Consider the following 57,671-nt stretch of genomic DNA (forward strand, 5'->3'; position numbering starts at 1 on the left):
AGCTACGATGACCTTGCCGTCCTCCATTTTTATGGGCACCCACATGTTGTTTTTCATGAAGGGCACCTTGACGCCCTGGAGAAGGTCTCCGGGAATGGGGGTGCGGTCGTTGAAAAGCTGGTAGCCGGTGTTGTAGAATTGGGAAAGGCTGGTTAAGACGTCCTTCTTGGCCACTTTGAAGTCGCGCACCAGAAGGGTTTCCACCGGCTCCTTGCTCGATCTGGCGTCGGCCACGGCCTTTTCGAGCTCCTTGGAGGTTATGATGGAGTTGTTGATCAGGTAATCGAACTTGCTGGGACGGGCCTTCACCATCCTGCGCTGGTTGTAGAGGGCGATGCCCAGCGTCTTTGAAAGCTCGGCCACGGCCTGCTCGTCGGTGGGTCCGAAGGGCTTGTTGTCCTTCTTGTTGATGAGCTGGATCGCGCCCAGAAGGAAGGTCTTGAAGGTGATGGGGTGAGCCAGCACCTGCCTCGTCTTGTAGCCGGTCTTCTTGTCCCACCGGGCGTCGAACCGCAGGGCCGGGTCTATGGCGGTGAGTTCCTTTTCGTCGTTGACGTCCTTTACGTTCACCACCTTCTGCTTGGAAGCTGCGTAACCGGCGATGGACATATTGGCGATGGGAACCCTTATTTCGCCTATTTCGTTCCCGGACTTGTAGCGGGACACCAGCTCGCGCCTCACGCCATCCACAACGTATATGGTGACGCGGTCCACGTTGAAAATGATGCAGATGTCGTTTTTCAGGTCGATGAGGATTTCATCCAGGTTGGTGGCCGCATGGATGCGGTTGGAAAGGTCCTGGAGCTTCAACCTGTATTCGGACAGGGTTTTGAGGCCCGTGACCTCTCCTGCTCCCGGAGGTCCCATCTTCGTCGGCGGAACCTGCGCCGGTTGGCCTGGCTGGGCTTGATTGGCCGCTTCGACTGTCATATGGCGTCCCCATGCCTGCCCGATCGGACTAGGCGAAATGAGTTTCAGACCCAAAAAATGGTTTATTTTAAAAGGCTGTATAAAAAGTGAAATGACTGCCTGGGGCGGGATAGAAGGAGCCCGACCATGCTCCCCTGCAAAATGAAAAATAAGTTTAAAACAGGCTCGTCGGCCTAGGGTCAGGGCTCGGCGGGTCCGTCCTTCTTTTTCAGAAGATTGTACTGGACAATGATCTTTTTGATTCCCCCGCCCAGAAGAATCGCACCCATGAGAAAAAAGGACAGCCTGGCGAAAACCACGGTAGCGCCCGACTGGAAAGCCGGAAACTCGGCCAGGCGTTCCAGGGCGACATCGATCCTAATAAAAACTCCGGCTCCGGCCAGGGCCAGGAGGATTCCATAAGCAAGCTGACCATAGGAAGCCGTAACGGTTGCGGGTTTTTCATTCATCGGAATATCGATTTTCGTTCAAGGAAAGCGCTTATTGGCATATTATCCAGCAATATAGATATATACGGTTAGGCGGCCCGTGTCAATCGTCTCATTGCACGTCTCATTGCACGTCATTTCATTCCTCTCAAGCATAAAACCGGCAGGCGGCGGTCGTTTATGGGGAAGGACGGAGTACCCGGCAACCTCTGGCATCAGAAAAGGTATCGGTCAGCGTCCCAGGCCCTTTCTCAAAAGCTCGTCGGCTATCAAAAGCCGCCTTATCTCGGATGTCCCTGCCCCTATCTCGTAGAGCTTGGCATCCCTGTAAAAGCGGTTCACAGGGTATTCAGTGGTGTAGCCGTAGCCGCCGTGAATCTGGAGCGAGTTGGCCGCAGCCCTGCTGGTGGCCTCGGCGGTGTATAAAATTGCCGCTGCGGCCAGCTTGTGAAGCTCGGTTCCCTTACCGCCCTCGCGGGAGTTTTCCGCAAGCACAGCAGCCCGGTATACAAGTCCCCTTGCCGCCTCGTTTTCGGTGTACATGTCGGCGAGCTTGGCCTTGATGAGCTGAAATTCGCCTATAGGCCTGCCGAACTGCTCGCGCTTTCTGCTGTAGGAAAGGGCGAGTTCCAGGGCGGCGCTGCCCAAGCCCAGGCTGAGGGCCGCCACTATGACCCGTTCGGAGTCCAGGCCGTTCATCATGACCCTTACACCCCGGTTGACCTCGCCGAGAACGTTTTCCGCCGGGACCTTCGCGTCCATGAACACCAGCTCGCCGGTTGGGGAGCCGTGGTGGCCTATCTTTTCGATGCGCCTGGAAACGGAAAAGCCCGGAGCGCCCTTTTCAACCAAAAATGCGGTGATTCCCCTGGATTTTTTTTCCGGGTCGGTCTTGGCGTAAACAAGGGCGAGGTCGGCTATTGGCGCGTTGGTTATGAAGGTCTTGCTTCCGTTTAAGATGAAATGGTTTCCGTCCCTCACTGCGGTGGTGGTGATTCCCACGGCGTCCGAGCCCGCGCCGGGTTCGGTGAGTCCCATGCAGCCTATTATGGTTCCATCGCAAAGGCCGGGCAGAAACCGCCGTTTCTGGTCCTCGGTGCCGTTGCGCTCCAGGTTGTGGGCGCACAGGTTCGCATGGGCGCAGTAGGAGAGGCCCACAGCCGGGCTCACCCGCCCCATCTGCTCGGTGGCCAGTATTCCGCTTAAAAAATCCAGCCCTTCTCCGCCGTATTCCGGGGAAATGCACAGGCCGAGCAGGCCCAGGGAGCCCATCTTGGGAAAGAGGCCGTCGGGAAAACGGTCTTCCTCGTCCATCCGCTCACAGACCGGCCCAATTTCTTTTTCCATGAATTCCCGGACGTTGTCCCTTATCATGACCTGCTGGCGGCTTAGGTTGAAATCCATGCCTTGTCCTTAATGACGGTGGTAAAGAACACAAGTCGATTGAACGCCTTCTGCTAAAAGACCCGATCCCGACGGGCCGGGCGCAGACGGGCGGTCAGCCGCCCGTTGCGGGTTTTGCGCCCCGTCATTGCTTTTCCCGAAAAGGGGGCAGGATACCAATCAGGCTAAAAGATTGCAACATGCAACAGGCATGTGGTAGATGTGTTGAATCCCCCACGCTACATAGGCAGCCAGGCCGATTACTTGCGGCTCAGCCCGCGAAAGGACGCACCCATGCGCATCGATTATGCAGTGAATACGGTGGTGATCCGGGAGGGTGTGGAGAAGGTCTTCAACTTCGTTTCCAGGGGCGCCCAGTACCATCGATGGCACTTTGACTACCACCTGCGGGCCGAGGCGCTGGACATCAAGGAAGGTGGAGTGGGCTCGGCCTTTTCCATCGAAGAGCTCATCGACGGGTTTTATCTTCACCACGTAGGCAGGGTGGTAGAATTCGAGCGCAACAGGCGTTTCGTGTGGCTGGGCCGTTTCGCCCTATTTTCGTGGATATGGATAGGAACGGATTTTTACTTCACGCCGGTTCCAGAAGGGACCCTGGTGAAGGAAATCCTCTATTTCAGGATGAATCCGCTTCTGGCTCCATGCGCTCTTTTGTTCATCTGGCGAAAGGCTTACCGGCCCGCCGCCTGCCGCGCCCACATAATGGACGAGGTGACGGGCATAAAGACCATTCTGGAGTCCGGGGACTACGACCCCAAAGACGTCACCTACGCCTTTGAGGATCCTGAGCTTTTAAGCCGGGTGAAGCGGTACGGCAAAAGGGGAGGCGGCTGATCCGGCCTCCTGCCCTGGGTAAGGCGGGGCCGGTCCGGTCCAAATATTTTTCACCTTGCTTGAGGCGGCTTCCGTTCACTCGCCCCAAAGAGAGGGATCGCCGCCGCGAGTCTGGGGCCCCTGTCCCGCTGCGCCTTCCCGGCTCCGTCTTTCCCGCCACTTGTTCATGCGTTCGTGCCGCCTTTCCTCGAACATGGTCTTGAAGATGGCGAACCGCTCATGGCCGAGAACCTGGCGGGTCTGGATGATGAAGTTGAAGCGTTCCTGGGCAAGGGCGTTCTGTGCCCTGGTAAGGCTCTGGTAACGCTCCTTCAGGGCTGCGTCGGTTGATTTCGGGTTGTTCAAGGCTGCGTCCAGATCGAGCCGTTCCTTGGCCACCGCGCTCTTGAGATCGATCATTTTCCGCTGGCTCTGGGCGTACAGGGCTTCCAGGCGTGATTTGTCAGCGGCGGTGATGGAAAGCCTGCCGGCTGCGTCAGGGTTGTTCCACCAGCGCGCGTCCGGCGCCTGGGCAAGGCAGATTCCAACGCCCAAGAGCATCGAAACAAGGGTTATCAACGCAATTTTTCTTTTCATTGCCTGCTCCTTTAAAGGGCGGTTTTCGCCCGGATTGTTCAGACCGGCGAGGCGAAGTCGGTAAAATCCTCATCGTAGGTCATGTCACCGAAGGCTTCCTCGTCTTCTTCGATAAGAACCCCCGCCATTTCCAGGTAATCCGGCGGAAGCACATTTTGGGCATAGGCTTCCGGTTCCTCGAAAAAGAGAGGCTCGTTTTCCGTATATTCGGTCACAAGGGGCTCTATGCCGGGAGTCAAACGGGTGTTGAGGGTGAAAAGCGCCGTTACGGCGAAAACCACCACAAAGGCCGCAGCCAGGGCCACGCGGAAAGCACGGCCCTGGAAAAGGGAGCCGCTTTTGGCCGGTTCCGGCGGAAGCAGTATCCTGCGTTTCATGGCCGGGACCGACCGGCGGGACATCTCGCCCAGTTTCGCAAGAGAGCCCGCCATATCCTCCGCCTCCCTTTTGCAGGAAGGGCAGGATTCAAGGTGCCGGAGGGTTTCGGCGGAAGCTTCACCGGGGAAGGCCACTGCCTCGAAAAGGGAGTTTTCGGAAAGATTTCCGCATTTGGCTTTTACGGTCTTTTTCATGGCGCGGCCTCCGTTAAAAAGGATGAAAGCCCGTCATTTGCCCTGAACTTGGCTAACGCCCTGTAAAGATGCGTCTTTACGGTGCTTTCGTCCTTCTGAAGCGTTTCTGCGATTTCCCTCAAGCCCAACTGGTCCATGAACCTTAGGGTGAAGACCTCCCGCTCCATCTTTGAGAGGGAGGCGGAAAAGCCCTCCAGCAGGCTTTTGAATTCGCCCTCCATGACCCTGTCCAGGGGCGAAGGGGTTACAGTGTCGGGCACTTCCAGTTCTTCCTCGTTTTCATTCATGCCCGCGTTCTTTGGCCCGAACCGGAAAAGGTCGAAAAATTTCCGCTTCCTCGAATGGTCCAGGCTCCGGTTGACCGCTATGCGATAAAGCCAGGATTGAAATTTTTCCGGTTCCTTCAGGCTCGAAATTTTTTGCCAGGCCGTGATGAACACCTCCTGGGTGATGTCTTCGGCATCCATTGCCGAGCGGACCCTGAAATAAACCATGCGATGGATCCGCCCGGCGTGAATGTTGATTATCCGGTCAAAGGCCATGCGGTCGCCTTTTTGGGACCGGCGGACAAGTTCCGATATGGATTCCTCTCCGTCGGTGATCGTTCCGGGGCCGTTCATCAATGATGAGCCTTTTTGGGGCCTGTTGGAAAAGGCCGGTTATGCCGCCTTATCGAATGAATTCCGCGCAACGGCCCGCTTTTGCTGACGGGCCGTTAAAGATCACCACCTGCTGCAATCGTTGTGCCTTGCCCTGTAGATGTTGCGGCTGGCCCGGTCCTGCATGTGATGGATGCGGCGGTATTCGTTGCGGCTCATGTGGCCATCGCGCCAGGCGTTCCTGCGGGCGTGCTCGATTCTCCCCTGGCCGTGTTCCAGCGCCCTGTATTCGCCCCTGGTGACTTCGCCTGACCTTAAGCCCTGGTGGATGCGATATTGCTGCCGGGCTTCCCTTGCCCTGGCGGGCTGTGCAAGCGCCGTTCCAAGGGTTGAAAAAACCAGAAGAGCCGCCGCCGCCGAGACCAACATTATTTTCTTCATTTCGAATCTCCCCTTCATGCGCTTGTTGTCGTGTCCGGCCTTGGCATCGCCTTTGGCCGCTGACCGGTATGGAACAGATTCCGGTGACTTAATGCGTATGACGGATCGAAAAAGGAATTGGTCTACAAGGAGAAAAAAATTTTTTAAGCTCTTGAATTACTTATAACATCGATTGGGGTCAAAAGGCTTCGGGAGCGAATGGGCGTGAGGGCGGAATAGGAAGGATTCTACTTGCGGAGGTAAAAACCAAGGGCTGCGTCATAGGCTCCTGCGGCCAGGGAGAACTGGACCCCCACGTAGAGGTCTTCAACCACCCGCACCACGGCCCGGCGATTGATAAGCGAGTCCTTGCCGTCGTCCAGCTTGAATTCGATGCTGACCAGATCGCCCTTTTTGAGCTGGTGGGCGGACGAGGTGAGAAAGCCGATTCCGCCCTGGGATACGTTTTTCACGGTCATGCGCCCGCCTCTGCCGGTGGGGCCGGAGTAGCGCCCCTCCAGGCTCGTGGGCTTTCGGTAAGCCCTGCGGAATTCAAGGTGAACGCCGTAGATGTTGCGGCAGCGGCAGCGGACCTTCAGGGCGTCCTTGCGCTCCTTGAACTTGGCCACGTTGGTCACGCGGGCCAGCTTGCAGTGAGGGCACACGAGAAGCGCCGTATCGTCGTGATCCACGTATGCCTTGGTGATTTCCATGCCGTTAAGCTCCTGATTTTCTCACATCCCAGGCAGTATATCAGCACCTTTTACAAATGCAAGTCAAACGAGACGGCGAAAACGCCCGATGGCCCCAAAATTTTCGTAAAGCCTGAAATCTCTTGCTGCACGCCTCTTTTACGTGATATTTAATTAGGTTATTCCGCAAGGCCATTAGCAACTGCCGGGTGAAAGCCTGGAAGATGCGGATATGGAGCCCTTGGGCTATATGCCGGGCTTGCGCCAGCCAAGCCTTTTGGCGGCTCTGTCAAATTCATATACCTTAAAGCACACATGATCGATTTATTCAAGAATTGGACTAAAAGATACCTGTCAGACCCGCAGGTCATCATCTTGGTGCTTTTACTGGCCCTTGGATTCGTGTTGGTTTTCACCCTGGGGAACATGCTTGCGCCCGTGATAGCGGCCCTTGTTATCGCCTTTCTTCTGGAGGGGCTGGTGGGCCGCCTTCAAAAAATGGGCGTCAAGCGGATTACCGGGGTCATGCTTGTGTTTTGCATTTTCATGGCCTGCCTTGTGGCCTTGCTGGTGATTCTTCTGCCCATGCTGGTAAACCAGGTGCGGCAGCTTGTGGCCGAGCTTCCCAGGATGGTTCAGAGTACCCGGGAGGCGCTCACGAATCTTCCGATTCGTCACCCGGAACTTGTTTCACAGGAACACATAAGGCAGATTCTTGACAGCTTCGCCAGCCAGATCACCGACATGGGCCAGGGCCTCTTTTTTCTGTCTCTGGCCTCGGTGAGGGGCCTTATCACTTTCGTGGTCTACCTGGTCCTGGTTCCGCTTCTGGTGTTTTTCTTTTTGAAGGATAAATTCAAGATAGTGGCATGGATACGGAAGTTCCTGCCCCGCGAAAGGCATCTGGCGTCTTCGGTCTGGCAGGAGGTCAACCGACAGATGTCGAATTATGTCCGGGGGCAGTTTTTGAGGTTTCTTATCGTCTGGGGGGCGACCTATGTCACCTATCTGGCCCTTGGCCTTAATTATTCCATGCTGGTGGGCCTTTTGGTGGGCCTTTCCACCGTGATACCATATATAGGCGCGGTGACCGTAACCGTCCCGGTGGCGCTTTTCGCCCTTTTTCAATGGGGATGGAGCCCGCAGACGGTATATGCCATGATCGCATACGGAGTGTTGCACCTCCTGGACGGCAATCTTCTGGCCCCGCTTCTCTTGTCCGGCGTGGTGAACCTGCACCCGGTGGCAATTATAGTGGCAGTACTGGTTTTTGGCGGGCTGTGGGGGATATGGGGGCTCTTTTTCGCCATTCCGCTCGCCACCCTTTTCAACGCTGTGATAAACGCCTGGCTTATAAGGCTTGAATATCAGAGACGGATTCAACAGGATCAATCGCAGGCATCCCCAACACAACCAATGACGGAGAAAGCGGAATGAAGGAAGCGGTAATAGTGAGCGCGGTAAGAACCCCCCTGGGCGGATTCAACGGAGGCCTTTCCGGCGTGGGAGCCACCGATCTGGGCGGCCTTGTGATCGCCGAGGCGGTGAAAAGGGCCGGGATAACCAAGGACGCGATAAACGAGGTAATAATGGGCCAGGTGCTTCCCCTGGGCTACGGACAGAACCCGGCCAAGCAGGCGGCCATAAAGGCCGGCCTTCCCTGGGAGGCCGAATGCATAACCATCAACAAGGTGTGCGGTTCGGCCTTGAAGGCGGTGATGCTGGCTGCCCAGGCGGTGGCCGTGGGCGACGCGGACGTGGTGGTGGCGGGCGGCATGGAAAACATGAGCATGGCCCCGTACTTTCTTCCCAAGGCCCGCACGGGCTACCGCATGGGCCACGGCCAGATTCTGGATTCCATGATCCACGACGGCCTTTGGGACCACGTGAACGACTTTCACATGGGCATGAGCAACGAGCTTTGTTCTGAAAGATACTCCATCTCCCGCGAGGACCAGGACAGGTTCGCCGCTGAATCCTATAAAAGGTCGCTGGAGGCCATAGGTTCGGGCAGGTTTGCGGATGAAATCGTCCCGGTTGAGATTCCCCAGAGAAAGGGCCCGCCCAAGGTTTTCGACACCGATGAATGCCCCCGCGAAACCAGCTTCGAGGCCCTTTCAAAGATGCCCCCGGCCTTCAAGAAGGACGGAGTGGGCACCGCCGGAAACGCCTCGGTGATCTCCGACGGCGCCGCCGCAGTAGTTGTGATGAGCCGCGAAAAGGCCGCCGAGCTTGGCTGCAAGGTCCTGGTTTCCATAGGGGCCCAGGCTTCATACGGCATTGACATGAAATACGTGCTGGTGGCCCCCATCTGGGCCGTGCCCAAGGCCCTCAAAAAGGAAGGCGTCGGTATCGCCGACGTTGACCTTTTCGAGATCAACGAGGCCTTTTCAGGCTCCACCTGCGCCGTGATGAAGGAGCTTTCCCTTGACCCGGCCAGGGTGAACGTAAACGGCGGCTCCGTGTCCCTTGGGCATCCCATCGGCGGATCCGGCTGCCGGGTTCTGGTCACCCTTATCCACGAGATGCGCAAAAGGGGATCCAAAACCGGAGTGGCCTCGCTGTGCCTGGGCGGGGGAGAGGCAGTGGCTCTGGTTGTCAAGGCAGACTAGCAGGCCGTCCACAAGCGCGAACTGCTGTGTCAGGCGTCGCAGCGCGGGTCGGTCATGTACGACCAGTACTATTCCTCCCCGCGCTGCTCGCCTTCCTTGCATTTCATCGCTTGTGATCGGCCTTTTGCAGCCTGCTTGTTTATTGGCTCTTCCGAAATAGCTATGCTGATTTGAACAGGGGCCGGGGCGGATTTGAAAACGCTCCGGCCCCTTTGTCCCGGGTCAGGGCGCGCCGCAGCCTTCGGCATGATCCTTTCTGAGCAAAAGCCCCTCCATCCGGTATCTTTCCGATTCCGCATCCCTTCCGCTCCCTTCAAGGTCGGCTGCAACAAGGAGCATCGACCGCGAAAGGATTTCCGCCAAACGGCAGTATTTTCGTCCCTCCCGGTAGGCCTTTTCCGCTTGTCCCGTCTCGTTCAAAGCCAGGGCCAGGGCTTTTCTGGCCTTCAGATTCAGGGGATTTTTTCCCAGCATTGCCAGGAGCTGCGGTATCGAGGCCTTTAGATCATTCAGCGAGAAACGGACGATTTCCTGCGACGCGAGTTCGGCTTCATCCATGTCCTTCTTGATTTTGATGAGACTGAATGCCGCAGCCGCGTTATCGGGTTTTGCGTTCAAGGCCGCAAGAACATATTCGATGGCCTCATTTTTCTTCCCCATCGAGTTAAGGTTAACCCCCAGGTTCAGCATGGCCCTGGGGTAGCCCGGAGAAATCGAGAGGGCGCGATGAAAGAAGCCGGAAGCGTCCAGGTTTCGTCCGATATGGGCCAGGTGGAAACCGAGGTCCGTGAGGGCGACCGCCTCACGGCTCGGATCGTCGGCGTCTTCGGGCCGGGCGGAAAGGGCGGCCCGCAAGGATTCAAGGGCTTCGTCGTAACGGCCCTGTTCGGCGAAAACCGCTGAGAGCTTTCTGTGGGCGAACCAGGAGCCGGGGTTGCATCTTATGGTGGCTCTGTAAAGGGTTTCGCGGTTCAAAAAATCCGATGAATGCCCGAATGTCGAAACGCCCAGAAAGGCTATTATTGCTGCTGAAACGGCGATGAAGGCCTTTTTCGGAAGGCGGCCCAGGGCCGCAACTGCCAGAACCAGGGGAAACAGGGCAGGGAGGTAACAGAAGTGATCGGCCGTCACCGAATACCTGAAAGGATAGACGTCTATGAAGCCCAGGGCCGGAAAGACGGTGCCGCCGTACAGCAGAACAGCCGCCAGGGGGCCTTTTCCCAGGCGTTTCCGGAAGGCCCAGAGGATAAAGGGAAGCGCAGCCGCCGAGGCGGCATACAGCCATTGGCGGAACTCATGGGGGTTGGGATAAAACTGGGGATAGTTGAAACAGAAGGAGACCGGGAAAAATATCTTTTTGAGATAAAACCAGAATATCCAGCCTGCTGTAAGCACCCGGTTCACAAGGGGTATCTGAGCCTCCGGACCCTGGGCCCCCACGTGGTAATACTCAAGGTAACCGGTGAGCATCCCAAGGCCGATCCCCGCGACGAAAAAGGGGATGAGCCTTGTCACGAGCCGCCTGTCGATCCTTTTCCCCGAAAACCAGGCCGTCACGAGAAAGGCCGCTGGCATTGTGGACGTGACGGTTTTTGAAAGCAGGGACAGGAGAAAGAAAACGAAGGCCTTAACGTAGTCGCGGTTTGAAGGCGACCCGGATTCCTGCCATTTCAGCAGGGACAGGAAGGATGCGAGGCAGAAAAAACCCGAAAGCACGTTTTTGCGCTCGGTGACCCAGGCCACGGATTCCACGAAAAGAGGATGCACCGCGAAAACCGCCGCAACGAGAATCGCCCCCCTCATCCGCAGCCGAAGGAGAATCCTGTACAAGAGAAAGGCGCAGCCTGCATGGAGGAGCGCGTTTACGAGGTGATAGCCCAAGGGATCGAGGCCCCACAGGCGTTTTTCGATCCAGAAGGAGGTGAAGACCAGGGGATAATACTGGGGGCTGGCGGCGGGCTCGCTCCATATCCGCCAGAGGCCGGTTATGGAGTTTAAAAGAAGGTTTTCGGTCAGGTAAAAATCATCGTCCCAGATATAGCCCGCAGAAAAGACCGGGTAATAGGCGGCCACGGTGAGAAAGGCCAGGGCGGATGCCGAAAGAAGCGTTTTCCGGGTCATTATTTTTCCGCCGAAGGAAAACATCCGGTAAAAAAAGCACTACTGGAATCCAGGATATCAGCCTGTCTAAAAACGATGAAATGCTAAGGTTGGCGAAAACCATAAGAGCCGCGCGTACTGAAAGTACGTGGCGGAATTGGCTTTGACGCCTGACACTTAAGTTCGCGTTTTTAGGCGGGCTGATAAGAAGGCGGGATCATTCCTCCTTCATGGCAAGTATCCTTCCCGTGGTGATAACTGCGGGGGAGGTGTTCTTGAAGCGCTGGGCCACCTGCACTAGAATGTCCATCATATCCTTTACGATTTCCGCCTTCTCGGGGAAATCGGAGGTGTTTTCATGGATTGAAACTATGGCCTGGTTGATTTCCTTCAGCATGTTCTTGCTGGCCCTGGAGCCGAAGCTGTCCACCACGGTCTTTATGAGGTTGGCCACGAAAAGGCTGAAGCTCTTGGCCAGGATGTAGCGGCCCTTGTTGCTGTCCTTTACGGCGGCAAGGCTTTTGGTCACGGCCAGGATATTGGCGTCCACCGGGTTGGTGGGGTGAAACCCGGTGAAAAGGTCGCGCTTTTTGCGAACCAGTTGGGGCTTGCAGCTTTCGATTATGTTGAAGGCCCATTTCTGGCGGGCTATCTTGTGCATCTTGCGGATGAGGTCTTTTTTCTGGACGTCCTCTGTGAGGTCGTCGAACATGGTGACCAGCCACTTTTCAAGCTCCACCTCCAGGTGTTTTCTTATGATCTGGAGAATATCGTTGTAAATCAGTATGATGTCCGAATAGTCGCCGTCGTCGCCAGCTGCTTCGTAAGGCTGCTCCTCCCGCTTTTCGATCACCCCGCTGGATATGAGGCTGTTTAAAAGCTGGTAGGCCGAGTAGTCGTCGTAGGTCGCCGTGAAAATCAGGTCGCGCACGGTGCGCCTGCCGTCGATGAGGCTTATGAACCGGCGCTCCTTTTCGGTGAAATGCATGTCCTCCATGTTCACGGGCTTTTCGGATATGGCGAAAACCATGCGGTCGGAGGGAATCTGGGACATGTAAAACACCATCTCGTCGATGCGGCGCATGGCCTCCATGATGATGTTCATTATATCGATACGTGTGTCCAGAGCGCCCTTGGGCACCTCGTCCGAGTCGTGGTATTCGAAGGCGCCGGACTTCCACACGAAAAGGTTGAAAATGACCTCCTCGGCCTGTTTGTGAATGGTCTGCTTCAGGGTCTGCTCGGAGATGAAGCCCTTTTTCACCAATACGCTTCCCAGAGCCTGCTTGGTTTCGGCGGCCACGGAAAGGCTGTAGGCAAGGTCCTTGGCCGAGATCAGGCCGTCCCTGGTGAGCAGCGTTCCCAGCCGGGTTTCCTTCTGGCTTCCGGTGGCGCAGATGACGTCGCCGGTTTTGATGAAAATCTTGACCTCGCTCTCCCCGTTGGTGAGGGTAAGCGCACCGGTTCTTTCCTCGTTGGAAAGAAGCTGGAGAATGCTTGCGAGCGAGGAAGGCTCGAAACTGCCCTTTAGGTTCATGTCGCTTCCTTTTGGGGCTTTTCCCGTTTTAGGGCCTTTTCCGGGAGAAAGCCGAAAACCTTATTTGTAGTGCGCAGGATTATAATTTGAGAAGTATAGCAGTTTTTGGCCGGATGTAAAAGTATTGATGATTGAATCATGCAGAAATTTTTGCCTGTTGGGAAGAATTTCCATCGGGCTCCCGCCGCCCTTTCAAAAGCCGCCCCGGTTCCTCTTTTATCAGATGCGCCTTTTTTGGCCCGCCGGTCAATGGCATTGACGGCGCTGCCAAAAAGCAGTAAAAGAATTGGCTGGGTTCAAAGCCTTCTTGAAATAATCCGACAATTTTGAAGACGGTTTCCCGAATACAAAAAATCGGGGCAGGGCGGGGGTCTTCGGCCTGCCCTGACCGGCGAGGGTTTCAGCCGCATCGGTGAAAGCTGCGGCTCCACCGTTTTATTCCATCACAAGGGGGAGCAATGAGCAAGAACGTCGTAACCAGGATTGACGGGCCGGTGCCCGTGAGGCACGTGCTCATTTCCGTATCGGACAAGACCGGGCTCGACCGATTCATCCCCGCACTTGTCAAGGCCGCGCCGGGAGTGAAAATCATTTCCACTGGCGGCACGTTCAGCCATATCGAGGGCATTTTGGGCAAGGCCGCCAAGGCTGTTCTTATTCCGGTCTCCGAGTACACCGGCCAGCCAGAAACCCAGGGCGGACTTGTCAAGACTCTGGATTTCAAGGTCTACCTTGGCCTTCTCACCGAGACGTACAACGACGCCCACCAGAAAGACATGGCCCGCACCGGAGCCGTTCCCATTGACATGGTGGTGGCCAACCTCTATCCGTTCTCGTCCACCATCGCCGAGCCGGGCACCACCCCGGAGCATGCAAGGGGCGAAATAGACATCGGCGGCCCCTGCATGATAAGGGCCGCAGCCAAGAACTACCTTCGCGTGGCAGCAGTGGTGGAGCCAGCCGATTACCAGATGGTGACGGATGAAATCGCAGCCAACAACGGCTCGACCCTTCCCCGCACCAGGTACCGCCTCGCCCGAAAGGCTTTCAGGCTGACCGCCACTTACGACCGGGCAATTGCCGACTACTTCAGGGACACGCCCTTCGACACCGTCTCGCCGCATTACCACATAGTCTATCCCTGACCTCAAGCGCCGGGGCGGCCCTTGTTGCGCCCCTGTTTACGCTCCATCGGCAGGCCCCGCCGGGAATCGCTTTCCCGGCGGGGCCTGCCTGACCCAAAAAGCGGGTTGCCCCTAATTCCACCGGAAAAGTGAGCATTATGAAGGACAAGGCATGGAGGTTTTCGCCGGTCATGTTCGCCATTGCGGCCATATTTTTTTTCATGCCGTTCATGGACGTGACAAGCGCGGACAGGAAGGTTCTCACCTTCACGGGAACCCGGATGGTCACTGGGAAAGCTGTCGTCGGACCGGGATTTCCTGAATCCCTGAACAGCGTTTTTCCGGGCGGGAAAATTGACGCCCGGCCCCTTGTCGTGGTCACTCTCGGCCTCACCCTTTTGGGAGGGCTGGCTGGGCTCATCCGTCACACATTCGTTTCCGCGATATCGGCAGTCTGCGCCGGGGTCGGCACCGTCACCCTTCTCATGCTGAAATCCAAAATCGACGCAAGCGTTCTTTCGGAAGGCGGAGGGCTTTTCAGAATACATTATTCCTACGGCTTCTGGGTCATCCTGGCCTGCCTCGCCCTTTCCATAGCCTTAAACGCCTGGATATTTTCCGGCCAGCACGACGAACACCACACTTTCGGCGGTTTCGACCAGCGCCACGAAGCGGACCCCGAAGAAGACTGGTGACAGTCCGCTTCTTCCCGTCGGCCTGAAAAGGGCAGGGGCCTGTTTTCCGCTTAAACGTTTCTGGGCCGGGACTCCGCACTGGCGAAGCTGATTCCCGGCCTGTTTTTTTCGGTCTGCTCCCTATACATCTTCCCTTTCAAAGGGATTTTTCCCTCAAAAACCTCAAAAAGATGCGCAGACTGTTTTGGCCATGCGGCCATAATGCGGCGACAGCTACGTTTTTGTAGATTATTTTTTTTAATTATCTACAAATTTGTTCATAAATACTGGTTGTGTAAAAAGGCAAAACTAATTTAATGCCTGAAATCATTATATATTTTTGAAAAAAGCGCTTCTGGCATGACATTTGCTTTAAATAACAACAAGTTTAACGCAGAGCCATGGGGACAGGGTTATGAATCAGGTGACAGCCATCAAAAAATCAGCGAGCCCGGCGGAAAACCTGTCTCATGCCAAGCACAGGCTTTTATCCAGGGGCCTGCCGGAAGATGCTCCGGGCTTTCTTGCGGCCCACGCCCGGATAATCGACGACTATTTTGTGGAATCCTACGAAAAGAGCCAAGTGGGCCCAAGCCTCGCCGTGGCCAAAAACCCTTACGCCCTGGTGGCGCTTGGGGGTTACGGACGCAGGGAGCAGTGCATCCACTCCGACGTCGATCTTCTCATATTGTTCGACGGCAGGGTTCCTCCGGAGGCCACCCGCCTGGTTCACGAGGTTGTCTATCCCCTGTGGGATTTGGGCCTTGAAATCAGCCCGGCCACCAGAAGCCTCAAGGAGGCCGTGAAGCTGGCCTGCAAAGACTACGAGATTCTGACGCCGCTGTTGGACGCAAGGTTCGTGTGCGGCGCTTCCAGGCTCTATTCCAGGCTCCAGGACGAGCTTGACGGCCCGGTTCTGAAAAAGCACGCAAAGAGCTACCTGGAGTGGATGGTGGCCACCGGACGTTCCAGGCACGCACGCTACGGAGACACCACGCACATCCTTGAGCCGCACCTCAAAGAGGGGCCGGGGGGCTTGCGGGATTACCATTCCATATTATGGATGGGCCGGGTTCTTTCCGGGGCGAGGAGCATGGATGAACTTTGCGGGCATGGCATTCTGACCGCAGATGAGCTTGCGGGGCTCAGGAAGTCCCTGGCCTTTGTGTGGAAGGTGCGCAACCACCTGCATCTGGCCAGCGGCCGCAAAAACGACATGCTCTACCTGGATTACCAGAAAAAGCTGGCCCAGAGCCTTGGCTTTGCAGACGAGCAGGACAGGGCGGGCATCGAGCGTTTCCTCTCGGTGCTTTCGGGCCACATGGACCGCATCCACGAGCTTTACCAGGCCACCGTGCGAACCGCCGCGCCGGAAAGGTCATCAAAAAGAAAAAACCCGGAGACCTTCGCCGAGGGCATAAGGCTCGACAAGGAAGGGCTCGATTTCGCCTCCCCCCGCACCATCCTGGCCTCTCCTTTGTCCCTTGCCCGGATTTTTTCCGAAAGCGCACGGCTTGGGGTGAGGCTCTCCCTTTCGGCCAGAAGGCGGGTGCGGGAAAGCGTCGGGCTCATCACGGACTCCTTCCGTTCCGATCCCTTGGCGGTCAGCGCCTTCGAGACGGTCTTGAGGGCCGCCCCCACCGAAAGCGCGGACGCCCTGGAGGAAATGCGGGACACCGGCTATCTTTCGGCCTTCATCCCCGAATTTGCGGGAATCGTCCACCTGGTCCAATTCACCGAGTATCATCTCTATCCCACCGACACCCATTCCCTGATGACGGTGAGGATTCTGAAGGACTTCGCTAGAAGCGACGACACCCTGGTGTCCGACGTTTTCAGGGACGTTTCCCCCAAGCGCGTACTGTATCTGGCAGGCCTTCTGCACGATGTGGGAAAGGGAGTGGAAAGCGCTGACGAGAACCACTCCACCGCAGGCGCCCGGCTGGTGAAGACCATAATGGAGCGCATGGGTTACCCGGACACGAAGATCGAAACCGTGCAGTTTCTTGTGCGTGAGCACCTTCTTATGGCCAAGACCGCCTCCCGCCGGGACTTGAACGACGAGGAGACCATCCTGGCCTTCAGCCGCAAGGTGGGCGGCATAATGAACCTTCGTATGCTCTACCTGCTCTCCCTTGCCGACACAATGGCGACCGGCCCCAACGCCAACACCGAATGGACCCGGAGCCTTCTGAGGGAGCTTTTTTCCAAGGCATACAGAACCCTGGCTTCAGGCGACATGGTATCCGGGAACCTCGCTTCCAAAAGGAACCTTTCCATAGAGGAAAACAAGCGAAGGGAATTCCTGGCGCTTCTGCCCGTGGATTTTTCTGAAAAAGAGGGCCTCGATCTTTTCGGCAAGATGTCTCCCAGATACAGGCACGACATTTCCGCCTCGGACATGGCGGCCCACGCCCTTCTGTGGCGGCGTCTCTCCCCGGCGGTCCCGGCTGTGCTGGCCGCCGGAAAAAGCCAGTCGGACAACCTGCGCACGGTGACCGTTGCGGCCAACGACGCGCCAGGCCTTTTTTCCCGCATAGCGGGAGCCCTGTCTTTGCACGGGATATCCATTCTGGACGCCGAAATCTACACCTGGCACAACGGATGCGCCTTGGACGTTTTCCGGGTTTCGCCCCCGCCCGACGCCCTTTTCGAAAAAGAGACCTGGGTGAAGGTGGAAAAGGACCTGGTGGCCTCAATAAAGGGCGAGCTGGACCTTTTCCAGGCCCTGGAGCGCCGGAGCCGCTCGGACACAAAATGTCGCGCCGCAACCGCCCTGGGCGAGCCCGAACGGGTGCGCGTGGACAACCGCTCATCCAGTTTTTTCACCATAGTCGAGGTGTTTGCGGACGACCGTCCGGGGCTTTTGCACGGGATCACCAGGGTTCTTTTTCAGGAGGGCCTGGACATAAGGGTAGCCAAGATTTCCACCAAGTCAGACAGGGTGGTGGACGTTTTTTACGTGCGCGACACCGATGGGCAGAAGCTGGATGGACAGCGAAGCGAGGCCGTAAGGCGGCGCTTGCAGGAAGCCCTGGACGAGGCCTCTGGTAAAACATGAAGAAACAACGCTTTTGGCTGTAATTATGGGGTGATGGCTGGCGTACGGTTGGGCAGTCCAAATCCGCGCGGAGATTGGACGCACGGCCCTTGCCCCGGGTTAGGGCGGATGGGGAGGCTTTGTTTTCCCCAGGGCCGCCGATGGTGAAATAATCACAGGCCAAGGAGCCCTTAAACGGGCTCCAAAAGATGCCTGTCCAAAAAATTTAAGGAGACTTTCCATGAATGCCATCAACTCCGGAGACGTTGCCTGGATGCTGGCCGCGACGGCCCTGGTAATGTTCATGACACCCGGACTCGCCCTTTTCTACGGCGGACTCGTCAGAACCAAGAACGTTCTCGCCACCATCATGCAGAGTTTCATCCTTCTTGGAGTAGTGGCCATTTTGTGGGTTGTTTTCGGCTACTCCATCGCCTTCGGCACCGACCAGGGCGGATTCATAGGTAGCCTGGAATACCTTGGCCTTGCAGGCGTGGGGCTTGATCCCGGCCCTTACAGCAAGACCATTCCCCATATACTTTTCTGCGCGTTTCAGCTCATGTTCGCCATCATCACACCGGCCCTCATCACCGGAGCCTTTGCCGAGCGCATGAAGTTTTCGGCGTACCTGGCCTTCACGGTGCTGTGGACCGTTCTGGTGTACTTTCCGGTCTGCCACTGGGTCTGGGGCGGCGGCTGGCTTGGCCTGGGGAAACTTGGAGCCCTGGATTTCGCGGGCGGAACCGTCATCCACATAAACAGCGCCTGCGCGGCCCTGGTCTGCGCCATAGTAGTGGGAAAACGCATGGGGCACGGAACCGACCAGCTTCACCCCCACAACGTACCCATGTCGGTTCTGGGCGCGGGCATACTGTGGTTCGGCTGGTTCGGTTTCAACGCCGGAAGCGCCCTTGCCGCCAACGGACAGGCCGCAATGGCACTTTTCGTCACCCACATAGCAGCAGGCACTGCAGCCGTAACCTGGGTATTGGCCGAGTGGATTTACCAGGGAAAACCCACCACCCTGGGCGCCGCATCGGGCGCGGTCGCGGGACTGGTCGCGATAACCCCGGCGGCTGGCTTCGTGGGCCCCATGGCCGCAATAGCCATAGGCGGCGTGGCCGGAGTCATCTGCTACTTCGCCATAGTGGCCAAATCGAAACTGGGATATGACGACGCCCTCGATGTCGTGGCGGTTCACGGCGTGGGCGGACTCTGGGGAGCCCTTTCCACCGGTCTTTTCGCCTGCGCCGCATACGGCGGGGTTGACGGGCTCTTTTACGGGAATCCGAAACAGTTCGGCATCCAGGCTATAGGGGCCTTCTCGGCCATAGCCTACTCCACGGTGCTTTCCATCATCATCATAAAGGTGCTGGACAAGACCATGGGCATCCGGGCAAGCCAGGAAGACGAATTTTCGGGCATGGATCTTAGCCAGCACAGCGAAGTCGCATACAGAACTTAAACCTTCCGCCAACATTCAGGGGGAGGGGAAATACTCCCTCCCCTTTCCACAAGGAGAGTGCGCATGAAAAAAATCGAGGCCATCATCAAACCCTTCAAACTGGACGACGTGAAGGAGGCCCTGAACGAAATCGGCATCAAGGGCATGACAATCTACGAGGTCAAGGGTTTCGGTCGCCAGAAGGGCCACAAGGAAATCTATCGCGGGGCCGAGTACGTGGTGGATTTCGTGCCCAAGGTGAAAATCGAGATCGTGGTGGATGACGGCCTTGTGGACAAGGTTGTGGAAGCCGTGAGAAAGGCCGCCAACACCGAGAAGATCGGCGACGGCAAGATCTTCGTGATCCCCGTTGAAGGGGCCGTGAGGGTGAGGACCGGAGAAACGGGCACCGAAGCCTTGTAAGTGAAGCCTGTCTAATAACGCGAACTGCTGCGTCAGGCTTCAAACCCGGCCTTGTCAAGGGGCTGGCGATAAAGTGAAAAAATTTCATCTTAAGGACCGTGGGGCATGGGCTGGGAGGGCTTTTTGGGGCTTTCCGGCCCTGTCCCTGATTCTGTTTTGCAGCACCACATAACCACGCGGTTTTTTTGACCGCAATTCACAAAAAGGAGAATCGCACAAGATGAAGCCGAAAGACGTTTTGAGCTTTGCCAAGGAAAAGAAGGCGGTGGCGGTGGACATCCGTTTCATGGACTTTCCCGGCATCTGGCAGCACTTCACCATTCCCATAGAGGAACTGAACGAAGGCTGCTTCGAGGAGGGCCTGGGCTTTGACGGTTCCAGCATCCGGGGCTGGCAGCCCATTCACGCCTCGGACATGATGGTTGTGCCCGATCCCGCAACCGCCCTCATCGATCCATTTTTCGCAGATTCCACCCTTGTTCTCATCGGCAACATCGTTGACCCCATCACCCGCGAGCCCTACAGCCGTGATCCGCGCTACATTGCCCAGAAGGCCGAGAACTACCTGAAATCAACCGGCATCGGCGACACCGCCTATTTCGGCCCGGAAGCCGAGTTTTTCATCTTCGACGACGTGACCTACGAATCGAACCGCAACGGGGCCTTCTACCAGGTTGACTCGGTGGAGGCCATCTGGAATTCGGGCCGTGACGAAAGCCCCAACCAGGGATACAAGATCCGCCACAAGGAAGGCTATGTGCCTGTCCCCCCTGGCGACAAGTTCCAGGATCTGCGCACCGAGATGATGCTCACCCTCCAGAGCCTGGGCATCCCCGTCGAGCGCCAGCATCACGAAGTGGCCACCGCAGGCCAGGCCGAAATCGACATCCGCTTCGCCCCCCTGGTCCAGATGGGCGACTGGCTCACCTGGTTCAAGTACGTGTTGAAGAACACGGCCTACAAGCACGGCCACACCGTAACCTTCATGCCCAAGCCCCTTTTTGAGGACAACGGCAGCGGAATGCACACCCACGCCTCCATCTGGAAGGACGGCAAGCCCCTTTTCGCGGGCGACAAGTACGCCGGCCTTTCCCAGATGGCCCTTTACGCAGTGGGCGGCATCCTTAAGCACGCCAGGGCCCTTACGGCCATCACCAACCCCACCACCAACTCCTACAAGCGCCTGGTTCCGGGCTTCGAGGCACCGGTGAACCTGGCCTACTCCAGCCGGAACCGCTCCGCAGCCATCCGCATTCCCATGTATTCGCCTAGCCCCAAGGCCAAGCGCATCGAGTTCCGCACCCCGGACCCCTCCTGCAACGGCTACATGGCTTTTGCCGCCATCCTCATGGCCATGCTGGACGGTATCCAGAACAAGATGGACCCGGGCGATCCGCTCGACAAGGACATCTACGCCCTGCCGCCCGAGGAACTGGCCAACATCCCCTCGGCCCCCGGCTCCCTGGACGAGGCCCTGGCGGCTCTCAAGGCCGACAGCGAGTTCCTGTTAAAGGGCAACGTCTTCACCCAGGACGTTCTGGACACCTGGATAGAGTACAAGACGGACAAGGAAGTCAACGCCGTGCGCCTGAGACCGCATCCGCACGAGTTCTTCCTGTATTACGACATCTAACAGCCTGTCTAAAAACGCGAACTGCTTTGTCAGGCTTCGCGGCGCGGTCCGCCACGTACGAAAAGTACGCTTGCTCCCGCACCGTTCGCCTTCCTTGCATTTCATCGTTTTTATACAGGCTTCATATCCAGACTTTTTCAACGGTCTTACAGTCATCGAATCGGGTGTAATCGAGCCCGGTTTTTATAGACGCAGCTTGGCATTCGAGATTGAACAAAGGGGCCGCGACCGGGAAATATCCGGCGCGGCCCCTATTTTTAATGTGGCATTCCGCGTTATTCCATCATTTTATTTTTGCCATAGGCTTGTAAGTGCTATAATATCATTTAAGTATCCCCATCATTTTGACCCGGCGGCCGGTTTTTACGGGCATCAGTATTTGACCGGCCCTCCGCAGTCAAAGGCAGCAGGGCCCCCCAACGGACATGATCCGCCATGGCAGACAAAAAGCAGATAGTCCTGGACGACGAGGCCGAAGCCCTTTTCCGTGACTTGGGCGGCGTTGAGGCTGTGGGCCGGGGCCGTGGAATATCCGTTCCGGGGCTTGCCGAGGCCATACACAACGAGGAAAAAAAGCAGGACGCCTGGCGGCTTTTGCTGGTTGACCTGGTTTTCGATTTTGCCCAGTTCCTTGACGCCTGCCGCAACAGGATTCCAGCCGCAGCCACCGAATCCGTGGCCCAGATAATGCTTCACCTTGAAAAGCTGTCCAGGATGCCGGACGCGGACGGAAGAATCCTCGTGCGCCACAGGGGAAATCCCGTGCCCGAATCCGGCAGGGTATCAGCAACATTTGATTATATCATCATTTTCGGAAACCTGAACCTTGACATGGCCGGGGCCAAGGCCGCAGGCCGCCGCCTTGGAGTCACCGCAGCAAAGCTTGCGGTAAGGATGCAGGAGGCCTTTGCGGGCTTCGCCGAAAATGAGATCAACACGGTTTTTTTGGCGCTGGGCGATTTTGACCAGGAGGAGCGCGCCGGTTTCAAGCGCTGCATGGAGGCCCTGTTCGCCTTTTTTTCAAAGCCCCATTCCCGTAAGGATGGGGCCGAACCCTTTGTTCTGGACGAAACCCGCTCTCCCGATCCCAACCTCGCCCTTTTGTTTTCCATCAACGCAGTTAAGGCGGAAGTCGCCGACGAATTGTCCAAAAAGGTGCGGGCCATGCTTTTAAAGGCTCCTCCCGGAGACCCGCTTGAACAGTATTTGGGTGTTTACGACGCAGTTTTCGCCTTCAAGAAATTACGGGATCAGCTTAAGCGCCCCCCCATAGAAATCAACCAGCCGCGCTGGCTTCTGGCCACAGGGCCGGGAGACGCCATCGATCCGGTCAGGGCAAGGATCACCAGGCTTCTCTGCGGCGTTCTGGGCAAGGGTTCGCCCATGACCGCCAAGACGATTTATGCCCTATCTGCCGACGACTACGGCAAGATCGACGCAGTTGAACTGGCCATCCGGGTGGGGCTTGTCGGAAACCTTCTGGAAGCCCTGGAAAGGGCCCTGCCCAAGGGGCCCGTGAGGGACGAGACCAGGAAGGAAATCCTGGTGAACCTGGAAGCCCGCCTGGGCCTTGCCGGGGATAAGGTTTACGACGAGATCGTTGTTTCCGGCAGCCTTATAAAAGTAAGGGGAGGCGAGCTTAAAAGCGAGGTCCGCCAGTCCGATCCGGCCCTTGTCGAGCTTGTGGAATTTTTCCAGCACCGCAGCCTTGTCAAGGAAAAGATTAGAACCATGCTGCAGTCGCCGGTTCGGTTCGACCCGGAGGATTATGAAGTAATAGCCAGGGATTTTTCCATAAGCGGGGATGATTCGGCCCGTCTTTTGGAGCTTTTGAAGGCGTCCTTCGATGACCGGGGCCATTTCGTCCGCAAGGCCTTCGAGAAGAACATACCGGTTTTCGTGAAGCACGGCGGAAAGGTCTTCGAGTTTCTCTGGCATTACCTGAAGGATCTGGTCCACCGCCAGGACAGGGTGGCGCTTTTAAACGCCCTCCAGGTTCTCATAGACCAGATGAAAAAGCGCCGGGAGGCTTTCATCGTCCTGATGGAGGATTTCATCAGAGACCCGGAAACCCTGGCCTATCACGACCGCAACGCCCTAATGCTTGCCAATCTCATGCTGAGGAAGTACAATAAGGAACTTCATAACGACATAGAAGTGACGCCTGAGGAGGTTCTCCTTGTTCAGGAGGGCCTTGCGCCCGAAATGACGGACTTCGCCGCAGAATGGATGGAGCAGGAGAAGGAGCGGCTCCTGATCAAGCTGCGCACCGTTCACCGGGCCCTGAAGGAAACCCTGGACTCCCCGGACCCGGTCAAGCCCTGGCCCATAAGGTACGCCCTGACCCTTGAAAGGGAGGCATACATCCTCCTTGCCCTGATCGGCGGCCCCATCACGGCGGCGGTCATAAAAAGCGCGCTCGCGGAATACGGCAATCCGGACGCGGAGATTTACTGGCTGAAGAAAAGCGAGCAGAATCTGACCGGGCTCGTGGGCATACTTCAGGCGCTTGTAAGAACCGCCTGCCGCCACGGCGACAACGCCGACCTGGACGTCCTGCGCCGGATAGAACGCAGTGAAAATCAATATCTGGGCCTCAAGAGGGATCAGCGCCACGCAGACTCCATCCGTCGCCTCATGCAATGGGTGGACAAGGCCTGCGAACTGGCCGCCGACTCCGGCGACTCGGAAGAGGCTTTCCGTTTCTGACAGTTTGACGAATGCAAATTTTATGGTGAAAAAAAATTCGATAACGGTGGTTCCCGCCCCGGAATCGCCGTCTGAAGCAATATCCGCCGCAACTCTTATCCTGGTCAGGGAAAAAAACGGCGGCATGGAAACCTATCTCATGCGGCGCCGGAGCAGAAAGGGCGCTTTTGCAGGGGCTTTCGTCTTCCCCGGCGGGGTGGTGGAGCCTTCCGACTCGGACCCCGGACTTCTCGCCCGCACCAGAAAGCCCAGGGGCTCGAATGATTTCGATTCAGCGCTCTTTATGGCGGCCATACGCGAGACCTTCGAGGAATCAGGCGTGCTTTTCGCGGACTGCGGGAACGACGGGGCTTTTCTGCACAGGGCCGACGTGGCCAGGGGGCGGATGAGCTTTCCGGACCTGGCCGGGGCATACGATCTTAGCATTCGGGCGGACGAATTGTCCCCCTTTGGCCGCTGGGTGACACCCCTTTCCGAACCCAGGCGCTTCGACGCCCGGTTTTTCGCGGCCCGAATGCCCAAGGGCCAGGAGCCTGTTCCCGACGGTGACGAACTTGTGGAAGGGCTGTGGATATCACCCGCCGAGGCCCTTTCACGGCAGGCGGAAGGCGGGCTTCCGCTTTTCCCGCCCACCCTCTTCACCCTGTGGGAAATCGGGCAAAGTCCATCCTTTGAATCCCTGGCCGAAAAGGCCGTCGGGAACGACCTGGGGCCGGTTCTGCCCCAGCCGTTTTATTCCGGAGATTCCATGGGCGTGCTTCTTCCCCACGATCCCGAATACGGCATAGACGATTTCCGGCAAGAGGCCCGGCCCGGAAAACCCTCCCGCGTGGTGGCCCGTCGGGGCGTGTGGGAGCTTTTGTAACATTGTTCCGAAAGAGTAACGGATGGGAGCCAGGCATTTTATAATGACCCAGGACGAAGACGGCGCTTTCGCCTTCAAGGGGGAGCTTACCATCCACGATCTCGATTACTTCAAGGACATCCTGGAAACGGCAGGCGCCCGCGTCAAGACCCTCACTCTTTCCTTTGCCGAGGTGGAGTTCGCGGATACCGCTTCCATCCAGTTTCTTACGGCCTTCAGACGGCACCTGGGCAAGAGGGTCGAATGGAAAATAAAGGCCCTGTCGCCTGAAATGGAAAAACTCCTTTCCCTGTGCGGGGTAAAGGACATGGTTGTTTCATGACTTGATTTTTTTCGGTTTTCGGATACTTGTATTTATTAAGCCTTCCCGTTTCAATTCTTGATGAGTTCGCAAAACGCCGTGACCCGCAGCCATAAGGAGTCCTGGCCGCAGCTTGCGTGTCAGGCCCTGGTGGAGGGCAAATTTGTAAAGGCATCGATTCTTGCCTGTCCAATCATCTCAAGGGGGGGGAGCGTCCGGTATCCAACAAATCTGGCGCGGGATAAAATGTCAAAACACATCATGGTCGTTGATGATTCGCCCACCATCCGTTCTTCCGTGGCGTTCTGCTTAAGGAATGCCGGCTACGAGGTCGACGAGGCCAAGGACGGCATGGAGGCCCTGGAGCGCCTGGAGACCCTGAGGCAGGAAGGCGTGGCCCTGGCGCTTATTCTGACGGACATAAACATGCCCCGCATGGATGGAATAACATTTATCGGCAGGGTGAAAAACACCCCTTTCCGTTTTCTGCCCATACTGGTCCTGTCCACCGAGGGCGAACAGGCCATGATAGAAAAGGGAAAAAAGGTCGGGGCTTCCGGGTGGCTCATCAAGCCTTTCAATCCCGAACAGCTCTTGTGGGCCATACGAAAACTAATTTATACGAAATGATAGGCGGACGTCCAAAAGCGCGAACTTAAGTGTCAGACTTCACGGCGCGGGTCGTCATGTACGAAAAGTGCTATTCCTCCCCGCGCCGCTCGTCTTCCTTGCCTTTCATCGCTTTTGATCGGCCTGGTCGTTGCGTGGGCGAAAAGAAAAGCCGGACAGGCAAGTGTGTAGGGAAGAAAGTGGAAAAGGCGGCTTGTTTGGCTGGTTGGGTTGACTTGATTTTATAAGGATGGCGGCTATAGCGGTTTTTGCTGGCGGTGGAGCGTGATGAACGAGCAGGACGAAACCTTGCAGATTTTCTTCGCCGAAACCGAAGACCTTCTGCGCATGGCGGAGGAAAGCCTTTTGAGGCTCGAAGCCGCGCCCCAGCCGGGCGGGGACGTGGAAGAGCTGTTCCGGGCCATCCACACCCTTAAAAGCGGCTCGGCCATGGTGGGTTTCTCCACTATTTCGGAATACTCGCACATTCTGGAAAACCTTCTGGACAGGATGCGCTCCGGGCGCCTCACCATCACCAAGCCCCTTATCAGCTTTCTTCTGACCGACGTCGATTTCCTCCGGCAGATGGTAGATCGCGGGGGGCGCGGCGAGCAGGAGGCCGACCCCGAAACAGTAAGAAGCCGCAAGGCCCAGCTCAACCGTTTTCTCGGCATGGACGGCATCCCCGGCGAGGACATCACCCCGGCTGCGCCCAAGTCCGCCCCGTCACAGGCCCCACGGGAGACCAAGAAGCCCGCCGCCGTCCTGCCCGGAAAGACCGAAGGGGACGGCGACCGCTATTACCAGATAGACTTGAAATTCCGCGAGGGCATTTTCGAGTCGGGCCAGGACCCCATCCTGCTCATACTTGGCCTTTCCGAAATGATGGAGGTGGTGGACGTCGTGGCCGATCTGTCCAACCTGCCCGCCTACGAAAAAATGGACCCCTTCAGCCTTTACCTTTCCTGGCGGATCGTGGTGAAGGGAAAGGCCACCATAGAAGACATCTCCGATGTTTTTCTTTTCGTCAAGGACGACAACGCCATAGCCATCGAAGAGGTCACGGATCGTTACAAGGAAGGCGTTGACAGACAGGCCGGGGAACGGCCCCTGGGCGAGGTCCTTCTCGAACGCGGCATAATAACCCGCGAAGACCTTGGCGAGGCCCTCCAGAAGCAGAAAAAGCTTGGAACCATCCTCGTGGAGGGCGGCAAGGTGGACGAGGGCGTCCTGCGGCAGGTGGTGAGCCAGCAGGAGGAAAGCCGGACCACCTATCGCAAGACCTCTGTCCGGGTGGACGTGGACAAGATCAACCACCTTGTAAACCTTGCAGAGGAAATCGGAATAGCGGTTTCCCGCATGGAGGACATCCAGGAAAACGCGCCCGGCCACCGGAACCCGGACATGGAGCAGGAGCTTGAAAATCTTTTAAAGATCAACCGGGAGTTCCAGGAGCGGGTGGCCCAGATTCGGATGTTCCCGCTTGAAGGCACTTTCAGGCGTTTCCAGAGAATCGCCCGCGACACCGCCTTCGAGCAGGGAAAACGCATCAGGGTTGAACTCAAAGGGGTTGATACCGAGCTTGACAAGGAAGTCATCGAGCACATCACCGATCCTCTCAAACATATCATCAGAAACTGCGTGGATCACGGCATGGAAGCGCCGGAGGAGCGTGTGGCCGCAGGCAAGCCGGTGGAGGGCGTCATCACCTTCAACGCCTTCCAGAAGGGCGGCATGATACTGGTCCAGATAAAGGACGACGGCAGGGGCATGGACCTTGACAGGATCGCCCGCAAGGCCGCCGAAATGGGCCTTCTCAAAACCGGAGAGGCGGTGGGCCAGGATAATTTTCTGGATTTCATCTGCCGCCCCGGATTTTCCACCGCCGCCGAGGTCACCGCGCTTTCGGGCCGTGGCGTGGGTATGGACGTGGTGCGCACCGAGGTCGAGAAACTGGGCGGAACCCTTTCGGCCACAACGGAAAAAGGCAAGGGAACCACCTTCACCCTTTCCCTTCCCCTCACCTTCGCCCTTATGGACGCGCTGCACGTTAAGGCGCACGGCAGAAGCTACCTGGTTCCGCTCTGGGGGGTCGTGGGCACCGAGGGATACAGGCCCGAAGCGGTGCGTTTTTTCGGGGCAGAGGAAAGGGTCTACCGTTTCAGGGACGAGTTCGTTCCGGTGGTTTCAATCAGCCAGCTTTTCGGCACCATGATAGGCGGTGAGGAATATCCCGATCCGGGCAGGGTGCTGGTTTTCATAGATACGTCCCGCCAGAGGTTCGGACTTTTGGCGGACCAGGTTTTGGATCCTCACCAGGTGGTGGTTAAAAGCTTGGAGGTCAACTTTCGAAGCGTAAAGGGCGTAGCGGGCGCAACCATCATGGGGGACGGATCCCTGTCCCTGGTGCTGGACCTGTTCGCGCTGGAGGAAATGGTTTTTCGACAGGGCAGGAGCGACGTATGAGAAGACCGTGGTGGATAATGGGCACAGTGACGGCGGCGGCAGGGGTATGCGTCGTTCTTGTAATGATCTTCGCCACACCGGCCTGGGCACCTCCGCCCACGGTTCCGGCTGCGCCTGCCGCTCAACCGGCGGCCGCCCCTCCTGCCTCGCCCCCTGCCGGGGCCGACATGGCCGCCGACGACATGTTGGGCGCAAACGGAAATGACGCGTTCGACCTTATGGGGGAATCGCCGGTTTTGGGCGGCGGCTACGTGGGCTCGGCCAAGTGCGCCGAATGCCACAACAAGGCCGATACGGCCATCTACGACAGGTTCATGAAGTTTTCCCGTAAAAGCCAGGCCTATCAGTCCGTCAAGCGGATGAAGGGTCTGGAGCCCAAGGAGCGGGAAAGCTGTTACCGGTGCCACACAACCGGCTACGGAAAACCCACCGGGTTCGTGAGTCCCGAAAAGACGCCCCATCTTGCCGACGTGGGCTGCGAGGCCTGCCACGGTCCAGGAAAGCTGCACACCCAGACAATGGACATGGCCCACATAGTGCGGAAGGTTACCATCGACGTCTGCGAAAAATGCCACAAGGACGCCAAGGTGAAGTCTTTCCGCTACAAGGGTGTAATTTACGCGGGCGCTCATTAGTCCGGAGGAATTATAAAATGCATCAAATCATCCAGTCCTTTTTCAAAAAAGACACACTTAGAAGAAACATGCTCTTGGCCACGCTCCTTGTGGTGGCCATTTTCATGCTGATCAATCTTTTATTCATGTGGCACAGCCAGAACAAGCTGGCCAACAATCTTGCCCAAGATTTTTCCGAGAACATCTTCAACAAGACCTATTCCGGGTTCATCTATCCCATGAGCCTTGGCGATACTGACGCCGTGGTGCGTGAGTTGGAACAGACCGGCAAGAAGATGAAGGGCTTGCGGATATACATATCGGACCTGGAGCAGATCGTCCGGTTTTCCTCGGATGCCAAGTGGCGCGGTGTCAAACTGACCGAGCACCTGTCGCATAAATCAACCTTGAAGGCCCTGGAGGACGCCCTTTCCAGGGGTAAGGTTCCCAGCCGCCAATTCAATGAGGAGATAGACGACAAGGACTACCTTGTCACCATAAAGCCCCTGCAAAACAAGGCTCCCGGAAAGGGTGGTGAAAGCATGAATTCCGAAGACACGGAATCCTGCTTCCACTGCCACGGGGAGAAGCGGAAAATATTGGGCGCAATGCTGGTTGCCCTGCCGATGGAAAAAGTCAAGAGCGAGGTCAGGAAAACAGGCGCCTGGACTCTTGTCATTTCACTTGTCGCATTGGGCTTCATCGTCCTGGTTTTTTACATGGTTTTTTCCACCATGGTCACCCAGCGGCTTGGAGCGCTTCAGGAAAAGACGGCCCTGGTTGCAGAGGGCGACGTGAATGTCACCGTGACTGACGACTCCATAGATTCCATAGGAAGGCTGGCCCGCGATTTCAACAAGATGATCACCAGCATCCGCGACCGCATGGAGTACGCGGACAGCTTGAAGCTGGGCATTTCCGACCCCTTCTTCATGGTGGACCCGACGCGAAGGGTGACCTTCGTGAACCAGGGCGCTTTGACCCTTCTGGGCAAGCGCGCCGAAGACGTTATAGGAAAATATTCCCATGATGTTTTTCTTACCGAGGAATACCGGGACCAGTGCCCCATAAAAAGGGCGCTTGAAACCAGGGAGCCCATAGTGGGCCAGAGAACGGCGCTTCCGGGCCGCAAGAACCGTCCGGTCCCGGTTATCTGCTCTGCGGCCATTCTCAAGGATTCGTCGGGAACTGTCCTGGGAGCCTTCGAGATAATGCGCGACCTTTCCGTGGAGGTGGAGGCCGAACGCAGGCTCAGGGATTCCTACGCCCGCGAGGAGGAGGACAAGCGCAACCTGGAGCAAAAGGTTGTGGAGCTTTCCCAGGTTCTGGAAAAGGTGAGCCAGGGCGACCTTACCCTCAGGGCCCTTCCGGGCGGAACCAACGACGCCCTGGACATTTTAACCCACAGGATCAACGAGACCCTGGAAGGAATGCAGGCCCTTCTTCTCCAGGTCAAGCACGCCATCCTTCCCGTCACCAACGGAGTCCTTCGCATCAGCCGTGAAAACGAGTCCCTGGCCCAGCGCACCGAGCAGCAGGCTGCGGCCATGGAGGAAATCTCAGCCACCCTGGAGGAGCTGGTCTCAACCACCTCGGAAAATCTCGCCAACACCCGCCATTCCGACGCCCAGGCAAAGGAGGCCGTCAAAGTGGCCCACGAGGGCGGCGAGCAGGTGGTCAAGACCGCCCAGTCCATGGCCCAGATGGAAAGCGCGAGCCACAAGGTGGTGGAGATGATGGACCTGATCAACGAAATCACCTTCCAGACCAAGCTTCTTTCCATAAACGCTGCGGTGGAGGCGGCGCACGCGGGCGAGCAGGGCAGGGGCTTTGCGGTGGTCGCCAACGAGGTAAGAAGCCTTGCCAACCGTTCGGCTGCTGCGGCCAAGGACATCCAGTCCCTGGTGCGGGAAATCGTGGACAAGGTTTCATCGGGCCGCCAGTGGGTAGGCGAGCTGGAGCAGCGTTTTTCCAGGATCGTCACCCAGTCCACCCAGGTGTCCGAAGCCCTGGGCGAGGTCTCCATGGGAAGCGAAGAGATCAGCCGGGGTATCGAGCAGATCAACCAGGGCACCCAGGAGGTCTGCGAGGTGAACGAGAAGAACGCGTCCTTTGTGGACGAGCTTGCCCAGGAAACCAACAAGCTGAAGGAAAAGGCCAGGCAGCTCCAGGAGATCACCTCGGTCTTCATTCTGGGGGCCAAGGACTCCTTCGAGCCGGAACGCGCCGCAAAGGCCCCCGATTCCGAAGCCTCGGTAAAAAGGGACCGCAGGAAGACCAAGCCGGTAAACCGCGCCCTTCGTGAGGACCTGGTTCACAAGTCGGCAATGGAAGACTTGCCCGATGATGTCCTGGACAAGGAGTTCGAGGAAGGATTCGAGGAGTTCTGATGACAACGACGACAACACAGTACGTTGTTTTTTCCTTGAGCGGCCAAGCCTACGGCATCGAGATCTTCAAGATCAAGGAGGTTTTTTCCTATCGGAAGATCACACAGCTCCCGTACATGAAGGGTTTCGTAAAGGGCATCATCAATCTGAGGGGAGTCATACTGCCTGTTTTCGACCTGAGGGACAAGTTCGGCCTTACCCAGGGCGACTATAACTCCTTTCATGTCATAATCGTTGTGGAAATCGCAGGAAGGGTGATGGGGTTGATTGCGGACGAGATTTCGGACGTCCTGGACATCCTTCCCACCGAAGTCCAGGCCACAGGGAACCTTCCGCCGGGCATCAGAAGGGAGTTTCTCAAGGGGGTGGGCCAGCACGACGAGGACATGGTGATCCTTCTCGACATGGACCGCCTTCTTTCACCGGAAGAGCTGGAAATGGTGGACGCGACCTAGCTCCTGGCCATGACCTTGATAAGGCGGCGGCGAATCATTGCCCGGAGCGTTGTTCCTTTCTATTTTTCATGGGGATACATCTGGAGAAGGTCTGACAGGACATTCATCACCCGCCGTTTTCGGCGGTTTCCGCGAAAACCGAAAATGGAAACAGCCCCTAACCTTGCTTCCGGTAATTAATGATGTTTCCAGAGATTTCGGAAATCGAATACGCCCTTTACGTGAACTATTTTTACAAGCTGGTGGGGATTACGCTGCCCGATCACAAGAGGTCGGGATTCGGCAGAAAACTTGCCGCCCGCATGGAAGCGCTAGGCATACCGTCCTACGCCTCGTTTTTCCGGTATATCAGAACCCCCCAGGGTGCCGGGGAGCTTGCCACAATCGTTAACCACGTAACAATAGACCAGAGCAGATTTTTCCGGGGCGAGGGCCAGCTCGCCCACTTCGCCGACGTAATCGTGCCCGGCCTGGCGCTTCGGCAAAGGAGCACGCGAAAGCTGCGCATATGGTCTGCTGGCTGCTCGCGGGGCCAGGAGCCCTACACAGTGGCCATGATACTGGCCGAAAAGGCCCGTGAGGTCTTTACCTGGGATTTCAAAATTCTGGCCACGGATGTGGATTCCGATTCCCTAAAAACCGCATCCTTGGGAATTTACGGGGCTGAGACAGCCGGAGAGGTGGCCCCGGAGCTTCTCTCCAAGTATTTCAGCACACCCAGGGGCAAGCCGCCTCCGCCCTATCGGGTAAAGGCCATTTTAAGGAACCGGGTGAGTTTCAGGAAGCTGAACCTGATGAATTCGCCCTATCCCATAAGGGGGCCTTTTCAGGTTATCCTTTGCCGCAATGTCATGATATACTTTGACGCGGCCACGAGAAAAAACATCGTCTCCGAGTTTCACCGCCTTCTGGCCGACGACGGCTACCTCTTTCTCGGCGGAACGGAGTCCCTTTTCGGGGTCGACGACCGGTTCACCCTGGTGGGGCAGGCGGTTTACAGGAAAAACTGCAACGGCCCGGCAAATATAAGGCCCTGATTGGCAGGAAGCCTCATCTGTTGAAACGTAAGACCGGAAAGACCGCCCTTGCGACGTTTTTACAGCCATAAATTGAAGCGTCAGGTGGTCATGCTGAAGGCCGGGGATTACTACGTCTCCACCAACGGCGAGGTTCTTTACACAATGCTGGGCAGCTGCGTGGCAGCTTGCATTTACGACATCGACCGCAAGATAGGAGGCATGAATCACTTCCTTCTTCCGGGCATGGTTCATCCTGATGAAATATTCACCTCCGAGGTGGGGCGCTACGGTATGTACGCCATGGAGCTTCTGATAGGCGAGCTAATCAAGAGCGGCGCTCGCCGGGAGAGGCTCAAGGCCAAGGTTTTCGGCGGCGGCAACGTCTTGAAGTTCAGGACTTCCGACGGAGACATAACCGGCTCCAACGTCAGGTTTGCGTCAAAATTCCTGGAACTTGAAGGCATCCCCCCCCAGCGTCAGGACGTGGGCGGAAAACAGGGGCGTAAGGTTCTTTTTTTCAGCGACACGGCAAAGGTGCTTTTAAAGCGCTTCGACGTCTCGGCCATACCGGAGGCCCTTAACGACGAGGCCGCCTACAAAAGCAGGGTTTTTCATCCCAGGGTGGAAAAGCCTTCGGTCATCATGTTCTGATTTTTTTTGGGTGACGCGCCGGGTCGGACGCCTTTTCCGCCCGGTAACCGTAACATGGCAAAAATCCTGAAACCCCGGTTTCGATATTCACGATTTTTTTAAGCGGATTGGCGGGACGAGCTTTTATGCGAAAAATCCGTGTCCTCATAGTGGATGATTCACCCGTGGTGCGATCCATCCTTTCCCGGATAATTTCCGCCGAAACGGACATGGAGGTCATCGGGCAGGCTGCAGACCCATTTGAAGCCAAACGCTGGATAATGGAGGAAAGCCCCGACGTCGTGACCCTGGATGTCGAAATGCCCCGCATGGACGGCATCACCTTTTTAAAAAGAATTATGGCCTATAAGCCCCTGCCGGTTATAATGATAAGCTCATACACTCAGGAAAACTCCATGCGCACCATGGAGGCCCTGGAGGCGGGAGCCATCGATTTCGTTCCCAAGCCCACCAGTAACGTGGAGGAAAGCTTGAACGAGATCAGGCGCGAGATAACCGCAAAGATTCGCGCTGCGGGCTGGGCCAGGGTGCGGCCCTCGGTCACCGTGCGCCGGGTTGAAACCGCCAAAAAGGCGGTGCGCATGTCGCGCATAATGAAGATTATGGCCATAGGCGCATCCACGGGCGGGACCCAGGCCATCGAGCGCCTGCTTTCATCCATGAAATACAAGACAATGGGCATAGTGATAGTTCAGCACATGCCCCCGCGCTACACAGCCTCCTTTGCTCAGAGGCTGGACAGCCTTCTGGGTTTTCCGGTTTCCGAGGCCAAGGACAGGGAACGATTGGCAAAGGACAAGGTGCTGGTGGCTCCTGGCGGACGCCACATGCGGCTTTTGCGCGACAGCATAGGGTATTACGTCCGCCTTGACGACGGGCCGCTTGTGAATCACCAGAAACCGTCGGTGGACGTACTTTTTCAGTCGGTGGCAGAGTCTGCGGGCAGGGAGGCGGTTGGAATAGTCCTTACGGGCATGGGGGACGACGGCGCGCGCGGCCTTTTGGCCATGAGGCAGGCCGGGAGCTTCACCGTGGCCCAGGATGAGGATTCTTCTGTGGTTTACGGAATGCCCAGGGTCGCTGCGGAAATGGGAGGGGTGTGCCGGGTGGCGGGGCTTTCGGAAATAGCCGATGTTGTGTTTGCCCATGCCAAGTCATGGTAAGGTGGCGGCTGTTCAATTCGGGTTTTAACAGGACGGTAACGGATCAGGCGGGCGCGAGATGGCCAGGATTTTGGTTATAGATGACAGTCGGCTGGTGGCCCACGTGGCCAAGACCATCCTTCAAAAGCGCGGTCATACGGTTTTTCTGGCCGGAGACGGAGAGAAGGGTATTATCGCCGCCGAACAGGAAAAGCCCGACCTGATCCTTCTGGACCTCATAATGCCCGGCCTGGACGGCTACGCCGTGTGCGAAAGCATAAAGAAATCCGCCCTGACGTCCGAAATACCCATCATCATGCTCACCAGCAAGGCCGAGAGCGCCGACAAGGTGCGCGGCCTGGAAGCCGGGGCCTCGGATTATGTCACCAAGCCCTTTGACGAGGGCGAACTGGTGGCCAGGGTCAACACGCACCTTCGCATAAAGGAGCTTTACGAGTCGGTTCAGGAAAAAAACCGTGAGCTGCAGGACTTGAACAGGCAGCTCCAGGACCTGGCCAACCGCGACGGGCTTACCGGGCTCTTCAACCACCGGTATTTCCAGGAGGCCCTCGTGAAGGATTTCCAGCGCTCAGTCAGGTACCACGAGGCGCTCTCCTGCATCCTGTGCGACATCGATTTTTTCAAGAAGTTCAACGACACCTACGGGCATCCGGTGGGCGACATAGTTTTAAAGAACCTTGGGCGCATCATCGAGGCAAGCCTTCGCGAAACCGACCTCGCGGCCCGCTACGGCGGCGAGGAATTCGCCCTCATCCTTTATCACACTCCGGGGCCTGCGGCCTTCATGGTGGCCGACCGCCTCCGTCATGCGGTGGAAAGCTGCGAGGTAATGGCGGGCAACCTGGTTTTAAAGGTCACCATCAGTGTGGGCGTGGCCACCTTTCCGCATCCCGACATCCCCAACCACAAGACCCTTGTGGAATGCGCCGATAAGGCCCTGTACCGGGCCAAGAAGCTGGGCAGAAACCGGGTCATAACCTACGAGTCCATCGAAAAGGACTTGAAGGACGAGGAGGCCGAAAGGCAGAAGGGCGAGAACTGCCAGGAGGCATCCTGACTATAGAAAGGCAACCGTAAAGCCGCATCGAGGCCGAAACGGAAAAGGGCTCGACGTACATAACGTACGCCTCGCCCTTTTCCGTTTTATGCATAAAGCGCCTTGCAGGCTTTGAAAAAGCCGAAGCCCAGGGCGGCAAACCGCAGATTGGTCCTCCGCGTTTTTACGCAGCCGAGCCGGTGGCCTTTTTCCCCTTGGGGAGCTTGGCGATGGCCGCGTTTTTCGCCCGCCCGACAAACTCGTCCATTGAGGATGAGACGCCCAGAAATTCCGCAACCACGTCCATCACGGCGGGAGGCACCAGCCGGAAAAAGGGCACGGTGTAGATGAAGGGCGGCATCTTCAAGAGCATCCGATCGTTTTTGACTGCCTTCACGACGTTGGCGGCCACCTTGTCCTCGTTTAAGATGGGCAGAAGGAAATTGAAACGTGTCTTCACGCCCTTGAACATGCCGGTGTCGATGAAGAAGGGGCACACCAGGGTGGTGGAAACGCCTTTGACGCCATCCTTGCGGAGTTCCTGGCGGATGGCCTCCTGGAAGCCAACGTTGGCGAACTTGGATGCGCAGTAATCAGCCAGCGAGGCCACGCCAACCCAGCCTGCCGACGAGGCGATGGTCACTATGCGCCCGTGGTTCCGCTTGATCATTCCGGGCAAAAAGGCGCGGATGGTCCAGAAATGGGCCAGCGCGTTCACTTCCATGGTCCGCCGTACCTCTTCGTCCGTGCACTTCAAGAAAGGCTTGCCGGTGACGATGCCAGCGTTGTTGACCAGAATGTCCACTCCGCCCACTTCCTTGGCCACCTTGGCGGCGACTTCGTACACGGCCTCGTTGTTGGATACGTCGCAGATGTAGGAGTGGGCCTCACCGCCTTCAGCCTTGATCTCCTCGGCGGTGCGCTTAAGGCCCGCCTCGTTGATGTCCCAAAGCACCACGCGGCTGCCTTCCCTGCCGAAATTCTTGGCCATGAGCCGCCCTATGCCGCTTCCACCGCCGGTGATGAGCACTACCTGATTCTTGAGATTCATGGGGCCATCCTTTTTTATGGGTTATTGAACCGTGAAAACATGATCCGAAAACTCGTTCCGGTGAAAATGCGTCTCAACTGTTAGTGACCGACTGCCCGCCGGTTTTTTGACCGGGCAAGTTGTCGGACCACTTAGAGGTCACTCATTTGACTTTTATACCAGTCTGGAAAAATTATCAAGAGGCACGCAAGGCCAAAATTGTCACTTTTTTGAAAAATGTGGCTCTATACAATTCTCAGTTTTTAATGGGGGAAGAAAAGAGAAAAGCCGCGCCCTCCGTCATTCCGGCGGAGGCCGGAATCCAGTTTTTTGCCTTTTGCAGCATTTTTCTGGACCCCGGCGCAACGCCTGGGTGACGACCCTTGGCAATTCTTCGGCTTTTCTATTCACAATTGTCGCCATAAGCTGTGAATAGTTCATAGTCACGTTGAAAAATGAGTCATTCGTGGTCAAAAACGTATCCCACCGCACGAACGCTCTTGAAATAGACCGGATTTTTCGGATCAACCTCGAAGTGCTTGCGAAACCGCACGATGAAGTTGTCCACGGTGCGGCTTTCGGTGTCCGAGGCGTAACCCCAGCCGATGGCCAGTATGTCCTTGCGTGACAGGGGGGTTCCCTTGTTGGCGAAAAAGAGTTTCAGCAGTTTGATCTCCTGCTCGGAAAGGCGTATCGCGCCCTTTGGGCATTCGGCGACAAAGGTGTCGAGGTTGACCCGGTTGGGGCCGAATTCATAGGTTCCGGTCAGTTCCGCAGCAAGGCCCGACTCCCTGGCCCGCCAGGAACTGCGGGCAAGAAGGCGCGAAACCCTTAGCAGAAATTCGCCCAGGTGAAAGGGCTTGGAAAGGTAGTCGTCCACACCAAGGGCCAGCCCCCTGATCTTGTCGTCCACGTCGCCCTTGGCGGAAAGGATGAGTATTGGAATCCTGTCGTCGGTAAGGCGGATGTTCTGCAGCACCGTAAGTCCGTCCATGCCCGGAAGCATTATGTCCAACACCATAAGGTCAGGTGGCTGGTCCCTGTAACGGGCAAGCGCCGCAGGCCCGGAGGCGGCCCTGTCGACCTCGTAGCCCGCCAGCGTCAGGTTGAGCGCAAGGCCCTCGGCCACGTGCTCGTCGTCTTCCACAACCAAAATTCTGCGCTTTTTGCTGTTTTCCCTGCCGGTCGCCATGTGAAGTGGTGTCCTTACGCCTTTAAAATCGGCAGTTTAAGGATGAAGGTGGAGCCCATGCCGGGGCCTTCGCTAAGCGCTGAAATTTTTCCCTTGTGTATCCTCGTGACGCCGTGGACCAGATAGAGTCCCAGGCCGTTTCCCCGGGCCGTGCGGGTGTTGGGGTTGCCCGCCTGGTAGAATTTGTTGAAAATTTTCTTCAGGTGTTTCTTTTCCAAACCGATGCCGTTGTCAGAAAATTTAATTGTCACTTTGCGTTTACCGGGCGTAAAGGAAATCCTCACCCCAGGCTTTTGAGACTCATTGTATTTTATGGCGTTTGTGAGGATGTTCACCACGAGCATCTCGAAAAGGGGGACGTTCAAGCGGCACAGTATTGGCCAGTCCGCCGGTTCTTCGATCACGATTTCGGCGTTTGGAAGCCGGTGCCCGTTTTCCCGGCAGATGCGGCGCACGGTTTCCACCAGGTCGGCGGCTTCCATTTTTTCACTGTAGCTTTGGCTTTCCATCCTTGCAAGGTTTAAGATGCTCTGGATATTGTCCGTCAGGCGGGCCACGTCCGAAAGCATGTAGCCTACAAAACGGTCGCGCTCGGACTTTTCAAGGTCGTGGGCCAGGAAGGTTTCCAGGTAAAGGGCTATGGACGTTACCGGGGTCTTCAGCTCGTGGGTGAAGTTGTTGATGAAGTTTCTCTGGGCCTTGTAGAGCATCTGAATCTTTATATTGTAAACAAAGAAAATGATGATGTCCATGAGGATGATGCCCACCAGGATGGACAGTATGGAAATGACCACCCAGGTCTGGTAGCTGGAAAACTGGGAAGGATCGGCGTTTAGCCGCTTTGCCACGATTCTTACGGCCGAGCTTGCCTCGACGTACCAGTAGATATAGAGGAAAAGCGAACTGGCCAGGGCCAGGATGGAATAGACCAGTATGGCTACGGGGTGGAATATCCAGCGGGATGTCTGCATTCGGGCCTGGCCGAAATTTGGGGTTAAAAAGAACGCGGCGCCGTCCGAAGCCGGGCGGCGCCGCGTTCAAGACTTGATGGGGAAAAAGCCTATCAGCCCGTTGAAAAAGGCTGTATGCGAAGCCTGGATACCAGTCTAAATATTGGCGATGAAGTGCAAGGAGTGCGAAAAGCCAATGAGCGAGCGTACCCGCCCAAGAAATCGCAGAGTTCTTGGGCTAAATCAGGATGCTCGTACGTGACGGAATTGGCTTTGAAGCACGGGCACTGTCAATTCGCGTTTTTAGACAGGCTGCTATTGAATACCCAGGCTTTTCAGTGTCTCAGCATTGATTCCGCCTGTTACGGCAAGCCCCTTGGCCTTCTGGTAGCGCTGGATGGCCCAGTAGGTACTGGGGCCGGTCATACCGTCGACCCTTGACTTGTAATAGCCCAGGCCCTTCAACTTTTCCTGGACTGCGCGGACGTGGGCCCCGCCTTCGGACCTTGTTTCAGTGTCGTCGCTGGACCAGGTGGACCTTTTTCCGCCTCCCTTTCCACGGAATTCATCCAGGTAGCCCATCACCTCATCGAGCAGCTCCCTCGGATAGAGGTCGTCCGACATGCTGTTCCACACAGCCCTGGTCTTTTTCTTCATCACTTCGAGATCGGCGGGGCTTGTGGTGACTTTTCTAACGCCGTAGCCGAAAAGGGCCTCAAGGCCCTTGGCATTGTCCTCGCGCACCCTTGCGCCGTACTCACCCATCACCCTTTCGCGTATCCTGAAATACTCTTTCCGGTATTCCTCAGGCAGCTTGTGCCAGGTGTCGATGGTAATGGCGATAAGGGAGGGCGAGTAACGGATCTTTAACGGGTTGATGTACTTTACCGTTGTGTGAAGCTGGGAGCCGACAATCCAGAGGCTTGGGCCGATGGCGGCCTCGCAGGTGCCGAGCCTTATGGAAGAAGCGATTTCAGGCACCTGGACCCTTATGGGCTGTGCGCCCAGGGACTGGAGAAGGCTGACCTCGATGGCTCCGTACCATTCTATGAAACGCACGCCTTTGAAATCCTCCAGCTTGGCCAGGGGCTTTTTGGTGGAAATCACCTGGTCAAAGTCCTGGTCGGCCAGAAAGAGCATGTAGTAGCCGTTTTGCTTCATGAGTCCGTCAAAGGTGGGGGACATCTTCTTTTTGATGTAATCCACCTCGGCGTAGTTGTTGAAGAGGAAGGGAAGGGTGAGGACCGCTATTTCGGGGCACACCAGAACCGTTCCCTGGCCCGCGAAACCCGCGCCCTGGAGCTGGCCTATGCGCATTTTCTTGATATATTCCTCTTCATCGCCCATGACCCCGCCCCAGTAGGTCTTTACAACCAGGTTGCCGTTGGTGGCCTCCTTTATGGCGGGGAACACGACACTCTTTATATGTTTCGCCCATCCCACTCCATCCGGAGCCAGGGTGGCCATTTTCCAGCGGTATTGAGCCACTTCCTTGGCGCTGACGGCGTTGAAACTGCCTGATACAAGCGTGAAACACATGATGAGCAGAAAAAGCGAAAGGAATCTTTTCATGAAAACCCCCTATTGGCGTGTTGGCCGCACTCGATATTTTGGACAATGTTTATCAAATATACATTGAATTTTATTCAAAATCAAGTAAGATAAGAAATTAATGCATTTTCCCGTCATGAAGCCCTCCAATTTAAAATTGCGAATATTTTTTTGAAAGGACCGACATGTCATCCCCCCGTATGAGCCGAAGGACCTTTCTGGCAATTTCAGCATCCGCTGCGGCTTCTTTCGCCCTGGACTGGAACAGCATAAACGCCTTTGCGGCCACCATGGGCCCGAAAAAGGACTATCCCACGGCGGTCATAGGAGCGGGCCTTGGGGGCCTTACCTGCGCCGCCTTCCTGGCAAGGCAGGGCGTTCCGGTCACGGTGCTTGAGATGCATAACATCCCCGGAGGCTATGCGACGAGTTTCGAGAGGGAGGCCGGGGCCTTTGATTTCGAGGTCTCCCTCCATGCCACGGCGGCAGGGGAAAACAACGCGGAGGAGCGAATCCTGCGCTACCTGGGCGTGTGGGACAAGGTGGAGTTCTCCCTTTTGCCGGAACAGTACTCCATCCTGCTTCCGGACGGCTCGTTCGTGCGCGTTCCCCAGAAGGACCCTGCCGGTTACGCAAGGCTTCTTTCGGGTCTTTTTCCCGCGCATTCGGCCAAAATCGTCAAGTTCGTCGAGTTCATGCAAAAGGTTTCCGAAGAGGGCAAGAGGGTGATGATGAAAAATCCCACCCTTGAAGGCGCTTCCTTTTATGCGTCCTTTCCCTTCGAGTATCCCAACATGTTCAAGATGGGTTATCGCACTCTTTCGGAGGTTCTTGGCGGCTTCGGGATCACCGACCCCGATCTTGTAGGCATCATTGCAGCCACCTGGCCCTACTACGGGCTTCCGCCCTCCAGGCTTTCGGCCAATTATTTCGTGGGGCCCGCCGCCGATTACATGACAAGCGGCGCGCACTACGTAAAGCGCCGGAGCCAGGACCTTTCAAACGCCCTTGCAGATGTCATAACCGCCCACGGCGGAGAGATTGTCTACGGCGCGGAAGTAGAGAGGATTCACACCGAAAAGGGCGCTGTGAAAGGGGTGACAGCCGCCGGGCAGTTCTATCCCGCGCGCGCCGTGGTGAGCAACGCCTCCGCGCCCGCCACCTTTTTCAGGCTCCTGCCCCCGGAAGCCACTCCCAAAAGCTATCGGAAAAAGCTTTCCTCCTACCGGGTGGGGCTGTCGTCCTTCATCGTGTGGCTGGGCCTTGACCGGGACATCACCGAAACCATAAAGGATTACGAAATTTTCATATCTTCTGGAAACGGCCCGGAATCCGACTACAACGATTTCCTTTCCGGCAACGTGGAGCGCTGCGGTTTTCTGGCCGCAATTTACGACAACGCCTACAAGGGCTATTCCAAACCCGGAAAGTCCACCGTAAGCATTGTGATTCTTTCTGGATACGAGCCCTGGAAGCGCTTTGAGGCCGACTACGACGAGGGCCGCAAGACCGAATATCTCAAGGAAAAGAAGCGCTGGACCGACACACTGATCAAAAGGACCGAAGAACGCCTGATTCCAGGCCTTAGGTCCATGATAGCGGTGTCCGATTCCGCCACGCCGTTAACCAACAGGCGCTACACAGGAAACCCCCAGGGGGCGATTTACGGATTCGACCACGGCACAGACAACGACTTCATCAACCGCATAGACAACCGGACGCCGGTGAAGGGCCTTTATCTTGCAAGCGCCTGGGGCAATCCGGGGGCGGGTTACGGAGGAACCATAATCGGGGCGTCCATGACCTTTCACAAGATGATGAAGGACTGGGGGGGATGATCAAAATCCCTGTTTATGGCCGGGTGTTGGGGTGTTTTTACCCGTAAGGTTTAATGGCCGGGGAAAATTATTCCGACCTGTCCCCAAAAAGCCGGGCAGGGGAAAAAATGACCCTTGCAGTTTGCCTTTACAATATGGCATAATTGTCATCCACAGACCGCCATACAGAAGTGCCCGGACATATTTCAAGAAACGGCCTTAGCGGAAAACCGGCAGCCGGTTTGGACTTCCGGCGGAAATTCAGGCTTTCAGGTGTCGCCTGGCCGGGGAAACAGCGTTTTCCCGAAAGCTCTCAAACATTTTTTTGAATACCGGTATCCGCCTTTTTGAAAGGAGATCGTTTACGCCATGACCCCCAAGACTGACCTGACGAAACGGCGGTTTTTCGCCGCAACCATTACGGCGGTGATTCTGGCGACGGCGGTCCTTGCAGCCGCGACTCCTGCTCACGCTTTCCCGAATTTCACGCTTTGGGTCGCGGTCAGGCCCGCAGGGGCCGGAGATATTCTGGTGGACGGAGTTTACACCCCCAGTTATCCATATACATACGTCATGAGCGCCAATGTGGTGCACAACTTCCGCGCAGTACCCATGCCCCGCGACCCGGCCCTGGTGCTTCCCGGAGAGTTGGACTCCCATTTTTATTTCGACAATGGATGGCGCGGTCCGCTTGGCGGCGATAGCTCGATGAACTGGCCCATTAACAGCCACACCATCATGATCGCTGAGTTCAAGTCTCGCCTTGGAATCGCCAAGGGCAGGGTGTGGGATGACGCCAACAGGAACGGGATACTCGATGATGGCGAGCCGGGCCTTTCAAACTGGCTGGTTCAATTGCATGACGCCGCCACAGGCGCGGTGGTGAGCCAGGACTATTCATACACCGGGGATTGGGGTTACAGCGCGGGCGACTACATGCTGGCCTCCCAGGAGCCCGGCAATTTCTACCTCACCTTCGAGCTGAAACCGGGGTATGTCGCGGTTGACCGCCATGTCGGAGGCAATAACGAGAAATGGTCGGAGGCTTATCCCAACCCGTACCCCGCAGCCCCGGCTCCCGGACAGGCCCCCCATTCCAGCGCAGCCTTTTCGCTTCTTTTCGGCGGAAACGACGCCGTCATGAACGCAGGATATTTCAAGTACGCAAAAAACCTTACGCCTGACGCAGCCAAGACCCTTTCCGAGGAAAACCGCGACACGATCTTTCTGGACGTGCGGGAAGCCGCCGAGGCTAATACTCGCCGGATACCCTGCTTCACGAATTATCCTTTAAATTCCGGCGTCCTGGCCGCACAAGTGGAAGCTCTCAAGGCCGAAGTGGGCGGCTTTGGCGCCACCATCGTAACGGTTTCCGACGAAGGTTTCCGTTCCACCCTGGCGGCCAATTTTTTGAGCGAATACGGGTTCACCAATGTTTCCAACATGGTTCCGGGAATGGATGACTGGCGCTGGTACACCTTAGGGCCAGGGCAAGCCTACCCGGTATCCAACGCCGGTCTCAATACCGCAGTGCAGGAGGGTACGACCCACACCTTAAACGGTGAGCAGTCGTCCAATTACAACATCTATTCCTATACCTGGACCCAGGTTTCGGGCCCAACCGTGGTCCTTTCCGAGTACAACACCTTAATGCCCACATTTTTCGCCCCGGCAATAGCAGCCGATGCCAACGCGGTCTTCCGCCTGCGTGTCGAAGCGGTCTGCTCCCAGGCGCCGGTTGTTACGTCGGACGTCACCATAAATCTCACCGACAACGGCATAGCGGATTATCCCGCAGACGTGACGCCCTTTCTCTCCTACAACGGCAGGCCCCTGGGTGTGAAGGTTACAGGCGGAACCATTGTAAGGCTTTCACCGGCCAACCCCGCAATTTACACGGAAACCGCAGGCAGGCCCGATGGAATGCCCTACGGCATCTTCGACTGGGCGGTGAGAACAAATGAGTTGGGCGGAGAAGCCAAGGTCACCTTCTATTTTCCTGATCTGCAGTCCTGGTACTATACCTGGGTGAAGTTCGACAAAAATACGCGCCAATGGTCCAATTACGGCGACCACGCTTTGTGGGACTTAACTTTGAAGCAGCTCACCATAACCGTAGTGGACGGCGGCATAGGGGATGAAGACGACAAGGCCAACTGGATAGTGGAGGACCCGGGCGGACTTGGATTCTACAACGCCGACCAACCCGATGATCCCACCCCCGTTGACGAAGACCTTGGGACTTCCCGTGGCGACGACTCCGGCACGGCCAGGGGCTGCTTCATATCCTCGCTCGGTCTCTGATGCCTTTCAGGGAGGGGCCAATCCAGGCCCCTCCCTGTTTTTTCCGGCCTCTTGTCGCCTCAAATCCCATCCCGGCCAGGTTCATGATCCAGGAACCCCGCGACCCGCCAAATCCGTCATCCGGCAGATTTCTTCGTTTGATTGCGGCAGCCTGCCTTGTCAGCCCGATTTTTTTCATCTCCGTGTTTTTTTCCAGCGACATCTTTCTTGAAACCGCTCTCCGGGCCGTGACCCCGTTTGACGGTCTGTTCGCCGATGACGCCCGAAATGTCGGCGGCGGGCTTTCCGGCCCTCAAAGGGCCAACATGAGGAGGGTTTACCGCGAGCGGCTGGCCGTCCACGCCCTGGTGGCGGCCTGGCCCGGAAGAGTCAAGGCCCCGGTTCTGGCGCTGGTCTTGAGCGCCTTCTCCCTTTGGGCGGCAAGGAGATTTTTCCGCCCGAAAACCCTACCGGAAAAGGGGGGCTATGGCCGGGCTGCCCTGGTCAGCGCGGGGTTCCTGTCGGCGGCTTTCTTACTTGCGTCGGGTTTTGCGCTTCCGTTGAAATCTCCACGAATTTTCCCTGCGGCTTCGGCATTTTCAGCCTGGTGCGGGCTGATTTTTTTCGTGAATTTTTTTCTGGCCGAAAGGCTGCCTGCTCCGGGCGTCAAAGCATCGCTCCTGCTTTTTTTTACTACAGGCCCAAGCCACTTCATTGCACCGGCCTTTCACGCAAGGCTTGCCGCAAGCGCCTTTTTCCCGAAAAGCCAGTCAACGGCATCAATCATAAGCGGGGCGGGAAGGGCGGCAGCTTGTTTACTGGGCTTCGTCCCGGCGGCCTTCCTGTTTTTTCACCTTGCGGGTCAGCCGGTTTCGCCGGGCGTCACCGGAATCATTCCCCTCACTGATCTTTACGGGGTCTTCATCAACCCCAAAACCCAAAGCCTTCTGATCACCAGAAAGCATACCTCGCCCGAAAGGCCTAATTTCGCCGTTTCGCTGGAAGAGCCCCTTGCACCGGGCGGCCTTTTTCACCTTCCGTCCCTTGAGGTGGAGGACCTTGCGGTCGATCCCGATTCGGGACTCATTTTCCATGTGGACAGGAAGTCCAAAAACCTTCTGACCATTGATTCGGAAACCCTTAAGGTGACGAGAGCCGCGCCCCTTGCAGCCCCTTTTACGGGAAGCGCCAGGACGGGACTATTGAAAGAGGCGGGAAGGCTTTTCGTGGCCTGGGAAAATGGCGGATTGAGCGCGGTGGACCTGAAATCGCAGAAGGTGATCAAAAATCTTTCCATGCCCTGCAACCCGAACATGGCCACGGACGGAAAAAACGGAAGGCTCTACATCCACCTGTATCTTTCGGGACAGGTGATTTCAATGGACGCCAAGACCCTTCAAGTCCTTGCATCCGCCCCTTCGCCAAAATCGGACGAACGCCCTGTGATTTCGGAAAAGCGGCGCGAGCTTTACATCCCGGACATTGCCAGGGGGCGGATATGGGTCTATTCGATTCCCGATCTGGCCCTCTTGCGGAAACTTCCGGCGCAGACAGGCGTCCGGGCCCTGGCCTCCGATGATGAAAACGGCATCCTGCTTGCCGCGAGCATCGTAAGCGGGGACTTGCGCATAATGAACCCGGAAACCGGGCGGGTGCTCTCGTCCTTCCACGTCGGCCCCTACTGCCGCCGCCTGGCCCTGGACCCTCAGCGCCGCCGCGCCTTCATCACCCTCACCCAAACCGGCCTTTTCATGGTGGATTATTGAAGCGGCAATCTCAGAGATTGAAATATTCAACGCATTATATTTTGCTGTTCTGTTGAGATGTGGTTTTTTACGTCTTTTGAGCTGCCACAAACCCGACAGGCTGGCTAAAAACGATGAAGCGCAAGGAGAGCGAGAAGCCAATGAGGGAGCGTACTCTTTTGTACGTGACCGAAATTGGCTTTGATGCTCGACACAGCGATTCGCGTTTTTGGACAGCCTGTTAAATATTGAAGCGGAAGTGCGCTATGTCTCCATCTTTAACTTCGTAGGTCTTGCCCTCCAGGCGCACGGTGGCGCGCTTTCTGGCTTCCGCGTAAGAGCCTGCGGAAATCAGGTCGTCGTAGGCCAGAACCTCGGCCCTGATGAAGCCACGCTGGATGTCGGAGTGAACCGCGCCTGCGGCCTCAAGGGCGGGTGTGCCGCAGCGGATGGTCCAGGCCCGCACTTCGTCCTCGCCAACGGTGAAAAAGGACATTAGGCCCAAAAGCTCGTAGGAGCGCCTGATCATGAGGTTCATGGCTGTTTCGGCAAGCCCGTATTCAGAGAGAAAGGCCGCTGCGTCTTCAGGCTCCATCTGGCTGATTTCCTGCTCCAGCCTGCAACGAACGGCAAGCACCGCTTCCTTTTGGGGGATTTCGCCGAGGTCGGGTAGAATCGCGTCGGCCTCGTCGTTGTTCACCACGATAAGTAGCGGCTTTGCGGATAAAAAGGCATAGCCGCGCAGCTTGGGGGGCGAGCAAAGGTCCGGGTGGTGGCGCAGGGCCTGGTCCGCGTTAAGCGCCTCGTGGCAGCGCTTCAAAAGCTCCATCTCCTCCGGGTCGGCCTTTTTTCCCCGCTTGGCCTCGTGTTCCATGCGTTCCAGCTTTTTTTCAACGGCGATCAGATCGGTTAAAACCAGCTCGGAATCAAGGTCGGCGATGTCCTTTTTGGGCGCGGGGGGCTCGCCTCCGGGGGCGGCGAAATTTTTCACCACCATTATAAGGGCGTCTGCGGAACGCACGGCGGTGACGAGGGCCGCCTGGTCCTTTTCCTTGTCGCTCAAGGCGCGGGCCGGGAGCACGTACTGGATTTTGGCGTAGGTGGTTTTTTTGGGCTTGTACATTTCGGATAGGCGGTCAACCCGCAGGTCGGGCACGTCTGTCACGCCCACCTGGACCTCGTTTCTGCGGGACTTTGCCTGATCGTTTCTGGTGAGCGCCTCGAAAAGCGTGGTCTTGCCGCTTTGGGCCAGTCCTATGATTCCTATCTGCATGTTGCGTTCGCCTTATTCTTCGGGGTTTTCGGACGAGGCGGGGGGCCTGATCCAAACGCCCGTGTTTTTGAACTTCCGGGTTATGGCCTTCATTTCGTCTTTATGGGCCAGAAATCTTTCCTTCATGGATGAAAGCCAAGCCTTGTGAGTTAATGCGTCCTCCTCTGTGAGGAAAAGATCGTGGCCGGAGCTTTCTATGTTGAAGACCGGCTTTCCCGACTCGACGGAAAAGGTTCCGGCGTTTGAGCAGACCATGCAGCGGATTTTTTTATCATCCATGAAACGGAAGGTGTCTCCGCCGCAAAGGGGGCACACCGGGCCGGTTGCGGGCAGGGCCTCCCCGAAAAGGGCCTTGCCCAGGATTTCGGCTGTCCGCCTGTTTTCTAAAGGGATCAGGATTTCGCCCGGAAGCGCGCCGTACATGATGACGCTCGCCTTTACATCCGACATGAAAAGCCGCAGGAAGGAATCGACGTTTAACTTCGAGTATCCTTCCTTGCCTTCCATACCCGCGATGGCGATGCCTATTGCGGGCTTTTTCCAAAGCTCCCGCCCCCTTTTGTAAAAGCCAAGGCCGCGATCGAGAAGGCGTTTCAAGGAAGCGTTGGCTCCTAAAACGTAAGTCGGAGCGGCCACTATCCAGGCGTCGGCCTTGGCCATGGCGTCAACCACAAGCGGGAAATCGTCTTTCAGAACGCAGCCCTCGGCCCTGAAAAGGCACTGGTAGCAACCCAGGCAGGGCTTTATGTCGAAATCGTTCAGGCGCAGAAGCGAAAGCTCGTGGTCAACGCCTGAAAGCCCCGCGATTTCCTTTATGATTATTTCGCTGTTGCCCAGTTTTCTGGGGGAGGCGATGATGCCCAGAATTTTTTTCATGTGAATTTTATCCCTTATTACCGGGAGCGCAATTTATTTCCATTTTTCGTTTTCCAGAAAACGGCGGGGGAGGAAGACCGAAGCATTTCTTCCCTTTGCCGGATTTCTTGAAAAATGGAAAAGAACCATGCTCCGCTTAATAATGTCGGATTAAAAGAGCTTTCCGCCGGAACCATAAAGAGACGGAAGCGGACAAGCGCCTTTTCTTAACTTGGAAGCACGTTTCCTATCAAGCGAAAACCAGCGTGAGGGTCAGGTTCATTTTACAAGGCGGGGCCAGCCTCACAGTCATTGCGTGATACCGTCTAACAATGACCTTAAAGCAGGATTGGAAATGAATACGGGGCGAAGGCTCGGGCGCTCGGGAAAATTGCGGGAAAAGTCTGGCGGGAAAAATTCGGAAAAACGATCATGAGGATGGAAAATGGCGGAGGGAGTAGGATTCGAACCCACGGGGCTTTCACCCAACGGTTTTCAAGACCGCCGCCATCGGCCACTCGGCCATCCCTCCGCATAGCAGCCTGTCAAAAAACGCGAATTGCTGTGCCATGCTTCAAAGCCAATTCCGTCACGTACATTAAGTGCTTTTACTCATTGGCTTTTCGCACTCTTTGCGCTTCATCGTTTTTAGGCAGGCTTCATATCGGGCCTTTTTCAACAGGCTGATGGGGCTGGTTCATAGCATTTCAGAAAGCCGGGGTCAACAGGCCGGAAGCCTCAAATCAATATGGGAAGGCTTTTTCCCGATGATTTTCCCCTTTTCTTGACACCTTGCACGAGTCCGGGTTAAAATTGCGGGACTTGTAAAAAGTCCCGGTGTAAAAGAGCTCCACACAATATATTGAAGTCGGGAAGTCCTGTAACCACGCCATGTAAGGGTATGGGAAACTTCCGGGCTCTTTGCCGGTTCATAAACATTGGTGACGGCCAAACCCGCCCGCCCATTAGAAGCCAATTCCAAATTTTTTCACGTAAGGATTCCGCCATGTATTCTGCGACCAAGTATATTTTCGTGACCGGGGGGGTGCTTTCATCCCTGGGAAAGGGGCTCGCTTCCGCATCCATCGGCGCTCTTCTGGAAAGCCGGGGCTTGAAGGTCACCTTCCAGAAGCTCGACCCGTACATCAACGTGGACCCCGGCACGATGAACCCCTTTCAGCACGGTGAGGTCTTCGTGACCGACGACGGAGCCGAGACCGACCTGGACCTCGGCCACTACGAGCGCTTCGCCAACGTGCGCCTCGGGAAAAATTCCAACTTCACGTCAGGCAAAATCTATTACTCGGTGATCATGAAGGAGCGCCAGGGAGAGTACTTGGGCGGCACGGTCCAGGTGATTCCCCACGTTACCGACGAAATAAAATCCGCCATAAAAAAAGTGGGAGACCAGGGCGACGTGGTCATAGTGGAAATAGGCGGCACGGTGGGCGACATCGAAAGCCTGCCCTTTCTTGAGGCCATAAGACAGTTCCGCAGCGAGGCGGGCAAGGAGAACGTCTTATACATCCACCTCTCATACGTTCCCTACATAAAGACCGCAGGCGAGGTGAAAACCAAGCCCACCCAGCACAGCGTGAAGGAGCTGCGCAGTATAGGCATCCAGCCCAATATCATATTGTGCCGCACCGACCAGTTTCTGTCGGACGACATTAAAGCCAAGATAGCGCTTTTCTGCAACGTGGGCCAGGACGAGGTCTTCACCGCCAAGGACGTGGAGAGCATCTACGAGGTGCCGGTAGTCTTTCACCAGCAGGGCCTTGACGACAAGATCATGGAGCTTTTGAATATCTGGACCGGAAAGCCCCGCCTGGACACCTGGACCGAGCTGGTGCGAAAGATCAACAATCCCACCGACCGGGTCACCATAGCCATCGTGGGCAAGTACGTGAATCTGAAGGAATCCTATAAAAGTCTGAACGAGGCCCTCACCCACGGCGGGGTGGCCAACGACATATCGGTGAATCTCAAATACATAGATTCCGAGACCATCACGGAAGCCAACGTGGACGAAATCCTTGCGGATGCCCACGGCGTTCTGGTTCCGGGCGGTTTCGGCTCACGCGGGGTTCCGGGGAAAATCATAGCGGTGAAATACGCCAGGGAACACCTGGTTCCGTTTTTTGGCATCTGCCTTGGAATGCAGATAGCGGTCATCGAGTACGCCAGGAACATGGCCGGAATAAAAGGCGCGGACAGCACGGAATTCGACCTTGCCGCCCCTGACCCGGTCATTTATCTCATGCGGGAATGGTACGACGAGCGCAGCGGCACGGTACAGGTGCGCACCGACGACACCGAAAAGGGCGGCACCATGCGCCTTGGAGCCTACACCTGCATGGTGGCCGATAATACCTTCGCCTGCGCCGCTTACGAAAAGAACACCATCTCCGAGCGCCACCGCCACCGCTACGAGTTCAACAACAAGTACCGGGAAGGTTTGGTGAAGGCCGGGCTCGTGATAAGCGGCACGTCCCCCAAGGGCGAACTGGTGGAGATCGTGGAACTGAAGGACCACCCCTGGTTCCTGGGCTGCCAGTTCCACCCGGAATTCAAGAGCCGCCCCATGGACTGCCACCCCCTGTTCCGGGACTTCATCAAGGCGGCCCTCAATCTCAAGAACCGGAAATCCTGAAACAGCCAAAGGAGGCCATCGTGATTCCGATTTTCATTTTCTTCGTGGTGGTTATAGCCCTGGTCGCCTGGGTTGCGGCCATTTACAACAAGATGGTCACGGGCCGGAACAAGTTCAAGAACGCCTTTTCCCAGATCGACGTGCAGTTGAAGCGCCGCCACGACCTCATCCCCAATCTCGTGGAAACCGCCAGGGGCTACATGAAGTTCGAGCAGGAAACCTTAACCGCCGTAACCGAGGCCCGCAACAAGGCGGTGAAGGCTGCGGATGCCGCCTCATCGGACCCCACTGACCCGGCCAGCATGCAAAAACTTCTGGGCGCGGAAGGCGCTCTTGCCGGAGCCATGACAAGGTTCATGGCCGTGGTGGAGCAGTACCCGGACTTGAAGGCCAGCCAGAACATGTCGCAGCTCATGGAAGAACTGGCCTCCACCGAAAACCGGGTGGCCTTCGCCCGTCAGGCCTACAACGACTCGGTCATGACCTACAACAATTCCCTGGAGGTCTTTCCCAACGTAATTTTTGCGGGCATGTTCAATTTCGACAAGGCCGTGCTTTACGAGATAGAGGAAGAAAAGGAGCGTATAGCACCCAAGGTTTCCTTTTCTTAAAACCCGTCTAAAAACGCGAATCGCGGTGCCTGGCATCGAAGCCAATTTCAGTCACGTACGAACATTCTGATTCAGCCCAAGAACTCTGCGATTTCTTGGGCGGGTACGCTCCTTCATTGGCTTCTCGCGCGCCTTGCGCTTCATCGTTTTTATCCAGGCTTTACTTTAAGCGAAATTGGGTCTAATTCCCCGCTGCTTGCAGTGCGTTGATGGGGCATCCTTTTGTGCAGATACCCCGCAGCTTACTGCTGGGAGCTTCATTTTTGGGGACCGGGTGTCAGGAGTGGAGAGCCGTTTATGGATTTTTTCGCAAGCCAGGATGATGCCCGGAAACGCACGGCCCTGCTGGTCGTCCTCTTCGTCCTGGCCGTTGGCCTGATCATTCTTACGATTCATGCCGTGGTGGCATTCGTCCTGACGCTTGAGGCTGAAAGCCCCTACACGGGCTACTGGGACCCACGGCTTCTTCTTTACTCCGTGGGCGGAACCCTTCTGGTGGTGGTGTCGGGGACCCTCTACAAGATGCACCAGCTTTCCAGGGGCGGCCAGGCGGTGGCGGAAATGTTGGGAGCGAGCCCGGTTCCGCCGTCCACCTCAGACCCCGACCGCAAGAGGCTGGTGAACGTGGTGGAGGAAATGTCCATAGCATCAGGCATCCCCACGCCCCTTGTCTACGTGATGGAAAGGGAGAGGGGCATCAACGCCTTCGCCGCTGGTTTCTCAAGCTCCGATGCCGTGGTGTGCGTGACACGGGGGGCTCTGGAGCGCCTCGACCGCGACGAGCTTCAGGGCGTGGTGGCCCACGAGTTCAGCCACATCCTAAACGGCGACATGCGACTCAATTTGCGGCTCATGGGGGTCTTGCACGGAATCCTGGTGATAGCCCTGATCGGGTACGGGCTCATGAAAGCCGGGGCCGATTTCACCAGGGCATCCCGGAAAGGCAAGGAGGGCGGGGCCTCGGTTGGGGCGATCCTTCTGGGTCTTGCCATAATGATGGTTGGCTATATCGGACTTTTTTTCGGCAAGGTGATAAAGTCCGCCGTATCCCGCCAGCGGGAGTACCTTGCGGACGCGGCTGCGGTTCAGTTCACCCGAAACCCATCCGGGCTTTCCGGGGCTCTCAAGAAGGTGGGCGGCTTTTCCACCGGCTCGCGCATCTTGAACCCCAAGGCGGAAGAGGCCAGCCACCTTTATTTCGGAGACGGGCTGCCTGAATCCTGGTTCACCATAATGGCCACCCACCCGCCCCTTGCCGACCGCATACGCCGCATGGAGCCCGGCTTTGACGGCGAGTTTCCCAAGGTCCCGGAATTTCTGCGGATCGAGGACCCCCCCGAAGACGTGGCAACGGCGGTGAGCCAGGTGCTGCCCTACCTTGGCGACTCTCCGGCTCCCGCGCCCCACGAGATGTCCGCCCAGCTAGGAGGAGCGGCCTTCTGGAGCGGCTTTGAAAAGGCTCGCGCAGAAAGACCGGCCCGTCCCGTCGAAGAAAAAAATGCGCAAGAGGCCCCAAGCCCTGCGGCCACTATAGTCGGAAGGGTGGGGCGGCCCACCCGCGAGCACCTGGAGTACGCCAAAGCCTTCAAGGCGAGGATTCCTGAGGGATTGCTGGAAGCGGCCCATGAGCCCTGCGGTGCTGAAGCCCTGGTCTACGCCCTTTTATGCGCCCCGGAAGGCCCGGTGAGAAGGGAACAGGAAAAACGCCTTGAAGCCTTTTCATCCGGGGACGTTTCATGCGAGCTTGCCGCGCTTATGCCGGAAACCGAAAACCTTGATAATGCCTACCGGCTTCCCCTTGTTGAAACCGCGCTGGCCGCTCTCAAGATCATGCCGCCCGAACGCTACGCCGCCTTTCGGGCCAACGTGGCGGCCCTGATCGAGGCTGACGGCGAGGTCTCGGTTTTCGAGTACACCCTAAAATGCATGATAGCCCGCCACCTGGACCCGGCCTTCGGAAAGGCCCGGCCCGGAGCCTCCGTTCGCTATCACACGCCGGACCAGATAGCCGTGGAGTGTTTCGGGCTTCTTTCCTGCCTGGCCTGGCACGGCAGGGACGAGGAAATGGCGAAAAAGGCTTTTGCCGAGTCCATGGGCCTTCTGATGCCGGGCCGAGCGCTCAAAATCATGGACCGGGAAAAGGCGGGCCTGGAAGTGCTCGGCAAGGCTCTCTTGCGCATCACCCTCTCATCGGGAAATCTCAAGAGGCAGGTGCTGGAGGCTGTCTGCGTGTGCGTGGCCACAGATCAGCAGATAACTGTGGACGAGGCGGAACTCCTTCGGGCCGTTGCCGACACCCTCGATTGCCCCATGCCGCCCTTTCTGCCGGGCGAGCTTCTCGCGGCGTGAAGCAAAGGGCCTTGCCCATTTTCATTCCCCGGTTTTCAGAATTATCCCCGCAGGCAGGGACTCTCCGAAACGGGATGCCTTTTCCGCCTCGTCGGCTTCAGTCACTTCGCTCACCACCTTGACCAGGGGCCTGCCCCAGTCAAAGGGGGCGAGGAAGGCCTTCACCTTTTCCGCCAGGGCTTCATCCATGTCCCTTTTCCGGTCCCCTGTTTTTCTCGCAAGCTGTGAAAGGGCCATGCCCACGGGCCTTGGGTTGGACCAGGATTTTGACAGGAGTTCACTGATCCATCCTCCTGCCTCGTCCGGCGGTATCACCCGGTCGAGGGGACCGTACAGAAGGTCCCTGGCCCCGATTCTCGAAAGCGCCCAGAGCATCTTGGAGTTGGTTTTTTTGGGGTCCAGGCGGGATAAGAGGGTGCGCCCGAAATCAACCTTGTCCTTCACCATCAGGCGTTCCAGGTTGGCGGCCAGCATCCACAGCTCGTTTTCCTCCTCAGCCGACAGTTTCGCCCGCTCGCCAGCCTTTTTGGGGCGCAGAACCGGGGCGAGGTCCTGGATCACCTGCCTCTGCTGGCCAGCCGAGAGCCCGCCCGCGACGCGCCGCCACAGGACCCACCATTCAAGCCTGACCTGGGGGCTTTTTGCGGCAAGCGGGCCTTTCTTGTAGAGCGCCCACAGAGTGCGCACCCGGTGTTCGTCCAGGGCGTCGCCGAAGCCGGGACGCAGGCAGAAACCCGTCAAATTAAGCCATCTCGCCTCGTGTTCGGCGCTTATCCCCCTGCCTTCCGCCGCTGAAATAAGGGCGTCGGCCATGCGGCGCAGAAAGGATAATGGCCAGCGTTCGCGTGGGGTGGAACATGCCTCGACAACAGCGTTTGAGAGGCGCTCCGGTTTCAGGCCGCCTTGATCCCCGCCGAAAACCTGGCTGACGCATTCCAGGGATTTTTGGACAAGCTCCTCCTCGAAAACCCGGTCTTCGGGCACCGCTCTGCTTTCCTCCGAATCACGAAGCTGGAACAATAGCCTCCACCTGTGGTCGCTCACAAGGGACTTGCACCATAATTCCAGGGTGCCCATTTCCGTGTAATGGGCCGAAACCTTAACCGGAACCTTGATCTCCCCCGCCTTTTTCCCGTATTGGATGACCGTGCGTATTGGCGGCATGAGGGTCAGGGTGTCGTCAACGTCAATCAGATCGCCGGTCCTGTCACCCGAACGGAAGGATGAGCTGTAAACGGAAAAGCTCACCGGCTGGTTGGCCAGAACATCGAACCTGTGGGCGGAAAGCTCCATCAGGCTCCCCTCCTCCACTCCTCGTTCCATGAGGCAGAGGGCCTTTTCGGGTGCGCCGCCACCAACCCCTGCCAGCCCAAGATAGTAGCCGCGCGGGGAGCCCGATCCCACCCGCACCCCGTGCCCGGCCTTCACCATGCCGTAGTAGGCGGCCCCACGGCTCACGGCAAGGTCGAGGTCCGGGTTTTCCAGCACCCTGGATGGTATTTCCGCGCAGAACCAGCTCCTTACAGCTTCCCGTATCCGGTCCTTGATCAGGTCGGGAGAAAGCGCGCCGCCGTTGAACAGAATAAGGTCGGGGAAGGGGTTGTCCTTGCCCGTAAGCCTTTTCACCTCTTGGGCGTTTCGTTCGATGAACCGGCAAAGGTGCCGGGTTATGGCCGGGTCCTGGGCGTAGGGAAGGCCGAACTCGGTGATTCCGCCCTTGGCCGACGGAGCGGCCCCGCGTTCATCCGATGAGACCACCGGAAAAAAGCCTTCCAGGATTATGCGCTCAACGTCGTCTTTTTTGAGGCGCGCCGAGAGGGTGCCGCCGATGAGCTTTCCGCCCTCGCCCATGAGGGTCACCACGCGCTCATTCATGCTGCCTGAAAGTATGGCCTCCTTGGCCTGTCGGCACTGGTGGCAGAGCGCCTGCCAGCGGTTGGCGGAAATCCTGGCCCCGCTCTTTCCCATGAGAGTCTCGGAGTGGCGGGCGAGGGCAAGGTCCATGTTGTCGCCGCCCAAAATCAGGTGATCGCCCACGGCGATGCGCTCGAAGCGCGGGCTGCCCTCGGTCTCCCGCAAGGTTATGAGGGAAAAGTCGCTGGTGCCGCCGCCCACGTCCACCACGCAGATGAGTTCCCCCGGCTTCACGTGCCGGTCCCAGTCCTTTTCGTGGTAAACCAGCCAGGAGTAAAAGGCCGCAAGGGGCTCCTCGATGAGGGTCACCTGGCCGTATCCCGCAAGCTTCGCCGCCTCCACCGTAAGATCGCGGGCCACCTCGTCGAAGGAGGCGGGAACGGTGATGATGACCGCCTGGTTTTCGAGGAATTTGTCCTCGTCTGCGCCGGCCCTGTGGTTCCAAGCGTCCCTAAGGTGCTTGAGATACGCCGCCGAGGCGGCCACGGGCGAGAGCCTGGGCACCGAGGCGTCCGCTCCCCAGGGGAGGATGGGTGCCATCCTGTCCACCTTGCCGTGGCAGAGCCAGCTTTTGGCCGAGGAAACCAGCCGGGCCGGGACCCTGGAACCCTGCTCCCTGGCGAAGACCCCGGCGAAGTGCTCCTTGTGGTGTTGCCACGGGTGCACGATGGATTCCGGGGTCACATCGTATTCACCCGGAAGGTAAAGAAACGAGGGCAGGACCTTGTTTTTGGCAACCTCTCCGGGGGCCGAAAGCTGGGGCACGGAAAAGAGGCTGATCTTTCGGTTAGACGGGTCAACGCTCATATCCACGAAGGACAGGGCGCTGTTGGTGGTGCCGAGGTCTATGCCCACGATGTAGGTCTTGTCGGATTTTTTCAAGGCTTCTTCCTAAAAAGCGGGCCGTCGGCCCTTGGCCCGGAAATCTGCTATTCCGCTCTTTCGTCTTCTTCCCGCACTGAAAATTCCAGCTTGAACTTTCGCCCGTCCTCGGCCACGCACCAGATTTCCAGGGTACCCACCTCGGTGACTTTCACTTCAAGGGTGACGGGAAGAACCGTCCCGGCCCCACCTGTTAGCTCGGTTTCAAGGGTGGTAACCGGAGAAAGCTCCGACTCCCAGTCCTCTATGGTGGTCCCGAAGGCGTCGTCGTGCCGGGTGGAGGAGGCCAGAAAGTCGAATTTCACCCGCTCGCCCACAACAAGGCCGAACACGCGGCCAGGAAGGGCCTGTCCGGTTCCCTCCTCCATTCCGAAGGGGGTCACGCAAAGGGCCGTGCGGGGCGCGGGCATTCCGGGCACGGCGGGAAGGGCGGCTTCCACGCCAATGTAATAGGCGCGGTTTAAGCCGCCTTTAATGCGCACCGCCATTCCACGCCGGGCAAGGCCGTAATGGGCCGCCCCGCGCGCCACGGCAAGGTCGTAGTCCGCGCCTGAAAGCTCCCGAAGTCCCTGCCCAGGGGAATCATTCCAGGAGGACAGGACCTCCATAACCCTCTTTCGGAGCGCCCCGGCCTTCATCACGCCGCCGTTGAAAAGAACCGCCGTGGGAAGCTGGCGTTCGGCCCCGCTTTTGCGGAGGAATTTCGCCATGTGCCGGGTGATGCCAGGGTCCGCCGCGTATGAAAGGCCCATCTCCCTCATGCCGGAGCGGGCGGGGGAGGCGGGTTCGGCTTCCTTTTCGCAGACCGGGAAAAATCCGTCGGTGATGACGCCGCTAATACGTTCCTTTTCAAGGTCGGTCTTTATGGTTCCGGCGATGAGACCGCTTCCCCGCGAAAGGATGGTGACGGTTGCGGCTTCCGGGCCGTTTTCCGCAAGGAGCTTTTCCTTGGCCGCCCGGCAGGACTGCCACAGGGCCCGCATCTGCCAGTTGTCGAGCTTCTTTCCCTTCTGGGCCAGGGTTTTGGCCAGGTCGTAAGCCAGGGCCAGATCCATGTTGTCGCCGCCCACAAGAAGATGGTCGCCCACGGCAACGCGGGAAAGAACCAGGTCCCCCGCCTCCTCCTCCACGGAAATCAGGGAAAAGTCGCAGGTGCCGCCGCCCACGTCGCATACAAGGACCAGATCGCCCACCGTGACGTTCTTGCGCCAAAGGTCGCCCGAAAGGGCCAGCCAGGCGTAGAAGG

Annotated in this window: 45 protein-coding genes and 1 tRNA gene (2 of these 46 only partly in view); 27 read left to right on the forward strand and 19 right to left on the reverse strand. The window is 57.2% G+C overall.

Going from position 1 to position 57,671, the window contains the following annotated elements; translation table 11 throughout:
- The 3 genes from HZB23_12925 to HZB23_12935 form a co-directional block, all read right to left on the reverse strand.
- On the reverse strand, nucleotides 1-867 hold the beginning of the coding sequence (locus tag HZB23_12925; GenBank protein ID MBI5845560.1) for a GspE/PulE family protein. It extends 1,434 nt beyond the left edge of the window; 867 of the gene's 2,301 nt are visible here — the first part of the coding sequence; its start codon is at nucleotides 865-867; the stop codon falls past the left edge of the window.
- Nucleotides 868-1,109: 242 nt separating this feature from the next.
- Nucleotides 1,110-1,379 carry a hypothetical protein gene (locus HZB23_12930; protein MBI5845561.1) on the reverse strand — a complete coding sequence of 90 codons (270 nt, stop codon included), beginning with the start codon at nucleotides 1,377-1,379 and terminating at the stop codon, nucleotides 1,110-1,112.
- Between the two features lie 210 nt (nucleotides 1,380-1,589).
- Complete coding sequence (locus HZB23_12935) at nucleotides 1,590-2,762, reverse strand: acyl-CoA dehydrogenase family protein (GenBank protein MBI5845562.1); 1,173 nt, start codon at nucleotides 2,760-2,762, stop codon at nucleotides 1,590-1,592.
- A gap of 273 nt (nucleotides 2,763-3,035) precedes the next feature.
- On the opposite strand from HZB23_12935, the gene HZB23_12940 reads away from it, so the two are divergent.
- On the forward strand, nucleotides 3,036-3,596 hold the full coding sequence (locus HZB23_12940; GenBank protein ID MBI5845563.1) for an SRPBCC domain-containing protein: 561 nt from the start codon (nucleotides 3,036-3,038) through the stop codon (nucleotides 3,594-3,596).
- Nucleotides 3,597-3,671: 75 nt separating this feature from the next.
- On the opposite strand, the gene HZB23_12945 is transcribed toward HZB23_12940, so the two are convergent.
- The 5 genes from HZB23_12945 to HZB23_12965 form a co-directional block, all read right to left on the reverse strand.
- The gene (locus tag HZB23_12945) at nucleotides 3,672-4,172 is read right to left on the reverse strand and encodes a hypothetical protein (GenBank protein MBI5845564.1); all 501 of its coding nucleotides are present in this window, start codon (nucleotides 4,170-4,172) and stop codon (nucleotides 3,672-3,674) included.
- A 38-nt stretch (nucleotides 4,173-4,210) separates the two neighbouring features.
- Nucleotides 4,211-4,744 (reverse strand): hypothetical protein, encoded by a 534-nt coding sequence (locus HZB23_12950; GenBank protein MBI5845565.1) that lies wholly within the window; start codon nucleotides 4,742-4,744, stop codon nucleotides 4,211-4,213.
- A complete protein-coding gene (locus HZB23_12955) occupies nucleotides 4,741-5,364 on the reverse strand; it encodes an RNA polymerase sigma factor (protein ID MBI5845566.1) in 624 nt (207 codons plus the stop codon). Before HZB23_12955 ends, HZB23_12950 begins: the two co-directional genes overlap by 4 nt.
- A gap of 102 nt (nucleotides 5,365-5,466) precedes the next feature.
- The gene (locus HZB23_12960; protein MBI5845567.1) at nucleotides 5,467-5,784 is read right to left on the reverse strand and encodes a hypothetical protein; all 318 of its coding nucleotides are present in this window, start codon (nucleotides 5,782-5,784) and stop codon (nucleotides 5,467-5,469) included.
- Nucleotides 5,785-6,011: 227 nt separating this feature from the next.
- The gene (locus HZB23_12965) at nucleotides 6,012-6,476 is read right to left on the reverse strand and encodes a PilZ domain-containing protein (GenBank protein ID MBI5845568.1); all 465 of its coding nucleotides are present in this window, start codon (nucleotides 6,474-6,476) and stop codon (nucleotides 6,012-6,014) included.
- Between the two features lie 294 nt (nucleotides 6,477-6,770).
- On the opposite strand from HZB23_12965, the gene HZB23_12970 reads away from it, so the two are divergent.
- Together HZB23_12970 and HZB23_12975 are read left to right on the forward strand one after the other, a co-directional pair.
- A complete protein-coding gene (locus HZB23_12970) occupies nucleotides 6,771-7,892 on the forward strand; it encodes an AI-2E family transporter (GenBank protein ID MBI5845569.1) in 1,122 nt (373 codons plus the stop codon).
- Nucleotides 7,889-9,067 carry an acetyl-CoA C-acetyltransferase gene (locus tag HZB23_12975; protein MBI5845570.1) on the forward strand — a complete coding sequence of 393 codons (1,179 nt, stop codon included), beginning with the start codon at nucleotides 7,889-7,891 and terminating at the stop codon, nucleotides 9,065-9,067. Before HZB23_12970 ends, HZB23_12975 begins: the two co-directional genes overlap by 4 nt.
- Nucleotides 9,068-9,289: 222 nt before the next feature.
- On the opposite strand, the gene HZB23_12980 is transcribed toward HZB23_12975, so the two are convergent.
- On the reverse strand, nucleotides 9,290-11,188 hold the full coding sequence (locus tag HZB23_12980; GenBank protein ID MBI5845571.1) for a tetratricopeptide repeat protein: 1,899 nt from the start codon (nucleotides 11,186-11,188) through the stop codon (nucleotides 9,290-9,292).
- Between the two features lie 196 nt (nucleotides 11,189-11,384).
- The gene (locus HZB23_12985; GenBank protein ID MBI5845572.1) at nucleotides 11,385-12,704 is read right to left on the reverse strand and encodes a DUF4388 domain-containing protein; all 1,320 of its coding nucleotides are present in this window, start codon (nucleotides 12,702-12,704) and stop codon (nucleotides 11,385-11,387) included.
- A gap of 458 nt (nucleotides 12,705-13,162) precedes the next feature.
- Between HZB23_12985 and HZB23_12990 the strand changes: the two genes are divergently transcribed.
- From HZB23_12990 to HZB23_13075, 18 genes are all read left to right on the forward strand, one after another.
- On the forward strand, nucleotides 13,163-13,849 hold the full coding sequence (locus HZB23_12990) for a hypothetical protein (protein MBI5845573.1): 687 nt from the start codon (nucleotides 13,163-13,165) through the stop codon (nucleotides 13,847-13,849).
- A 137-nt stretch (nucleotides 13,850-13,986) separates the two neighbouring features.
- On the forward strand, nucleotides 13,987-14,523 hold the full coding sequence (locus HZB23_12995) for a hypothetical protein (protein MBI5845574.1): 537 nt from the start codon (nucleotides 13,987-13,989) through the stop codon (nucleotides 14,521-14,523).
- Between the two features lie 394 nt (nucleotides 14,524-14,917).
- A complete protein-coding gene (gene glnD, locus HZB23_13000; GenBank protein ID MBI5845575.1) occupies nucleotides 14,918-17,563 on the forward strand; it encodes a [protein-PII] uridylyltransferase in 2,646 nt (881 codons plus the stop codon).
- Between the two features lie 229 nt (nucleotides 17,564-17,792).
- On the forward strand, nucleotides 17,793-19,007 hold the full coding sequence (locus HZB23_13005) for an ammonium transporter (GenBank protein MBI5845576.1): 1,215 nt from the start codon (nucleotides 17,793-17,795) through the stop codon (nucleotides 19,005-19,007).
- Between the two features lie 63 nt (nucleotides 19,008-19,070).
- On the forward strand, nucleotides 19,071-19,409 hold the full coding sequence (locus HZB23_13010; protein ID MBI5845577.1) for a P-II family nitrogen regulator: 339 nt from the start codon (nucleotides 19,071-19,073) through the stop codon (nucleotides 19,407-19,409).
- A 220-nt stretch (nucleotides 19,410-19,629) separates the two neighbouring features.
- On the forward strand, nucleotides 19,630-21,042 hold the full coding sequence (glnA, locus tag HZB23_13015) for a type I glutamate--ammonia ligase (protein ID MBI5845578.1): 1,413 nt from the start codon (nucleotides 19,630-19,632) through the stop codon (nucleotides 21,040-21,042).
- Between the two features lie 435 nt (nucleotides 21,043-21,477).
- Entirely contained in the window at nucleotides 21,478-23,751 is a 2,274-nt protein-coding gene (locus tag HZB23_13020) for a hypothetical protein (GenBank protein ID MBI5845579.1), read from the forward strand.
- A gap of 22 nt (nucleotides 23,752-23,773) precedes the next feature.
- Complete coding sequence (locus HZB23_13025) at nucleotides 23,774-24,616, forward strand: NUDIX domain-containing protein (protein ID MBI5845580.1); 843 nt, start codon at nucleotides 23,774-23,776, stop codon at nucleotides 24,614-24,616.
- Nucleotides 24,617-24,659: 43 nt separating this feature from the next.
- A complete protein-coding gene (locus tag HZB23_13030) occupies nucleotides 24,660-24,938 on the forward strand; it encodes an STAS domain-containing protein (GenBank protein MBI5845581.1) in 279 nt (92 codons plus the stop codon).
- A gap of 225 nt (nucleotides 24,939-25,163) precedes the next feature.
- Nucleotides 25,164-25,547 (forward strand): response regulator, encoded by a 384-nt coding sequence (locus HZB23_13035; protein MBI5845582.1) that lies wholly within the window; start codon nucleotides 25,164-25,166, stop codon nucleotides 25,545-25,547.
- Between the two features lie 267 nt (nucleotides 25,548-25,814).
- Nucleotides 25,815-27,992, forward strand: a complete 2,178-nt coding sequence (locus HZB23_13040; GenBank protein MBI5845583.1) for a chemotaxis protein CheA — start codon at nucleotides 25,815-25,817, stop codon at nucleotides 27,990-27,992.
- Between the two features lie 218 nt (nucleotides 27,993-28,210).
- Entirely contained in the window at nucleotides 28,211-28,627 is a 417-nt protein-coding gene (locus HZB23_13045; GenBank protein ID MBI5845584.1) for a cytochrome c family protein, read from the forward strand.
- Between the two features lie 17 nt (nucleotides 28,628-28,644).
- Nucleotides 28,645-30,996, forward strand: coding sequence for a PAS domain-containing protein (locus tag HZB23_13050; protein MBI5845585.1), 2,352 nt, complete (start codon nucleotides 28,645-28,647; stop codon nucleotides 30,994-30,996).
- Complete coding sequence (locus HZB23_13055) at nucleotides 30,996-31,451, forward strand: purine-binding chemotaxis protein CheW (protein MBI5845586.1); 456 nt, start codon at nucleotides 30,996-30,998, stop codon at nucleotides 31,449-31,451. The genes HZB23_13050 and HZB23_13055 overlap by 1 nt, the downstream gene beginning before the upstream one ends.
- A gap of 179 nt (nucleotides 31,452-31,630) precedes the next feature.
- A complete protein-coding gene (locus HZB23_13060; GenBank protein ID MBI5845587.1) occupies nucleotides 31,631-32,488 on the forward strand; it encodes a protein-glutamate O-methyltransferase in 858 nt (285 codons plus the stop codon).
- 48 nt (nucleotides 32,489-32,536) lie between these two features.
- A complete protein-coding gene (locus tag HZB23_13065) occupies nucleotides 32,537-33,121 on the forward strand; it encodes a chemotaxis protein CheD (GenBank protein ID MBI5845588.1) in 585 nt (194 codons plus the stop codon).
- Nucleotides 33,122-33,246: 125 nt separating this feature from the next.
- Nucleotides 33,247-34,284, forward strand: a complete 1,038-nt coding sequence (locus HZB23_13070) for a chemotaxis response regulator protein-glutamate methylesterase (protein ID MBI5845589.1) — start codon at nucleotides 33,247-33,249, stop codon at nucleotides 34,282-34,284.
- 58 nt (nucleotides 34,285-34,342) lie between these two features.
- On the forward strand, nucleotides 34,343-35,341 hold the full coding sequence (locus tag HZB23_13075) for a diguanylate cyclase (GenBank protein MBI5845590.1): 999 nt from the start codon (nucleotides 34,343-34,345) through the stop codon (nucleotides 35,339-35,341).
- 163 nt (nucleotides 35,342-35,504) lie between these two features.
- Here the strand turns inward: HZB23_13075 and HZB23_13080 are convergent, their stop codons facing one another.
- The 4 genes from HZB23_13080 to dctP all read right to left on the reverse strand — a co-directional run bounded on the left by HZB23_13080 (nucleotide 35,505) and on the right by dctP (nucleotide 40,064).
- Entirely contained in the window at nucleotides 35,505-36,371 is an 867-nt protein-coding gene (locus tag HZB23_13080) for an SDR family oxidoreductase (protein ID MBI5845591.1), read from the reverse strand.
- A 439-nt stretch (nucleotides 36,372-36,810) separates the two neighbouring features.
- Entirely contained in the window at nucleotides 36,811-37,542 is a 732-nt protein-coding gene (locus tag HZB23_13085) for a response regulator transcription factor (protein ID MBI5845592.1), read from the reverse strand.
- A 14-nt stretch (nucleotides 37,543-37,556) separates the two neighbouring features.
- On the reverse strand, nucleotides 37,557-38,513 hold the full coding sequence (locus tag HZB23_13090) for a HAMP domain-containing histidine kinase (protein MBI5845593.1): 957 nt from the start codon (nucleotides 38,511-38,513) through the stop codon (nucleotides 37,557-37,559).
- Nucleotides 38,514-38,807: 294 nt separating this feature from the next.
- Nucleotides 38,808-40,064, reverse strand: a complete 1,257-nt coding sequence (dctP, locus tag HZB23_13095; protein MBI5845594.1) for a TRAP transporter substrate-binding protein DctP — start codon at nucleotides 40,062-40,064, stop codon at nucleotides 38,808-38,810.
- Nucleotides 40,065-40,228: 164 nt separating this feature from the next.
- Here dctP and HZB23_13100 point away from each other — a divergent pair, with 164 nt between their 5' ends.
- The 3 genes from HZB23_13100 (at nucleotide 40,229) to HZB23_13110 (ending at nucleotide 45,909) form a co-directional block, all read left to right on the forward strand.
- Nucleotides 40,229-41,881 carry an NAD(P)/FAD-dependent oxidoreductase gene (locus HZB23_13100; GenBank protein MBI5845595.1) on the forward strand — a complete coding sequence of 551 codons (1,653 nt, stop codon included), beginning with the start codon at nucleotides 40,229-40,231 and terminating at the stop codon, nucleotides 41,879-41,881.
- Between the two features lie 348 nt (nucleotides 41,882-42,229).
- On the forward strand, nucleotides 42,230-44,164 hold the full coding sequence (locus tag HZB23_13105) for a hypothetical protein (GenBank protein MBI5845596.1): 1,935 nt from the start codon (nucleotides 42,230-42,232) through the stop codon (nucleotides 44,162-44,164).
- Between the two features lie 83 nt (nucleotides 44,165-44,247).
- Nucleotides 44,248-45,909: a hypothetical protein gene (locus HZB23_13110; protein MBI5845597.1), complete on the forward strand. Its 1,662-nt coding sequence runs from the start codon at nucleotides 44,248-44,250 to the stop codon at nucleotides 45,907-45,909.
- A 220-nt stretch (nucleotides 45,910-46,129) separates the two neighbouring features.
- Here HZB23_13110 and ychF read toward each other — a convergent pair whose 3' ends face one another.
- The 3 genes from ychF to HZB23_13125 form a co-directional block, all read right to left on the reverse strand.
- The gene (gene ychF / locus HZB23_13115; GenBank protein ID MBI5845598.1) at nucleotides 46,130-47,161 is read right to left on the reverse strand and encodes a redox-regulated ATPase YchF; all 1,032 of its coding nucleotides are present in this window, start codon (nucleotides 47,159-47,161) and stop codon (nucleotides 46,130-46,132) included.
- 12 nt (nucleotides 47,162-47,173) lie between these two features.
- Nucleotides 47,174-48,037, reverse strand: a complete 864-nt coding sequence (locus tag HZB23_13120; GenBank protein MBI5845599.1) for a flavodoxin family protein — start codon at nucleotides 48,035-48,037, stop codon at nucleotides 47,174-47,176.
- A gap of 425 nt (nucleotides 48,038-48,462) precedes the next feature.
- Nucleotides 48,463-48,548, reverse strand: a tRNA-Ser gene (locus HZB23_13125).
- 474 nt (nucleotides 48,549-49,022) lie between these two features.
- On the opposite strand from HZB23_13125, the gene HZB23_13130 reads away from it, so the two are divergent.
- The 3 genes from HZB23_13130 (at nucleotide 49,023) to HZB23_13140 (ending at nucleotide 53,629) form a co-directional block, all read left to right on the forward strand.
- Nucleotides 49,023-50,669, forward strand: coding sequence for a CTP synthase (locus HZB23_13130; GenBank protein MBI5845600.1), 1,647 nt, complete (start codon nucleotides 49,023-49,025; stop codon nucleotides 50,667-50,669).
- Between the two features lie 92 nt (nucleotides 50,670-50,761).
- Nucleotides 50,762-51,280, forward strand: coding sequence for a LemA family protein (locus HZB23_13135; GenBank protein ID MBI5845601.1), 519 nt, complete (start codon nucleotides 50,762-50,764; stop codon nucleotides 51,278-51,280).
- Nucleotides 51,281-51,577: 297 nt separating this feature from the next.
- Complete coding sequence (locus HZB23_13140) at nucleotides 51,578-53,629, forward strand: M48 family metallopeptidase (GenBank protein ID MBI5845602.1); 2,052 nt, start codon at nucleotides 51,578-51,580, stop codon at nucleotides 53,627-53,629.
- 21 nt (nucleotides 53,630-53,650) lie between these two features.
- Here HZB23_13140 and HZB23_13145 read toward each other — a convergent pair whose 3' ends face one another.
- Complete coding sequence (locus tag HZB23_13145; GenBank protein MBI5845603.1) at nucleotides 53,651-56,350, reverse strand: hsp70 family protein; 2,700 nt, start codon at nucleotides 56,348-56,350, stop codon at nucleotides 53,651-53,653.
- 122 nt (nucleotides 56,351-56,472) lie between these two features.
- Nucleotides 56,473-57,671 carry the 3' portion of an Hsp70 family protein gene (locus tag HZB23_13150; protein MBI5845604.1) on the reverse strand. It continues 598 nt past the right edge of the window, so the window shows 1,199 of its 1,797 coding nt (coding positions 599-1,797); its start codon lies beyond the right edge, outside the window — the gene reads right to left on this strand; its stop codon occupies nucleotides 56,473-56,475.

It is taken from the genome of Deltaproteobacteria bacterium, assembly GCA_016235345.1.
Lineage (GTDB): Bacteria > Desulfobacterota > Desulfobacteria > Desulfobacterales > Desulfatibacillaceae > JACRLG01.

Coding starts and splice junctions, on each gene's coding strand:
- HZB23_12930 (MBI5845561.1), bottom strand. CDS start 1,379: ATGAATGAAAAACCCGCAACCGTTACGGCTTCCTATGGTCAGCTTGCT.
- dctP (MBI5845594.1), bottom strand. CDS start 40,064: ATGAAAAGATTCCTTTCGCTTTTTCTGCTCATCATGTGTTTCACGCTT.
- HZB23_12995 (MBI5845574.1), top strand. CDS start 13,987: ATGAAGGACAAGGCATGGAGGTTTTCGCCGGTCATGTTCGCCATTGCG.
- glnA (MBI5845578.1), top strand. CDS start 19,630: ATGAAGCCGAAAGACGTTTTGAGCTTTGCCAAGGAAAAGAAGGCGGTG.
- HZB23_12990 (MBI5845573.1), top strand. CDS start 13,163: ATGAGCAAGAACGTCGTAACCAGGATTGACGGGCCGGTGCCCGTGAGG.
- HZB23_13030 (MBI5845581.1), top strand. CDS start 24,660: ATGACCCAGGACGAAGACGGCGCTTTCGCCTTCAAGGGGGAGCTTACC.
- HZB23_13055 (MBI5845586.1), top strand. CDS start 30,996: ATGACAACGACGACAACACAGTACGTTGTTTTTTCCTTGAGCGGCCAA.
- HZB23_13075 (MBI5845590.1), top strand. CDS start 34,343: ATGGCCAGGATTTTGGTTATAGATGACAGTCGGCTGGTGGCCCACGTG.
- HZB23_13135 (MBI5845601.1), top strand. CDS start 50,762: ATGGTCACGGGCCGGAACAAGTTCAAGAACGCCTTTTCCCAGATCGAC.
- HZB23_13085 (MBI5845592.1), bottom strand. CDS start 37,542: ATGGCGACCGGCAGGGAAAACAGCAAAAAGCGCAGAATTTTGGTTGTG.
- HZB23_13145 (MBI5845603.1), bottom strand. CDS start 56,350: ATGAGCGTTGACCCGTCTAACCGAAAGATCAGCCTCTTTTCCGTGCCC.
- HZB23_13025 (MBI5845580.1), top strand. CDS start 23,774: ATGGTGAAAAAAAATTCGATAACGGTGGTTCCCGCCCCGGAATCGCCG.
- HZB23_12935 (MBI5845562.1), bottom strand. CDS start 2,762: ATGGATTTCAACCTAAGCCGCCAGCAGGTCATGATAAGGGACAACGTC.
- HZB23_13040 (MBI5845583.1), top strand. CDS start 25,815: ATGAACGAGCAGGACGAAACCTTGCAGATTTTCTTCGCCGAAACCGAA.
- HZB23_13060 (MBI5845587.1), top strand. CDS start 31,631: ATGATGTTTCCAGAGATTTCGGAAATCGAATACGCCCTTTACGTGAAC.
- ychF (MBI5845598.1), bottom strand. CDS start 47,161: ATGCAGATAGGAATCATAGGACTGGCCCAAAGCGGCAAGACCACGCTT.
- HZB23_12955 (MBI5845566.1), bottom strand. CDS start 5,364: ATGAACGGCCCCGGAACGATCACCGACGGAGAGGAATCCATATCGGAA.
- HZB23_12975 (MBI5845570.1), top strand. CDS start 7,889: ATGAAGGAAGCGGTAATAGTGAGCGCGGTAAGAACCCCCCTGGGCGGA.
- HZB23_12980 (MBI5845571.1), bottom strand. CDS start 11,188: ATGACCCGGAAAACGCTTCTTTCGGCATCCGCCCTGGCCTTTCTCACC.
- HZB23_12960 (MBI5845567.1), bottom strand. CDS start 5,784: ATGAAGAAAATAATGTTGGTCTCGGCGGCGGCGGCTCTTCTGGTTTTT.
- HZB23_13120 (MBI5845599.1), bottom strand. CDS start 48,037: ATGAAAAAAATTCTGGGCATCATCGCCTCCCCCAGAAAACTGGGCAAC.
- glnD (MBI5845575.1), top strand. CDS start 14,918: ATGAATCAGGTGACAGCCATCAAAAAATCAGCGAGCCCGGCGGAAAAC.
- HZB23_13080 (MBI5845591.1), bottom strand. CDS start 36,371: ATGAATCTCAAGAATCAGGTAGTGCTCATCACCGGCGGTGGAAGCGGC.
- HZB23_13050 (MBI5845585.1), top strand. CDS start 28,645: ATGCATCAAATCATCCAGTCCTTTTTCAAAAAAGACACACTTAGAAGA.
- HZB23_13045 (MBI5845584.1), top strand. CDS start 28,211: ATGGGGGAATCGCCGGTTTTGGGCGGCGGCTACGTGGGCTCGGCCAAG.
- HZB23_12950 (MBI5845565.1), bottom strand. CDS start 4,744: ATGAAAAAGACCGTAAAAGCCAAATGCGGAAATCTTTCCGAAAACTCC.
- HZB23_12985 (MBI5845572.1), bottom strand. CDS start 12,704: ATGAACCTAAAGGGCAGTTTCGAGCCTTCCTCGCTCGCAAGCATTCTC.
- HZB23_13035 (MBI5845582.1), top strand. CDS start 25,164: ATGTCAAAACACATCATGGTCGTTGATGATTCGCCCACCATCCGTTCT.
- HZB23_13105 (MBI5845596.1), top strand. CDS start 42,230: ATGACCCCCAAGACTGACCTGACGAAACGGCGGTTTTTCGCCGCAACC.
- HZB23_13020 (MBI5845579.1), top strand. CDS start 21,478: ATGGCAGACAAAAAGCAGATAGTCCTGGACGACGAGGCCGAAGCCCTT.
- HZB23_13140 (MBI5845602.1), top strand. CDS start 51,578: ATGGATTTTTTCGCAAGCCAGGATGATGCCCGGAAACGCACGGCCCTG.
- HZB23_12940 (MBI5845563.1), top strand. CDS start 3,036: ATGCGCATCGATTATGCAGTGAATACGGTGGTGATCCGGGAGGGTGTG.
- HZB23_12970 (MBI5845569.1), top strand. CDS start 6,771: ATGATCGATTTATTCAAGAATTGGACTAAAAGATACCTGTCAGACCCG.
- HZB23_13010 (MBI5845577.1), top strand. CDS start 19,071: ATGAAAAAAATCGAGGCCATCATCAAACCCTTCAAACTGGACGACGTG.
- HZB23_12965 (MBI5845568.1), bottom strand. CDS start 6,476: ATGGAAATCACCAAGGCATACGTGGATCACGACGATACGGCGCTTCTC.
- HZB23_13100 (MBI5845595.1), top strand. CDS start 40,229: ATGTCATCCCCCCGTATGAGCCGAAGGACCTTTCTGGCAATTTCAGCA.
- HZB23_13130 (MBI5845600.1), top strand. CDS start 49,023: ATGTATTCTGCGACCAAGTATATTTTCGTGACCGGGGGGGTGCTTTCA.
- HZB23_13090 (MBI5845593.1), bottom strand. CDS start 38,513: ATGCAGACATCCCGCTGGATATTCCACCCCGTAGCCATACTGGTCTAT.
- HZB23_13070 (MBI5845589.1), top strand. CDS start 33,247: ATGCGAAAAATCCGTGTCCTCATAGTGGATGATTCACCCGTGGTGCGA.
- HZB23_12945 (MBI5845564.1), bottom strand. CDS start 4,172: ATGAAAAGAAAAATTGCGTTGATAACCCTTGTTTCGATGCTCTTGGGC.
- HZB23_13110 (MBI5845597.1), top strand. CDS start 44,248: ATGATCCAGGAACCCCGCGACCCGCCAAATCCGTCATCCGGCAGATTT.